The sequence below is a fragment of the Streptomyces sp. AK08-02 genome, from assembly GCF_033795085.1.
GTDB classification, from domain to species: Bacteria; Actinomycetota; Actinomycetes; order Streptomycetales; family Streptomycetaceae; genus Streptomyces; species Streptomyces echiniscabiei.
Genome location: NZ_JARAZV010000007.1, coordinates 115,344 through 171,710, shown reverse-complemented (window position 1 = coordinate 171,710; position 56,367 = coordinate 115,344). Strand labels below are relative to the sequence as shown.

The 56,367-nt window shown below is 70.9% G+C and carries 56 protein-coding genes and 1 pseudogene (2 of these 57 running past the window's edge); 38 read left to right on the top strand and 19 right to left on the bottom strand.

What is annotated here, in order from left to right; all coding sequences use genetic code 11:
• Positions 1-104 carry the final stretch of a VOC family protein gene (locus tag PV734_RS16365; protein WP_319097645.1) on the top strand. 811 nt of this gene lie to the left of the window's left edge, so only the last 104 of its 915 coding nucleotides appear in the window; its start codon lies beyond the left edge, outside the window; its stop codon occupies positions 102-104.
• Between the two features lie 267 nt (positions 105-371).
• Here the strand turns inward: PV734_RS16365 and PV734_RS16360 are convergent, their stop codons facing one another.
• The 3 genes from PV734_RS16360 to PV734_RS16350 form a co-directional block, all read right to left on the bottom strand.
• Complete coding sequence (locus PV734_RS16360) at positions 372-1,553, bottom strand: adenosylhomocysteinase (RefSeq protein ID WP_319290029.1); 1,182 nt, start codon at positions 1,551-1,553, stop codon at positions 372-374.
• Positions 1,554-1,836: 283 nt separating this feature from the next.
• Positions 1,837-3,417, bottom strand: coding sequence for a phenylacetic acid degradation bifunctional protein PaaZ (paaZ, locus tag PV734_RS16355; protein ID WP_319290026.1), 1,581 nt, complete (start codon positions 3,415-3,417; stop codon positions 1,837-1,839).
• A 49-nt stretch (positions 3,418-3,466) separates the two neighbouring features.
• Complete coding sequence (locus PV734_RS16350) at positions 3,467-4,351, bottom strand: VOC family protein (RefSeq protein ID WP_319097642.1); 885 nt, start codon at positions 4,349-4,351, stop codon at positions 3,467-3,469.
• Between the two features lie 81 nt (positions 4,352-4,432).
• Here PV734_RS16350 and PV734_RS16345 point away from each other — a divergent pair, with 81 nt between their 5' ends.
• The 11 genes and pseudogenes from PV734_RS16345 to PV734_RS16295 all read left to right on the top strand — a co-directional run.
• The gene (locus tag PV734_RS16345; RefSeq protein WP_319097641.1) at positions 4,433-5,011 is read left to right on the top strand and encodes a carboxymuconolactone decarboxylase family protein; all 579 of its coding nucleotides are present in this window, start codon (positions 4,433-4,435) and stop codon (positions 5,009-5,011) included.
• Positions 5,008-5,856 (top strand): fumarylacetoacetate hydrolase family protein, encoded by an 849-nt coding sequence (locus PV734_RS16340; RefSeq protein WP_319097640.1) that lies wholly within the window; start codon positions 5,008-5,010, stop codon positions 5,854-5,856. Before PV734_RS16345 ends, PV734_RS16340 begins: the two co-directional genes overlap by 4 nt.
• A 21-nt stretch (positions 5,857-5,877) precedes the next feature.
• Complete coding sequence (locus PV734_RS16335) at positions 5,878-6,420, top strand: MarR family transcriptional regulator (RefSeq protein ID WP_319097639.1); 543 nt, start codon at positions 5,878-5,880, stop codon at positions 6,418-6,420.
• 126 nt (positions 6,421-6,546) lie between these two features.
• Complete coding sequence (locus PV734_RS16330; protein ID WP_319097638.1) at positions 6,547-7,077, top strand: cupin domain-containing protein; 531 nt, start codon at positions 6,547-6,549, stop codon at positions 7,075-7,077.
• On the top strand, positions 7,074-8,297 hold the full coding sequence (locus tag PV734_RS16325) for a cytochrome P450 (protein ID WP_319290024.1): 1,224 nt from the start codon (positions 7,074-7,076) through the stop codon (positions 8,295-8,297). Before PV734_RS16330 ends, PV734_RS16325 begins: the two co-directional genes overlap by 4 nt.
• 23 nt (positions 8,298-8,320) lie before the next feature.
• Positions 8,321-8,644: a 2Fe-2S iron-sulfur cluster-binding protein gene (locus PV734_RS16320; RefSeq protein WP_319097636.1), complete on the top strand. Its 324-nt coding sequence runs from the start codon at positions 8,321-8,323 to the stop codon at positions 8,642-8,644.
• On the top strand, positions 8,641-9,882 hold the full coding sequence (locus PV734_RS16315) for an NAD(P)/FAD-dependent oxidoreductase (protein WP_319097635.1): 1,242 nt from the start codon (positions 8,641-8,643) through the stop codon (positions 9,880-9,882). Before PV734_RS16320 ends, PV734_RS16315 begins: the two co-directional genes overlap by 4 nt.
• The gene (locus PV734_RS16310; RefSeq protein WP_319097634.1) at positions 9,879-11,330 is read left to right on the top strand and encodes a class I adenylate-forming enzyme family protein; all 1,452 of its coding nucleotides are present in this window, start codon (positions 9,879-9,881) and stop codon (positions 11,328-11,330) included. The genes PV734_RS16315 and PV734_RS16310 overlap by 4 nt, the downstream gene beginning before the upstream one ends.
• An 80-nt stretch (positions 11,331-11,410) precedes the next feature.
• The gene (locus PV734_RS16305; protein ID WP_319097633.1) at positions 11,411-12,532 is read left to right on the top strand and encodes an alcohol dehydrogenase catalytic domain-containing protein; all 1,122 of its coding nucleotides are present in this window, start codon (positions 11,411-11,413) and stop codon (positions 12,530-12,532) included.
• A gap of 96 nt (positions 12,533-12,628) precedes the next feature.
• A complete protein-coding gene (locus tag PV734_RS16300; RefSeq protein WP_319097632.1) occupies positions 12,629-13,822 on the top strand; it encodes an acyl-CoA dehydrogenase family protein in 1,194 nt (397 codons plus the stop codon).
• A pseudogene (locus PV734_RS16295) lies at positions 13,780-14,185 on the top strand (S-(hydroxymethyl)mycothiol dehydrogenase); the annotation flags it as partial. The gene PV734_RS16300 and the pseudogene PV734_RS16295, both read left to right, overlap by 43 nt.
• 195 nt (positions 14,186-14,380) lie before the next feature.
• Here PV734_RS16295 and PV734_RS16290 read toward each other — a convergent pair.
• Complete coding sequence (locus tag PV734_RS16290; RefSeq protein WP_319290022.1) at positions 14,381-15,223, bottom strand: SDR family oxidoreductase; 843 nt, start codon at positions 15,221-15,223, stop codon at positions 14,381-14,383.
• Positions 15,224-15,287: 64 nt separating this feature from the next.
• On the opposite strand from PV734_RS16290, the gene PV734_RS16285 reads away from it, so the two are divergent.
• Positions 15,288-15,623: a helix-turn-helix domain-containing protein gene (locus PV734_RS16285; RefSeq protein ID WP_319097630.1), complete on the top strand. Its 336-nt coding sequence runs from the start codon at positions 15,288-15,290 to the stop codon at positions 15,621-15,623.
• A 295-nt stretch (positions 15,624-15,918) separates the two neighbouring features.
• On the opposite strand, the gene PV734_RS16280 is transcribed toward PV734_RS16285, so the two are convergent.
• The gene (locus PV734_RS16280; protein WP_319097629.1) at positions 15,919-16,452 is read right to left on the bottom strand and encodes a cupin domain-containing protein; all 534 of its coding nucleotides are present in this window, start codon (positions 16,450-16,452) and stop codon (positions 15,919-15,921) included.
• Positions 16,453-16,509: 57 nt separating this feature from the next.
• A complete protein-coding gene (locus PV734_RS16275; protein WP_319290020.1) occupies positions 16,510-17,691 on the bottom strand; it encodes a cytochrome P450 in 1,182 nt (393 codons plus the stop codon).
• A 148-nt stretch (positions 17,692-17,839) separates the two neighbouring features.
• On the opposite strand from PV734_RS16275, the gene PV734_RS16270 reads away from it, so the two are divergent.
• The 18 genes from PV734_RS16270 (at position 17,840) to PV734_RS16185 (ending at position 34,808) form a co-directional block, all read left to right on the top strand.
• Entirely contained in the window at positions 17,840-18,757 is a 918-nt protein-coding gene (locus PV734_RS16270) for a LysR family transcriptional regulator (protein ID WP_319097627.1), read from the top strand.
• Positions 18,758-19,013: 256 nt separating this feature from the next.
• On the top strand, positions 19,014-20,105 hold the full coding sequence (locus PV734_RS16265; RefSeq protein WP_319290018.1) for a sugar ABC transporter substrate-binding protein: 1,092 nt from the start codon (positions 19,014-19,016) through the stop codon (positions 20,103-20,105).
• Positions 20,102-21,658, top strand: coding sequence for a sugar ABC transporter ATP-binding protein (locus tag PV734_RS16260; protein ID WP_319097625.1), 1,557 nt, complete (start codon positions 20,102-20,104; stop codon positions 21,656-21,658). Before PV734_RS16265 ends, PV734_RS16260 begins: the two co-directional genes overlap by 4 nt.
• Positions 21,655-22,710 carry an ABC transporter permease gene (locus PV734_RS16255; RefSeq protein ID WP_319290016.1) on the top strand — a complete coding sequence of 352 codons (1,056 nt, stop codon included), beginning with the start codon at positions 21,655-21,657 and terminating at the stop codon, positions 22,708-22,710. Before PV734_RS16260 ends, PV734_RS16255 begins: the two co-directional genes overlap by 4 nt.
• Positions 22,707-22,838, top strand: coding sequence for a hypothetical protein (locus PV734_RS16250; protein WP_319290014.1), 132 nt, complete (start codon positions 22,707-22,709; stop codon positions 22,836-22,838). The genes PV734_RS16255 and PV734_RS16250 overlap by 4 nt, the downstream gene beginning before the upstream one ends.
• Positions 22,835-23,863, top strand: coding sequence for a LacI family DNA-binding transcriptional regulator (locus PV734_RS16245; RefSeq protein WP_319097622.1), 1,029 nt, complete (start codon positions 22,835-22,837; stop codon positions 23,861-23,863). Before PV734_RS16250 ends, PV734_RS16245 begins: the two co-directional genes overlap by 4 nt.
• Positions 23,860-24,414: a VOC family protein gene (locus tag PV734_RS16240; RefSeq protein ID WP_319097621.1), complete on the top strand. Its 555-nt coding sequence runs from the start codon at positions 23,860-23,862 to the stop codon at positions 24,412-24,414. The genes PV734_RS16245 and PV734_RS16240 overlap by 4 nt, the downstream gene beginning before the upstream one ends.
• Positions 24,411-24,992 (top strand): amino acid synthesis family protein, encoded by a 582-nt coding sequence (locus PV734_RS16235; protein ID WP_319097620.1) that lies wholly within the window; start codon positions 24,411-24,413, stop codon positions 24,990-24,992. Before PV734_RS16240 ends, PV734_RS16235 begins: the two co-directional genes overlap by 4 nt.
• Positions 24,993-25,011: 19 nt before the next feature.
• Entirely contained in the window at positions 25,012-25,989 is a 978-nt protein-coding gene (locus PV734_RS16230) for a C-terminal binding protein (RefSeq protein WP_319290012.1), read from the top strand.
• On the top strand, positions 25,986-27,290 hold the full coding sequence (gene eno, locus PV734_RS16225) for a phosphopyruvate hydratase (RefSeq protein WP_319097618.1): 1,305 nt from the start codon (positions 25,986-25,988) through the stop codon (positions 27,288-27,290). The genes PV734_RS16230 and eno overlap by 4 nt, the downstream gene beginning before the upstream one ends.
• Positions 27,287-28,297, top strand: coding sequence for an aminoglycoside phosphotransferase family protein (locus PV734_RS16220; RefSeq protein ID WP_319290010.1), 1,011 nt, complete (start codon positions 27,287-27,289; stop codon positions 28,295-28,297). The genes eno and PV734_RS16220 overlap by 4 nt, the downstream gene beginning before the upstream one ends.
• Positions 28,298-28,362: 65 nt before the next feature.
• Positions 28,363-29,289, top strand: coding sequence for a fumarylacetoacetate hydrolase family protein (locus tag PV734_RS16215; protein ID WP_319290008.1), 927 nt, complete (start codon positions 28,363-28,365; stop codon positions 29,287-29,289).
• 32 nt (positions 29,290-29,321) lie between these two features.
• Complete coding sequence (locus tag PV734_RS16210; RefSeq protein ID WP_319290006.1) at positions 29,322-29,699, top strand: nuclear transport factor 2 family protein; 378 nt, start codon at positions 29,322-29,324, stop codon at positions 29,697-29,699.
• Between the two features lie 2 nt (positions 29,700-29,701).
• Positions 29,702-30,865, top strand: coding sequence for a CoA transferase (locus PV734_RS16205; RefSeq protein ID WP_319290004.1), 1,164 nt, complete (start codon positions 29,702-29,704; stop codon positions 30,863-30,865).
• Positions 30,862-32,052 carry an acyl-CoA dehydrogenase family protein gene (locus PV734_RS16200; protein ID WP_415924217.1) on the top strand — a complete coding sequence of 397 codons (1,191 nt, stop codon included), beginning with the start codon at positions 30,862-30,864 and terminating at the stop codon, positions 32,050-32,052. The genes PV734_RS16205 and PV734_RS16200 overlap by 4 nt, the downstream gene beginning before the upstream one ends.
• Positions 32,053-32,115: 63 nt before the next feature.
• Positions 32,116-33,231, top strand: a complete 1,116-nt coding sequence (locus PV734_RS16195; RefSeq protein WP_319097611.1) for an alcohol dehydrogenase catalytic domain-containing protein — start codon at positions 32,116-32,118, stop codon at positions 33,229-33,231.
• A 21-nt stretch (positions 33,232-33,252) separates the two neighbouring features.
• Positions 33,253-33,576, top strand: a complete 324-nt coding sequence (locus PV734_RS16190; RefSeq protein WP_319097610.1) for a 2Fe-2S iron-sulfur cluster-binding protein — start codon at positions 33,253-33,255, stop codon at positions 33,574-33,576.
• Complete coding sequence (locus tag PV734_RS16185; RefSeq protein ID WP_319290002.1) at positions 33,573-34,808, top strand: NAD(P)/FAD-dependent oxidoreductase; 1,236 nt, start codon at positions 33,573-33,575, stop codon at positions 34,806-34,808. The genes PV734_RS16190 and PV734_RS16185 overlap by 4 nt, the downstream gene beginning before the upstream one ends.
• Before the next feature lie 580 nt (positions 34,809-35,388).
• Here PV734_RS16185 and PV734_RS16180 read toward each other — a convergent pair.
• The 8 genes from PV734_RS16180 to PV734_RS16145 all read right to left on the bottom strand — a co-directional run bounded on the left by PV734_RS16180 (position 35,389) and on the right by PV734_RS16145 (position 45,399).
• Entirely contained in the window at positions 35,389-35,913 is a 525-nt protein-coding gene (locus PV734_RS16180) for a hypothetical protein (protein WP_319290000.1), read from the bottom strand.
• Between the two features lie 138 nt (positions 35,914-36,051).
• Positions 36,052-37,257: an NAD(P)/FAD-dependent oxidoreductase gene (locus tag PV734_RS16175; RefSeq protein WP_319289998.1), complete on the bottom strand. Its 1,206-nt coding sequence runs from the start codon at positions 37,255-37,257 to the stop codon at positions 36,052-36,054.
• Positions 37,254-39,275, bottom strand: coding sequence for a LodA/GoxA family CTQ-dependent oxidase (locus tag PV734_RS16170; protein ID WP_319289996.1), 2,022 nt, complete (start codon positions 39,273-39,275; stop codon positions 37,254-37,256). The genes PV734_RS16175 and PV734_RS16170 overlap by 4 nt, the downstream gene beginning before the upstream one ends.
• Before the next feature lie 497 nt (positions 39,276-39,772).
• Complete coding sequence (locus PV734_RS16165; protein WP_319097605.1) at positions 39,773-40,612, bottom strand: SGNH/GDSL hydrolase family protein; 840 nt, start codon at positions 40,610-40,612, stop codon at positions 39,773-39,775.
• 73 nt (positions 40,613-40,685) lie between these two features.
• Positions 40,686-41,732, bottom strand: coding sequence for a hemolysin family protein (locus tag PV734_RS16160; protein WP_319097604.1), 1,047 nt, complete (start codon positions 41,730-41,732; stop codon positions 40,686-40,688).
• Positions 41,729-43,066 carry a hemolysin family protein gene (locus PV734_RS16155; RefSeq protein WP_319097603.1) on the bottom strand — a complete coding sequence of 446 codons (1,338 nt, stop codon included), beginning with the start codon at positions 43,064-43,066 and terminating at the stop codon, positions 41,729-41,731. Before PV734_RS16155 ends, PV734_RS16160 begins: the two co-directional genes overlap by 4 nt.
• Positions 43,067-43,221: 155 nt before the next feature.
• Positions 43,222-43,647 carry a GNAT family N-acetyltransferase gene (locus tag PV734_RS16150; RefSeq protein WP_319097602.1) on the bottom strand — a complete coding sequence of 142 codons (426 nt, stop codon included), beginning with the start codon at positions 43,645-43,647 and terminating at the stop codon, positions 43,222-43,224.
• A gap of 90 nt (positions 43,648-43,737) precedes the next feature.
• Positions 43,738-45,399 (bottom strand): FAD-dependent monooxygenase, encoded by a 1,662-nt coding sequence (locus tag PV734_RS16145; protein ID WP_319097601.1) that lies wholly within the window; start codon positions 45,397-45,399, stop codon positions 43,738-43,740.
• Positions 45,400-45,646: 247 nt separating this feature from the next.
• Between PV734_RS16145 and PV734_RS16140 the strand changes: the two genes are divergently transcribed.
• From PV734_RS16140 to PV734_RS16110, 7 genes are all read left to right on the top strand, one after another.
• Complete coding sequence (locus PV734_RS16140; protein WP_319289994.1) at positions 45,647-46,771, top strand: SchA/CurD-like domain-containing protein; 1,125 nt, start codon at positions 45,647-45,649, stop codon at positions 46,769-46,771.
• Positions 46,772-46,847: 76 nt separating this feature from the next.
• Complete coding sequence (locus PV734_RS16135) at positions 46,848-47,330, top strand: cupin domain-containing protein (protein ID WP_319097599.1); 483 nt, start codon at positions 46,848-46,850, stop codon at positions 47,328-47,330.
• Positions 47,327-48,595 (top strand): beta-ketoacyl-[acyl-carrier-protein] synthase family protein, encoded by a 1,269-nt coding sequence (locus PV734_RS16130; protein WP_319097598.1) that lies wholly within the window; start codon positions 47,327-47,329, stop codon positions 48,593-48,595. The genes PV734_RS16135 and PV734_RS16130 overlap by 4 nt, the downstream gene beginning before the upstream one ends.
• On the top strand, positions 48,592-49,866 hold the full coding sequence (locus PV734_RS16125) for a ketosynthase chain-length factor (RefSeq protein ID WP_319097597.1): 1,275 nt from the start codon (positions 48,592-48,594) through the stop codon (positions 49,864-49,866). The genes PV734_RS16130 and PV734_RS16125 overlap by 4 nt, the downstream gene beginning before the upstream one ends.
• 25 nt (positions 49,867-49,891) lie before the next feature.
• The gene (locus PV734_RS16120; protein WP_319289992.1) at positions 49,892-50,152 is read left to right on the top strand and encodes a phosphopantetheine-binding protein; all 261 of its coding nucleotides are present in this window, start codon (positions 49,892-49,894) and stop codon (positions 50,150-50,152) included.
• Positions 50,153-50,154: 2 nt separating this feature from the next.
• Positions 50,155-50,631 (top strand): SRPBCC family protein, encoded by a 477-nt coding sequence (locus tag PV734_RS16115; protein WP_319097595.1) that lies wholly within the window; start codon positions 50,155-50,157, stop codon positions 50,629-50,631.
• A gap of 26 nt (positions 50,632-50,657) precedes the next feature.
• Positions 50,658-50,990 carry a TcmI family type II polyketide cyclase gene (locus PV734_RS16110; protein ID WP_319097594.1) on the top strand — a complete coding sequence of 111 codons (333 nt, stop codon included), beginning with the start codon at positions 50,658-50,660 and terminating at the stop codon, positions 50,988-50,990.
• An 84-nt stretch (positions 50,991-51,074) separates the two neighbouring features.
• Here PV734_RS16110 and PV734_RS16105 read toward each other — a convergent pair whose 3' ends face one another.
• The 5 genes from PV734_RS16105 to PV734_RS16085 form a co-directional block, all read right to left on the bottom strand.
• The gene (locus PV734_RS16105; protein ID WP_319097593.1) at positions 51,075-52,130 is read right to left on the bottom strand and encodes a methyltransferase; all 1,056 of its coding nucleotides are present in this window, start codon (positions 52,128-52,130) and stop codon (positions 51,075-51,077) included.
• Between the two features lie 69 nt (positions 52,131-52,199).
• Positions 52,200-53,279 (bottom strand): nitrous oxide reductase family maturation protein NosD, encoded by a 1,080-nt coding sequence (locus PV734_RS16100; protein ID WP_319289990.1) that lies wholly within the window; start codon positions 53,277-53,279, stop codon positions 52,200-52,202.
• Between the two features lie 76 nt (positions 53,280-53,355).
• Positions 53,356-54,039: a class F sortase gene (locus PV734_RS16095; RefSeq protein WP_319289988.1), complete on the bottom strand. Its 684-nt coding sequence runs from the start codon at positions 54,037-54,039 to the stop codon at positions 53,356-53,358.
• Positions 54,040-54,257: 218 nt separating this feature from the next.
• A complete protein-coding gene (locus PV734_RS16090) occupies positions 54,258-54,752 on the bottom strand; it encodes a hypothetical protein (RefSeq protein WP_319097590.1) in 495 nt (164 codons plus the stop codon).
• Positions 54,753-55,150: 398 nt separating this feature from the next.
• Positions 55,151-56,367: the 3' end of an ABC transporter permease gene (locus PV734_RS16085; RefSeq protein ID WP_319289986.1), read on the bottom strand. 1,351 nt of this gene lie beyond the right edge of the window; 1,217 of the gene's 2,568 nt are visible here — the last part of the coding sequence; its start codon lies beyond the right edge, outside the window; the stop codon is at positions 55,151-55,153.

Here is a 56,367-nt window from a genome sequence, read left to right as displayed (position 1 = left end):
TCACGGAGAACTGGAAGGCGAACGACTGGGACTGTCCGCCGGCCGTCTGGAGTCCGGAGATGCCCGCGGACTTCATCGTGAACCAGGAGGAGAAGCTGTTCTGAGCCGCTTCGCGGACGGTTTGTGAAGCGGGGTACGGCTCGGGCCTGCCCCGCTTCGTCGTGACCGGAGTCCGCTCACGGCCCTGCCTCCGCCTCGGGTCCGGTTCGGCAGAGGGGCGGCACGAGGATCCTGACCGTCCCACGATCGGCGCTCCGGCCGATGGCGGCCATTGGGGGCCCTCGACAAGGGCGGACCCACCTGCCCGGGGACGGCCGGGCAGGTGAGGTTCTGGTCGCCGTATGCCGACGTATGCCGCCGTATGCGGGAACTCAGATACGGGACAGGGTGGCGACCAGGTCGGCGGCGACCTGCCGGTCCACGGGCGCCGGCACGGCCTGGACACCGGACGCGAGCGACACGTCGTCACCGGTGGCGATCGCGGCGAGGCTGCGCGCCTGCAGGGTGAGGCCGAGGTCCATGGCCTCGATGGGATTGCCCTTGGCGGCGGTCAGGTTGATCATCTTGGTGTCCGCGAGGATCACGATCTCGCGGCCGTCGTGCAGACGGTGCACGGCGCGTTCCTGTCCGCTGGGTCCGGAGCGCCGTACGGAGGCCGTGTGCTCGGCGAGCGCGTTCGCGTCCAGTTCCCAGGGCATGTGTCCGACACCTGCGACGACGGCCCCGTCCCGCAGGGCCCCGAGCTCCGCCGCACCGATGACACCGGGATGGCCGGTGGCCAGGAACAGGAACCTGGTACGCGGGAGCAGGTCGACGAGTTCGCCGACCTGGTGGCCCGCCATCACGGCCTCCAGCGCACGATAGGGGTCCGTGTCGGCGACCGAGACGCGTGCGCCGAGGTGGGCGAGGGTGTCGGCGACGCCCCGTCCGCAGGGGCCGTAGCCGACCACGGTGGCGTGGGCCCCCGGGATCATGAGGTTGGTGGCGTTCATGAAGCCCTGGACGACGCTCTGGCCGACACCGAACTCGTTCTCCACGAGCAGCTTGAGCCGACTGTCGTTGATGACGATCACCGGGAAGTCCGGCTGCGCCTCCCAGGAGCGGATGCGCAGGCCGCCGGTCGTGGTCTCCTCGGTGGCGCCGGTGAGACCGGGCAGGCCGCCACGGGCGAGAACGCCCTCGATCAGGTCGGCGCCGTTGTCGAGGATGAGGTCGGGCTGTGCGTCCAGGACCCGCGCGATGTTCTCGCCGTGCTGGGCGAGGTCGTCGGAACGGTGGCCGACGACGGTGACGCCGTGGTCGCGCAGCGCGTCCGCCGTGTCCTCCTGAGTGGTGCCGGGGGACCCGGTGAGGACGATCTCGGCGCCGGCCTGGGCGAGGTATCCGACCAGCACGGCGGTCTTGGGTTCGATGTGCAGGCAGATGCCGATCCGGCGGCCCGCGAACGCCGCCGCGTGCGTCCGCATGGTGGCTGCCAGCATCGGCATGTGGCGGGCGGCCCACCGGGTGCCGTCGTGCGGGATCGGGAAGTGGGCAGGGGAGAACTGGGACATGGCGAAGTTCCTTGGCTGTGGAGGACGAGGACAGGGCACCTTGGGTGCCGTGGAGCCGGAGTCGAGGGCATACGTGTGCCCTCGACGTCGGGTGCCTCGTCAGCCGTAGAACTCGCTGCGGAAGGAGTGGTCGCCGAAGATCCACAGGTGGCGGCTCCCGTGACTCGTGTTCATGGGGACCTCCTCTCCGTGATCTGGCGGACGCAGAACTCTGCTCCTCCGAGTCAAGTTATACGCATAACTTGGGTGAGACAAGACGTGTGCCCGTCCGGCCCACAAGACGTCAGGCGTCGTCCGAAGGTGAGGACGACGGGGTGCTCCGCAGCCAGTCGAGAACCCGTGGCGATGCCTGCAGCGCCGTGCGCTGCATCAGTTCCACGACACCACGGGTGCCCGCCATCTCCGATCCGCCGCCGGCCCGGCCGGGACCCCCGTGCTTCAGGGCCGGAAGCGGCGATCCGTGGCCGGTGGTCTGCGCCATGTTCGTCGAGTCCAGCAGGTGCAGTCGCCCGTGCCAGGGGGCCGCATCCCGGACGAAGGCGGTCGTCCAGGCCAGGTCGTCGCCGACGACAGAGGCCACGAGGCTGCCCCGGCCGCGCGCCACCAGGTCCGTCGCGTGGGCCGTGTCGCGGTACGCCAGCACGGTCGCGGCCGGTCCGAACGGCTCCACCTCGTGCGGTGCGGCGGCGTCCGGGTCGGCGGAGACGAGGAGGGTGTCGAGGAACGCCCCCCGATCGGGGTCGGCGTCGATCAGGCGCACCTTCTCGGGGTCGCCGTGCACGAAACGTCCGGACCGGGCGATCTTCCGCACGGCCTGTCGTACGTCGTCGCGCTGGGCGAGGCTGACGACAGGCCCCATCCGCACACCCTCCGCGGCGGGGTTCCCGATGGTGACCACGGCGAGCTCGGAGGCGATCGCGTCGAGCGCCGCGGCCTCGTGCTCGCGGGGGACGAGGACGCGGCGGATCGCGGTGCACTTCTGGCCCGCCTTGACGGTCATCTCGGTCACCACCTCGCGCACGAACGCCTCGAACAGCGGGGAACCCGGGGTGACGTCCGGGGCCAGCACGATGGCGTTGACGGAGTCGGCCTCGGCGTTGAAGCGGACGGAACGGGCCACCAGGTCGGGGTGTGTGCGCAGCGTCGCGGCCGTGGCGGCGGAGCCGGTGAAGGAGAGGACGTCCTGCTCGCCGAGCAGGCCGAGTGCCGGGCGCACCGAACCGACGACCATCTGCAGGGCCCCCGGCGGCAGGGCGCCGGCGTCGGTGACGATCCGGACGAGGTGCTCGGTGAGGTACGCGGTCGGAGTGGCCGGCTTCACCACGCTGGGCATACCCGCCAGCAGCGCCTGGGCGAGCTTCTCCAGTGGCGCCCACACCGGGAAGTTGAAGGCGTTCACCTGAAGCATCAGGCCGGGGGATGGGCTGACGAGGTGGACACCCAGGAAGTCCTCGCCCCGGGCGAGGCGTTCGGCGGGGCCTTCCACGAGGTGGGGCGCGTCCGGCAGCTCGGTTCGGGCACGGGCCGCGTAGTCGCGCAGGACGCGGATGCCGCCGTCGACGTCGTGGCGGGCGTCGTTCAGGGTGGCTCCGGCGCGGATCGAGAGGGCGTACAGCTCGTCACGGCGGGCACGGACGGCCGTGGCGAGCGCGTCCAGGAGATCGGCCCGCTGGTGGAAGCTCAGTGCGCGCAACGTGGGGCCGCCGACGCGGCGCGCGTGGTCGAACGCGCCCGCGAGGTCCAGGCCCTGGGAGGAGACGCGGCAGACCGTCCCGCCGGTGACGGCGTCGTGCACGTCGACCGCCTTTGAACCGCCGGCGGACGGCGCGACCCAGATGTCCTGCAGATAGCTCTCGAGAAGCATGGGATACGGCCCGCTTTCTTTCGGAGGGGTCGAGAAACGCGAAGTCGGACTACGGGACCGGGTGATGACCCCAGACGTCGGCCGTGTACGTACGGCTGACCCAGGTGCTCTCGTCGACCTGTACGCCGCCCGCGCCGATCTCGATGCCGAAGCCGGCGGGCGAGGTCATGTAGAACGAGAACATCCCGTCGTTGGCGTGCTTGCCGAGCGTGGCCATGAGCTCGACGTCGTGCGCGCGCGTGCGGTCGAGGGCGCGGCCGACCTCCTCCGGGGTGGTCACCTCGCACAGGATGTGGTGGGTGCCCTCGTTCTTGTACGAACGGATGAAGGCGACGCTGTGGTGCCTCGGGTTGCAGCCGAGGAAGTAGAACGTGCCCCAGGGGTAGTCGGCGGTGTCGCTGAGCCGGAAGCCCAGGACGTCGCAGTAGAAGTCGACCGCCTCCTGGACGTGCGGCGTCTTCATCACGACGTGCCCGAGCCCCTGCTCGCCGGTCACGAAGTCGACGCCGAGCGGTGACACGAACTGGCTGGGGGCCAGACGTCGGCCGCAGAACAGCTCGGTGCGGATGCCGAGCGGGCCGCCGAAGTGCACCATGCGGGTCACCTGGCGGTCCAGGCACTCCTCCTCCGTGCCCGCAGTGACGTCGACGCCGGCCTCCTTGAGCCGTGCCGTCATCGCGTCGATCGCCGCCCCGTCCCGGACCTCCCAGCCGATGACTGTCACACCCCCGGTCTCCGCCTCGGTCAGCCACATGCGGAACGGATGCTGGTCCATCCGCAGGCGATAGCGCGCGGGCCCGGCGCCCGGGGTGGAGCCGCTGTCGGATGCGGCTCCGGGTTCGACCGCGAGGCCGATCACCGTGCGGGCGTACTCCGCCCACGCTGTCGGATCGGGCGCGCCGATCCCTACGTAACCAAGGCTCTGGATCGTCATACCGAGGACGATATTTGTTAGACCCTTGACGGTCAAGGCTCTGACTAATACGTTGACGTCATCGAGCCGAGGAGGACTCCGATGCCGGAGAAGCCCCGCCTGCAGCCCGTCGACGAGGCCGACCTGCAGGAGAAGACACTGGCGTCGCTGGCGCCCTACCGTGATCAGGACGGCCGGATCTACGCGATCTGGGCGACCCTGGCCCACCATGAGGACGCGCTGCGCCGCTATCTCGTCTTCAGTAACCACGTGCTGGGCAAGAACACCCTCCCCCTGAAGTCCCGGGAGCTGATGATCCTGCGGATCGCCGCCCGGGCGCAGGCCGCGTACGAGTGGGACCAGCACGTCCGTATCGCCCGCCGCGCGGGCCTCGCCGACGAGGTGATCCTGGCCGCCGCGACCGGCGCCTGGGACGGACTCGACGACCTCGACCGGGTACTGCTCACCACCACCGACTCGCTCGTCGACCGGCAGGGCGTCGACGACGAACTGTGGAACCGGCTGGCCGCGCGCCTGAGCACCGAGCAGGTCATCGACGTCCTCTACACCGTCGGCCAGTACCTGACCATCGCCACCGTCATCAACACGCTCGGCGTCCTGACGGAGGGCGACCTCGCGCTCCCCCTCCCGCGGCCCGACCAGAAGGAAGTGCCCGCATGAAGCTCGCCAACCTCGCCGGCCGTCCCGTCCTCGTGCGGGGCGACCGCGCCCTGGACATCGCGGACGCCAGCAAGGGTGCGATCGAGCCGCGCCTCGACGTCCTGTCCGACCTCTCCCTCCACGAGGAACTGCGCGCGCTCGCCGAGCGGGTCGACGAGGCGGACTGGAAGCCGTTCGAGCCGAGTGACCTGGGCCGCGTCGCCAAGCCGTACAAGGCGATCGGGGTGGCCCTCAACTACCGTGCGCACGCCGAGGAGTCCGGCCTCCCCGTGCCGGACGAGCCGTCGGTGTTCGCCAAGTTCGCCTCTTCCGTCGTCGGTCCCTACGACCGGATCGTCGTCGAGCCGCAGTTCGACAAGGTCGACTTCGAGGCCGAACTCGTCGTCGTCATGGGGAGGACGGGCAAGAACATCCCCGAGGCGGACGCATGGTCGTACGTCGCGGGCGTGACCGCCGGGCAGGACGTCAGCGACCGGCGGGAGCAGTGGCGCAAGCCGATCAACCAGTTCACGCTGCCGAAGTCCTACGACACCTTCAGCCCGATCGGTCCCTACCTGGTGACCGTCGACGAGTTCGAGGACCCGGACGACATCGAGGTGGCCGGCTGGGTCGACGACCTCGAAGTCCAGCGGGGCCGCACCTCGGACCTGATCTTCCCCGTGCCCGCGCTGATCGCCTGGCTGTCGAAGCGGGTGACGTTCGAGCCCGGTGACCTGATCTTCACGGGCACCCCGGCCGGCTGCGGTGTCCGTCGTACCCCGCGGCTGTACCTGACCGAGGGCAAGGTTCTGCGCACCGAGGTCACGGGCGTGGGCACTATGGTCAATCCGGTCGTCGCCGGCTAGGCAGAGGAAGGGCGGGAGACCGTGACGGACATCGTGCGCGAGACGGGGAGTGCCGGCGTGAGCCGGACCCGGGAGTTCTCGGAGTTGCTGCGCCACCACCATCGTGAGCTGGGCACGACCGATCCCCGCGACCTCGACGCGATCGAGATGGTCACCGACCTCACCCGCCTCGAAGCCCGGCTCACCAAGGACTTCGAGAAGCACGTCCACCGGCCGCTGGGCCTGACCTGGGCGGGCTTCCGGATCCTGAACGCCCTGTGGATCTACGGCGCGCTCGGCCAGCAGGACATCGGCCGGGTCTCCGGATCCACCCGCGCCAGCATCTCGAGCGCGCTGGCGACCCTGGAGAGCAGGGGTCTGGTCACCCGCGAGCGCGTCGAGTCCGACCGGCGCCAGCTGTTCGTCGAACTCACCCCGGAGGGCCGCGAGACGCTGCGACAGGCCATCGAGGCCCAGACGAAGCGGGAGCGGGCCTGGACCGGCGTACTCCGTGACGATCAGCTCAGTGAGCTGGTACATCTGCTGCGTACGCTGGTGAACCAGGAGACCCCGCCCGCGGAATGACCGGGCCCCGGGAAACCGGCCGCCCACCGACTCGTGCTCAAATCCGCCGGAGCGCGACCGCGAGAATAGTTAGAACCTTTACCGTCAAGCATCTAACAGTAGGTTGGTTTCTCAAGGGAGAGAATCATGACCCGTCGAGTCGTCACCGGTGTCAGCCCGAGCGGCAAGCCCGTGATCGTCAGCGACGGCGAGCCGCCGCGCACCAGTCGGTCCGTCCACACCCCCGGCTTCGCCCGCTCGCTCGTGTGGAACACGGCGGCTCCCGCTGTCCCGTCGGCCGATCCGACGGCATCCCTGCACTCCTTCGTACCCGCACCGGGCGAGACGGTCGCGCTCACCGTCACCTTCGCGCCCGCCAGTGTCTACGCCGACCCCGGCTGGGACCCGGCCGCCGCGGCGGCCGAGCAGCTGGAGTTCAGCCCCGGTCTCGCCGAGCTCTTCGAACCGGACAACCCGGGCATGCACACGACGCCCACCGTCGACTACGGCGTCGTGCTCTCCGGCGAGCTGGTCCTCGACCTCGACGGCGGCGAGACCGCCGTCCTGAAGCCCGGCGACATCGTCGTGCAGAACGCCACGCGCCACGCCTGGCGCAACAACGGCACCGAGCCCGCCACGGCGTTCTTCGTCCTGATGGGCGCGGGCGCCACCTCATGAGCACCGTGAAGACGGCGGCACCCGGCGCGCCCGTCGTCGAGCTGGACCTGGCCGAGCTGGGTAGGGACCCGTATCCCGCCTACGCCGAACTGCGCCGCACCGCACCGCTCGCCTGGGTCCCGTCCATCGGGCGCCACCTGCTGACCCGGTACGAGGACATCGTCCGCGCCGAGAAGCTGCCCGAGGTGTTCAGCTCCCGCGAGGACGGCTCGCTGCTGCTGCGCACGGTCGGCCCGAACATGCTCCGCGAGGACGACCCGGAGCATCGTCGGCTGCGGGCCGCCGCCGAGCCGCCGACCCGTCCCCGCCAGGTCCGCGACCTGTGGGCCGCGAGCTTCGAGCGCACCGCGCACGAACTGCTCGACCGCATCGCGGGCCACGGCGAGGCCGACCTCGTCGCCGACTTCGCCGAGCCGCTCGTCGCCACCAACCTGGCCCTGGTGCTGGGGCTGCGCAACGCGAGCGCCGACGACATCGCCGACTGGTCACGGGCGATGATGGCAGGCAACAGCAACTACGCCGACGACCCCGACATCTGGCTGCGCGCCGAACAGGCCACCCGTGCCATCGAGGACGCGGTGGCCCGGGCCGCCGAGGCCGCCCGGCACGAGCCCGACGGCTCGGTGATCTCCTCCATGGTCCACGCGGCCGAGCCGGTGGCACTCACCGAGATCCAGAACAACGTCAAGGTCATCATCGGCGGAGGCGTCAACGAGCCGCGTGACGTCTTCGGTGTCGGCGCCTGGGCGCTGCTGAACCGCCCCGAGGTGCTGAACCGGGTGCTCGCCGAGCCCTCCTCCTGGAAGCGGGTCTTCGAGGAGACGGCCCGCTGGGTCTCGCCGATCGGCATGTACCCGCGCCAGCTCACCCAGGACTACGAGATCGCCGGGGTGACCCTCCCCGCCGGCAGCCGCGTCGCCCTCGTCATCGCCTCCGGCAACCGGGACGAGTCGGTCTTCGAGCGGGCCGACGAGTTCGACCTGGACCGGCCGCACCGCCCTCACCTCGCGTTCGGCGGCGGACCGCACTTCTGCATGGGCGCATGGGTCGCGCGCCACGAGGTCAGCGCGATCGCCTGGCCCCTCGTCTTCAGCCGTCTGAAGGGACTGCGCCTCGCCGCAGGCGCAACAGCATCCGACAGCGGCTCCGCCGCGGGCCGCATGGACGGCTGGGTGTTCCGCGGACTCACCTCACTGAACGTCACCTGGCAAGCCCTCTGAGCCGTCCCCATCGGGAGAACCTCATGCCCACCGTCATCTTCCGGTCGCCCGACGGGACCGAACGCAAGGTCACCGCCGAGTCCGGGACCGTCCTCATGCAGGCCGCCGTCTCGAACGGCGTCGAGGGCATCGTCGCCGAGTGCGGAGGCAACGCCTCCTGCGCCACCTGCCACGTCTACGTCGCCGAGGACCGGTCCGAGCTGGTGGGGCCGCCCGGAGACATCGAGGACGAGATGCTGGACTTCACCGCCGCCGAACGCCGGCCCACCAGCCGACTCAGCTGCCAGATCCAGCTCTCCGACGCGCTCGAAGGCCTGGTCGTCCATGTGCCCGAGGAGCAGGTATGACGAACACAGCGGGCGTGGTCGTCGTCGGCGGCGGGCAGGCCGGGTTCAGTGTCGTCTCGACGCTGCGCGCATCCGGCTACGACGGTCCCGTCACCGTGTGCGCCGGGGAACCCCATCTGCCGTACCAGCGGCCGCCGTTGTCGAAGAAGGCACACACCGAGCCGAACGGCGTTCGCGTCGAACTGGTGCCGGAGTCCTTCTACGGCGAGCGGGACATCGACCTCCGACTCGGGGACGATGTGGTCGCCCTCGACACCGGGGCCCGCACGGTCCTCACCCGGGCCGGCACCCGTCTCTCCTACGACCACCTGGTGCTGGCCACGGGCGCCACCAACCGTCGGTTGCCCGTACCCGGCGCCGAGCTGGCCGGCGTCCACGCCCTGCGCTCCCTCGATGACGCCCTGACGATCGGACAGGCGCTGGAGACGGCCCGTGACGTGGTGGTCGTCGGCGGCGGGTTCATCGGTCTTGAGCTGGCCCGGGTCGCCCTGGCCCGCGGCACCCGCGTGACCGTCGTGGAACTGGCCGACCGGCTGCTGAGCCGGGCCGTGTCACCGGAGCTGGAACCGCGACTGCGGGAACGGCACGAGCGCGCCGGTGTCCGGGTGCTCACCGGGACCGCCGTACGGGCCCTCGAAGGCGCGGGACGGGTCGAGCGGGTCGTCACCTCTCACGGCGTTCTGCCCGCCGACCTGGTGGTCTACGGCATCGGAGCGGTTCCCAGGGACGGTCTCGCCCGGGAGGCCGGGCTGGCCGTGGACGACGGCGTGGTCGTGGACGAGCAGCTGCGCTCGGTCACCGATCCCCGGATCTCGGCTGTCGGGGACTGCGCCCGGCATCCGCATCCGCGCGCGGAGGGGCTGGTGCGGCTGGAGTCCGTGCAGAACGCCATCGACCAGGGGACGCTGGTGGGCCGTCGTATCGCGGGGTCACCTGCCTCGTACGAGAGCCTGCCGTGGTTCTGGAGCGACCAGGGCGACATCAGGCTGCAGATCGCCGGGCTGCGTTCCCCTTCCGACGAAGTGGTGCTGGTGCCGGGTGAATCGCCCGAGCGGCTGGCCGCCTACATGTTCCGGGCGGGCCGGCTCGTGGCTGTCGAGACGCTGAACTGGCCTGCCGAGCACCTGGCCGCCCGCCGACTGCTGGAGCGGCACACACCGGTGTCGGCCGCCGACCTGACCGGGACGACCCTCGGCGCGCTCGCCCGCGCCGGACGCACCGCGGAGGCAAGGACATGACCAGCACCTTCGGCGCGCACCTCGCCGTCAGCGCGGCCGAGGCCGGCCACCGGACCGCCCTCGTCTTCGATGACCGGACCTGGACCTACGCCGAACTCGACCTCGCGGTACGGCGCGCCATCGCCCGGCTCGACAAGTTCGGGGTGGGCAAGGGCGATCGGGTGGTGATGCAGGGGGCGGCCCGGCCCGAGGCGTTGATCACGCTGTTCGCGGTGACGCGTATGGGGGCGGTACTCGTGCCGCTGCACCCACAGACGACCGAGGGCGAACTCGCCGTCGTGTGCGAGGAGACCGGCCCGACGGCCCTGGTCGCCGACGAGGCGTTTCCTCCGGCCCCTGTTCTCCGCCTGGCCTGGGAGGAACTGCATCCCGAGGACGACGGACCCGAGGCGGTCGCGCACGCCACCCCGGACGGCTCCGACACCGCGATCATCGCGTTCACGTCCGGTACCTCCGGCCGTCCCAAGGGTGTGGCACTGACCCACGACAACCTGTACTGGAGCATGGTGGGCGGGCTGGCGCGGCTGCCCTTCGGCGCGGACGACACCGCGCTCGTCTCCACCCCGCTGGCGCATGTCGCCGTGCTGGGCGGCCTTCCGCAGTACACATGGGCGAGGCGCGGCACGGTGATCCTGGCCCCGCGCTTCGATCCGGACCTGTTCGTCGACCTGGTCCGAGACCACAAGGTCACCTGCGCCTTCGCCGTACCGGCCATGTCCGCCCTGCTGGCCCGCCACCCCCGGTTCGGCAGCGAGGACCTGGACACCCTGCGCTGGATCCTGTCCGGCGGCTCACCCGCCCAGACCGCCACCCGCGAGCAGTTCCGGGCACGCGGGGTCGGCGTGGTCAACTCCTACGGCCTGACCGAGACCGCGGCCGGGGTGACCTACTCCGCGCCCGACGAACCGGCCGCCTCCACCGGATCGCCCGTCCCGCAGATCGAGCTGCGGGTCGTGGACACCGCCGGATCAGCCGTTCCGGCGGACGTGGCCGGTGAGATCCGGGCGCGCGGGCCTTCGGTGGCGACCGAGTACTGGAGCGCCTCCGGGCCGGTGCCCGTGACCGACGAGGAGGGCTGGTTCCACACCGGTGACCGAGGGCTGTTCGACGCGGAGGGCAGGCTCTCGGTGGTCGGCCGACTCAAGGACACCATCATCACCGGCGGGGAGAACATCGATCCCGCCGAGGTCGAGAACGCGCTCGCCGACTTCCCGGGCGTCGTCGAAGTCGCGGTCTCCGGGACGCCGGACCCGGTCTGGGGCGAGCTGGTGACCGCCTTCCTGGTCACCGACTCCGGCGCCCCCACCCTGGACGACATCCGCGCCCACCTAGACGGCAGACTCGCCCGGCACAAGTGGCCGCGGCGGCTGTCCGTCGTACCCGCCCTGCCCCGTGGGGCCACCGGAAAGCTGCAGCGCGCGCGGCTGACGACGCTGCTGGACAACTGACGCACCCTTCCACAACTCCCAAAGACCGCGCCCCTGTTGGCGCTGTCTTCCCCAGTCGTACCCGAACCCGAGGAGACGCCATGAGTGCGACCATGCGAGCCGCGCGGATGCACGCCGTCGGCGAACCGATGAGAATCGACGAGGTTCCCCTTCCCGAGCCCGGCCCCGGTGACGTCCGCGTGGCCGTCCACGCCGTCAACATCGTTCCGAACCTCGCCAACATCCTGAACATGTGGACGACCTGGTTCCCGCACAGCCCCCTGCCGACCCTGCCGGCGATCTTCGGGCTCGACCCTGCGGGTGTGGTGGAGTCCGTCGGCGCGGGCGTCCAGGCGTTCAGACCGGGCGACCGGGTGTACGTCAACCCGGGCCGCTCCTGCGGGTCCTGTCGCTCCTGCCGCAGCGGCGACTCGATCAACTGCGCCAGCTACGCCTTCGCCGGATACTTCGGTTTCTCGTCGACCGCCCTGGACCTGCTCGACCGCTACCAGGGCGGCCTCGCCGAGTACATGGTGGCCCCCGCGTACAGCCTGGTGAAGCTGCCCGACTCGCTCTCCTTCGAGGCCGCCGCCCGCTTCGGCTACATCGGCACCATGTACTCGGCACTGCGCAAGGCCGAGGCAGGGCCCGGCAAGACGATCCTGATCAACGGCATCAGCGGCACCCTCGGCATCGCCGCCGCACTCCTCGCACCCGCCATGGGCCTCACCCGTGTGTACGGCACCGGCCGGGACAAGGCCCTGCTCGACCAGGTCGGCAAGCTCGCGGGCGGCCGGCTGCGCCTGCACTCCCTGGACGACGGCCCGCTCGACGACTGGATCCGCGAGGAGACCGACGGCTACGGCGTCGACATCTACATCGACGCCCTCGGTCCGGGTGCCCCGCACGAGACGTTCCGGGCGGGCATGCGGGCGATGGCACGCGGTGGCATCGCCGTCAACATCGGTGCCGTCGCCGGTGATCTGCCGATCGACATCCACCGGATGATGGACCAGCAGCTGCGCCTGATGGGCTCGGCCTGGTTCACCTCCGCCGAGGGCCAGACCATGGCCGACATGGCGGAGGCGGGCCTGCTGGACCTGAGCCCGTTGGAGCACCACGTGTACCCCCTGGACCAGGTCAACGAGGCCATCGGCGGGATCGCCGTGCGCAACGGGGGCTTCAGCAACTTCGTCATCAGCCCGGTCGCCGTCGCCTCCTGAGCGACCAGCGGTTTCCCACCAGTCGGAGGTCGCCGGTACTCCCCTGACCGGCGGCCTCCCCTCACCTCGTAACCTGCCGAACTCTGGAGACACCTGATGCACGCCCAGCACGGCCCACGCCCGGCCGACCCTCTCGACCTCGTCGAACTCGACAGCCTGCTGACCCCGGACGAGCGCGCCGTCCGCGATGCCGTCCGCACGTTCTGCGACCGGCGGGTGGATCCCCACATCGCCGAGTGGTTCGAGCAGGGCGTAATCGAGGACATCCGCGGCCTCACCAAGGAACTCGGCGAACTCGGCCTGCTGGGCATGCACTTGGAGGGTTACGGCTGCGCGGGCATGAGCGCCGTCGACTACGGTCTCGCCTGCCTCGAACTGGAGGCTTCCGACTCCGGACTGCGCTCCCTGGTATCGGTTCAGGGCTCGCTGGCCATGTACGCGATCCACGCCTTCGGCTCGGAGGAGCAGAAGGAGGAGTGGCTGCCCCGCCTCGCCGCCGGCACCGCCATCGGCTGCTTCGGACTCACCGAGCCCGATTCCGGATCCGACCCGGGCAGCATGCGCACCGCCGCCCGCCGCGACGGTGGGGGAGACTGGGTCCTCGACGGGCGCAAAATGTGGATCACCAACGGGTCGGTGGCCGACGTGGCCGTCGTCTGGGCCCGTACGGACGACGGCGTGCGCGGCTTCGTCGTGCCGACCGACACCCCGGGCTTCTCGACGACCGCGATCAAGCACAAGATGTCCCTGAGGGCCTCGGTGACCAGTGAACTCGTGCTGGACTCGGTACGGCTGCCCGAATCCGCCGTGCTGCCCGGGGTACGAGGGCTGCGCGGCCCACTGTCCTGCCTGAACGAGGCGCGATACGGCATCGCGTGGGGCGCGATGGGCGCCGCCCGGTCGGCTTTCCGGAGCGCGCTGGCCTACGCCGGCGACCGCGTCCAGTTCGACCGCCCGATCAGCTCCTTCCAGCTGACCCAGGCCAAACTCACCGACATGTCGGTGGAGTTGACCAAGGGCACGCTGCTCGCCTTCCACCTCGGCCGCATCAAGGACGACCGCGGACTCCGCCCCGAGCAGGTCAGCTACGGCAAGCTCAACAACACCCGTGCCGCGTTGGAGATCTGCCGCACCGCCCGGACGATCCTCGGCGCCAACGGCATCTCGTTGGAGTACCCGGTGATCCGGCACGCGAACAACCTGGAGTCGATCCTCACCTACGAGGGCACCGTGGAGATGCACACCCTGATGATCGGCCAGGCACTGACGGGCCAGGCGGCGTTCCGGTGAGCGATGCGCCGTCGCCGGGCATCCGCCGCGTCGCGGTCCTCAACTGGCGGACGGTGTACGGGAGTTGCCGGTCATGTCTGCGCGGACGACCTTGGTACTGCTTCAACACCCACAACGCCGGGCAGCGGATGACGCTCGCCGCGACCGGCCAGGAGCCGTCCCCGGTGCCGGGGGATCGGGGCGTTCGTGGAGAAGACGCTGGTCGCGGCGGGGCAGTGCACGAAGGTCGGTCCGTGGGTCTCGCCGCAGGTGGCCGGGCTGCTGGGCTGTGGCGTGATGGCCGGGATCGGTGCGTCGGTCAACACGGGGAGTGTCGGCCGCGGACACGGCGTGGCCGACCTGTTGCCCTCCGGATCGGTCGGCACATTCCACGGAACACCCCCTGGCCTATGCCGACCCGCCACGCACCGATCCCTGTCGAGTTCCGCGTGGTGAGAACGCCACGGGTCCTGGTTTGGGCGATGGGACTTTCTTGAGAACGTGGCAGGCCCGTTCATGGAGCACGGCGGCCTGCCACGACCCGCATGTCAACCGGACCGATACCGGGAGTGACGACGGTCAGACGCCGATGTCGGCCAGCCACTGGCTTGTGGTCCGAGGAGTGAGGCCCAACAGCTTCTGGGCGGAGTTCTCCGGCGCGATCGAGCGGCCCGGCATAGTGCTCATCGCCTGGTAGGCCCCCGCGATGTCGGCGGCCGCGCCCTCCCCGACCAGGGGTGCGATCGAGGTGCGCATCTCCTCGGGGGTGATCGGTTCGAAGACGACCTCCCGGCCGAGCCGGGTGCCGAACGCGTCGGCCAGGTCCGGCCCGGTGATCGCCGGGTACTGGCCGACAGAGACCGTACCGGTGACGTCCGGTCGCTCGAACAGGGCGACGGCGACATCGGCGATGTCCAGGTGGGAGGCCCAGGAGACGGCGAAGTCGGCTCGGATCGCGTACGGCAGCACGCCGCGCTCACGGACCGAGTCGATGACGTAGGGCATGAGCAGGTTCTCCAGGTACAGCTCGGGCGCGATCACCGCATGGGACACGCCACTGTCGGCCAGGCCGGCAGCCAGTGTCGCGGCGGCTCCGCCGATGGCGGGATCCATGGGGATGCCACTGGTGGAGAACACCACGCGGGCCGGCCGGGCCTCGCGGACGGCGGCGAGGATGTTGCCCGCGAAGATCTGGCGGTCCTCCTCCGAGGCCACTGGCAGATGGACGAACACCCCCGCGGCACCGCGGTAGGCGTCGGTCAGGTCGGCGGGGGAGGAGTAGGCGGCGGCCACCACGCGCGCGCCGTCCACGACAGCATTCTCGTTGCGGGTGACAGCCGTCACGGGCTTCCTCGCGGAGGCGAGGGCGGAGACGACGGGGGCACCCTGGGCGCCGGTGGCGCCGTGAATCACATAGGTCATGGACGCCATTAGTGCATGCAATGCACCAGTTACATCAACTGCACTAATGGGCTACTCTCGAAAAATGTCCGATCCCTGCCTCCCGGAGTGCGGTGTCGCCCGGTTCCTCACCCTGCTCAACGGCCCCTGGGCCACCTTGATCGTGCGTGAGCTCCTGCGAGGCCCACACCGCTTCACAGAGCTGCGCGAGTCCCTGCCCGGCATCAGCCCGCACACCCTGACCAGCAGGCTGCGCCAGTTCGAGACCCATGGCATCGTCATCCGCACCGCCTACGCGGAGATCCCCCCGCGCGTCGAATACCGGCTCACCCCCCTCGGTGAGGGGTTGCGCGACGTCCTCAACGCCATGGGTGCCTGGGCTGAGGGGGTTCCCGACCCGGAGCCCGCCGCCGGCACCTGACGCTGTCGTCGGAGCGAGGGACGGCGTCCTGGGTGGTGGTGCAGGCGATCGCTGCGTGGGTGCGCGCGGGCGGGCGCCCGGAGCGTGCATCCGGGGAGGGCCTCTGTTCCCTGTGCACAGGGCAGGCCACTGTGCGAATCACCCTGGTGAACGGCCGGCTCAACCTTGGCGGTACCCCTGGCATCGGCTGCACGGTGACGCCCCCACGCAGCACCGCCAGGTCCACGTCGTGCCGTGACTCATGATGCTGCGCCGGCCGGACCAAGGCTCTGCCTCGGCGCGGCCGGGCGATTGCCTACGCGTCCGGGACGCCGATGAGGATGAACGCCAGCGTGACCGGTGCGTCCGTGTCGTTGCGCCAGCCATGGCGGGTGCCGTTCTGGATGACGACGTCCCCGGTCGACAGACGGGTCAGGGCGCCTTCGTCCAGTTCGAGGGTCACCTCGCCGCCCAGGACGATGGCGTAGTCGACGGTGGGTGTGGTGTGCATGCCCGGGTTGTCGATCTCCATGAGCTCGGCGATGCCGGGAGCCACGGCGAGTTGTTCCTGGCCGAAGGCGACCGGGTCGAAGGCGGGGTCGGCCATCGCGGTGGCCGGTGGGAGGGTCAGGACGATGAAGCGGGTGCCGCCCGGCGCGGGCACGAAGTCGGTGACCTTCGGCGTCGGGTCCTCACCGGTGCGGCTCACGGGCCGGCCGGGCTCCGTGGCCCAGGGCAGGGCCGAGACCCAGCCCGGGAGGCTGGCGAAGTCGTGATTGCGGGGGACGGGGCCGTCGCTGACGACGACCGACTTCCCGTGTGCGTCGTGGCCGGTGACGACTCTGCGCATGGCGGGTTCCTGTCTCTGGGGCGGCGGTCTGTGGGAAGGGCGGATGATGGGTCGACGTCACGCGTTCCAGGCGGCCTTGAGCCGCAGCGGACCGCGGAACACCCAGCCGCCGAACGGGACCTCGGTCTCGGCGAGGCGGAGTCCGGGGAGGGTACGGAACAGCAGCGGAAGGCCGATCTGCCCGACCGCCGCACGCGAGACCCAGGTGCCGAGGCAGAAGTGCGGGCCGCCGCCGAAAGCGACATGGCTCGTCTCGGCACGGTGGATGTCGAAGGCGTCGGGACGGTCGAAGACGCGCTCGTCACGGTTGCCGGAGGCGATGACCACACCCAGCTTGTCGCCCGGCTCCAGCACCCGCCCCCCGAGTTCGGTGCGCTCGGCCACCCGGCGCGGGTACATGCCGATCGGGGAGACCCAGCGGACGGCCTCCTCGAACACCCGCCTCCACAGGGCCGGTTCCGCCTCGACGTCCTCCCGCTGGTCGTCATGGGTGAGCAGCGCGTAGGCGGCGGCCGCCATGGAGTCGCGGGGTTCGTTCAGTCCGCCGCCCAGGAAGACGCGGACGTTGGTCCGTATCTCGTCCTCCGTCAGCGGGTCGCCGGCGTGCAGCATGGCGGAGATCACCGAGTGGTCGGGGTCGCGGCGCAACACGGGAAGAACCTCGTCCATCGCCACGTCGAGGTCCGCCACCGCGCGGGCACAGCGCGCCCAGATATCCGGATCCTCCCCGTAGTTGCCGCCCGCGTCGATGATCGCCTGCGACCACTCCTGCATGTCGGCGTCACCGACCCCGCGCAGGCCCAGCAGATCGGCGAGGTTGCGGGCCGCGAGCGGGCCTGCGACCTCGCGGAACAGATCGCACTCACCGCGTCCTACGACGGCGCCGAGGACGTCCTCGGCGTTGCGCCGAAAGGCCGGCAGCCAGTGTTCCTTGACGATCCGGGGCCGCAGCGGCGCCTCCGCGGCCCGGCGCAGCCGCTGGTGGGCCGCCCCGTCCTGGCGCAGCAGGGTCTCGCCGATCGAGCGGGTCATCAGGGACGGATTCTCCGCCGACAGGTATGTCTCCGGATGCCGTTCCACATGCATGATGTCCTCGAAACGCGTGACCAGGTAGCGACCGGCCTCCGGCACCCAGGCCACGGGGTCGTGTTCACGGAGGTACCGGTATGCGGGATACGGGTCGCTCCACAGTTCGGCCAGACGGATGTTCTCGGCGGGTTGACTGACGGTCGTCGCCACGACGGTGTCCCTTCTGGACGGCCTTGGTTCACGGAGCCGACTGTGGCGGAAGGCGACGGCCGTGTTAAGCCACGGGAAACGCGGATTTTCCGATGTGGTTCCTCAGGACTGCGAGCACTGCGCCGAACTCGGTGGCGGGGGAGAGAGCATGACCGCTGATTTTTCGCTCCGACAGCTGGAGTACTTCGTGGCTGTGGCCGGCACGGGTTCCATCAGCGCGGCAGCCGTGCACTGCCACGCCTCCCAGGCGGGTATCTCCACCGCGATCACCGATCTGGAACGCCGGCTGGGCGTCCAACTGCTCGTCCGCCGCCGGGCCAAGGGGGTCTTCCTCACCGAGGCAGGCACCCGTGTCCTGGACCACGCGCACGCGATGCTGGCCCGCGCCGAAGACCTCGCGGCCAGCGCCAGGGCGGAGAAGGGGCGGCTCGCGGGCAGGCTGACGATCGGCTGCTACGCCACCCTCTCGCCGTTCCTGATCCCCCCGCTGGTGGACGGATTCACCCGCGGCCATCCCGATGTCGATCTCCAGTTCATGGACGGCTCGCAGGACGAGATCCGTCAGGCGCTCCTCGAAGGCGCCTGTGACCTGGGACTGCTTTACGAGACCGGGGCCGAGGCCGGACTGACGTGCTCGACGGTCCGGGTCTGCCGGCCCTATGTGATCCTCTCCGCCGACCATCCACTGGCCGCGCTGGAGTCCGTGCGGCTTGCCGACCTCGCCGACGAACCCCTGATCCTGTACGCGTCCCCGCCCGCGCCGGGCAACGCCGAACGCTGGCTGCACAGCGCCGGCGTCACACCGGACATCCGCTACCTGACGTCCAGCATCGAGGCGGTACGCAGCCTGGTCGCACGCGGCCTCGGCTACTCGATGCTGCTCCAGCGCTGGCCCAGCGACACCAGTTTCGAGGGGCTGCCCCTCGCGGCCGTACCCATCAGCGACCCGCTGGACGAGCCCAGGGTCGTCATCGCGCACGCCTCGAACGTGATGCCCACCCGCCGGGCGAGCGTCTTCGCGCAGTACGCGCGCGAGACCCTGGCCGTCCCGGTGCAGGCGCCGTAGGCCCCGGCGGAAGCAGGTAATTCCGAGGTAGTTCCTCAGGTTTCCCGGTCGTACCGTCCATTGCGCTATCGATAGCAGGTTGCCGATAGTCGAAGCCGTTCGTACACGGTGCGTTCCTCGCCCCACCGGGGGCCGCATGTGGGCGCTCGCGGGTGCATGTCACCCCGCTCTCTTCCCTCATCCGGCCGTAGGCCCTGGCCCGTGCGTCCATCCGTACGGCGAGGGCCCCTGGCAGGCGCATCCACCGGGAGATCACGTGTTCAACAAGCACGCGCAACGGCTTGCGGCAGTCGGCTCCGTCTGTTTCGTCCTGGCCCTGTCGGCCTGCTCCAAAGGTGAAACGGCCGACGGCGGCGGCACCGCCCCGGCAGCGGCGGGCGCCGCCAAGGCCGACGCGCTCTCCACCACCGTCGACGCCGCGTACACGGGACCCGACAGCAGGAACTTCACGACGCTCAAGGAGCCGTCCAGGAAGGACGGGACCAGATTCAAGGTGGGCTTCCTGACCCTCAACGGCGGACAGCCGGTTCTGACAGCCATGCAGAAGGCGGCCCGGGCCGAAGTGGAGAAACTCGGCGGGCAGTTCATCGCCAAGGACGCCTCTGTCGACCCGCAGAAGCAGGTTAGCCAGCTGAACGAGCTGATCACGGCGAAGGTCGACGTCATCATCGGGCACCCGGTGGTCTCCGGCGCCCTCGCCCCGTCCGTGGCCGAGGCGAAGAAGGCGGGCATCCCGTTCATCGCCATCGGTACCCCCTTCGACCAGACGAAGGCCGGGGTGCCCGGTGCGGTCACCGCGGTCGTCCAGGGCTTCGACTACATCGTCTACCGGACCATGAAGGCTCTGTCCGAACGGCACCCCGGCGCCGCTTTCGCGACGATGGGCCTGGCCCTGCCCGTCGACCAACTCACCTACATGAACGCCCGGATGCAGTACTGGGGCGAGAAGTTCGGGCTGAAGTTCCAGGGGAAGGTGGACGCGCAGAACGACACGCCGTCCGGCTTCTCCCCGGCGGCCTCGACGATCCTCACCAAATACCCCAAGACCGAGATCATCGTCACCTACAACGACCAGTCCGCCGTCGCGGCGGCCGCGGTCGTGGCCGCCGCCGGCAAGAAGATCTTCGTGGCGACGCCCAACAGCGGCCAGTCGATCGGCCGTGACGCGCTGAAGGCCAACCGGCTGGACCTCGTGTACCGCACCCCCTGGGAAGGCATGGGGACACAGTCCGCGATCGCCGCCTACGACGTGGTGAGCAAGCAGAACCTGCCGCTGCCCGAGATCGTGAACGTGCCGTCCTACCTGGTCACCGCCGAGACCGCCGACAAGGCCGGGTGGATCGGATGACCACCCCACAGACAGAGCAGCGGCGTGACGCCGACGCGCCGCTGCTCGCCATGACCGGCATCCACAAGTCGTACGGCGGTGTGACGGCCGTGCGCGGGGCGGGCCTGCGGATCACGGGTCCCGGGCTGGTGCACACGCTGATGGGCCAGAACGGCTGCGGCAAGTCCACGATGCTGGGCGTGCTGTCGGGACAGATCCGCCCGGACGCCGGGACGTTGCGGCTGAACGGCACGGACGTACGGCTGCGGAGTCCGCTGGAGGCGGTGCGCCGGGGCATCGCGATGGTCACCCAGGAGACCGCTCTCGCCCTCGACCTGACGGTCGCCGAGAACATCCTCCTCGGCCGGATGGCGCGTACGGCCCGCGGTGTGGACTGGGCCGCCAGTCGGCGGCGGGCCGCGTCGGTCCTGGCACAACTGGGTCTCGACTACGACCCGCGAACGGTGGTGCGCCGACTGCGTCCCGACCAGCGGCAGTTGGTCGAGATCGCCCGGGCGCTGTCCCTCGAACCGCATCTGCTGATCCTGGACGAGCCCACCAGTACCCTGACCGACGACGAGGTGGAGCGGCTGTTCGCGGCGGTCGACGGGCTCCGGCGCCGTCAGGTGTCCGTGCTCTTCGTCTCCCACCGGCTGGACGAGGTCTTCCGTCTCAGTGACGAACTGACCGTCATGCGGGACGGCCGGACCGTGTCCGCCGGCCCGGCCGGCCGGTACACGGCGGCGACGCTGATGGCGGACATGGTGGGCGGGAGGGACCTCGGGGCAGGCACGCTCCATCCGGCCGACGGGTCCCGGGAGCAGGCCGCCGCCGAACCCGGTCCGGCTGCCGAGCCGCTGCTGTCGGTACGGGGCCTGAGCTCCCCGGGGGCGTTCGACGGCATTGACCTGGATCTGCGCCGCGGCAAGGTCGTCGGGGTGGCCGGACTGGTCGGATCGGGCCGCGGTGAACTGCTGGAGACCATCTTCGGGGCCCGGCCGCCGGGGAGCGGCACCATGACCCTGGCGGGCCGTCCGCACCGGCCCGCCGGGCCGCGGTCCGCCATCGCGGCGGGCATCGGCTACGTCCCGCCCGACCGCAGGACCCAGGGCGTGGCTCTCGGGATGGCCGTGGGCGACAACGTCACGATGGTGGCCACCCATCGCCACAGCCGACTGCGCACCGTCGACCGGCGATCCGCCGCCTCGCTGGCGAAACGGCTCTCCGGACTGATGCGCCTGTCCGTCACGTTGTCACGGCGGGTCGCCACCCTCAGCGGCGGCAACCAGCAGAAGGTCGTGCTGGCCAAGTGGCTGGGCGCGCAGCCGCGCGTCCTGCTCCTCGACGACCCCACCCGCGGCGTGGACGTGGCCGCCAAGGCCGAGATCCACGCCCATCTGCGGCGGCTGGCCGCACAGGGACTGGCCCTGCTGGTCACATCGTCGGAGATTCCGGAACTGATCACGTTGTGCGACGAGATCGTGGTGCTCAACCGGGGCCGGTTGGCCGGGCGCTTCGCGGGCGAGGCCACCGAGTCCCTGGTCGCCGCTGTCGCCGCGGGAGCCAGCTCATGAACGCACAGGCCATCACCACGGAACCGGCAGTGTCCGGGACGACGGATGACGGGACGGGCGGCCCGACGTCCCTGTGGGACGCGACCAGGTCCTTCAGGCCGGCGCTCGCCGTGCTGTGCGTGCTGTTCGTCGTCCTGAGCCTCGCCAACGCGGACTTCCGCACCGTCGGCAACCTGGAGAACGTCGCCGTCTCCGTGTCCATCCTCTGGATGATCGCCCTGGGAGCGACATTCGTGCAGCTCACGGGCGGCATCGATCTGTCGTCCGGCGCCGTCGCCGCGCTCGCCGGGATCTGCCTCGCGAAACTGCTCGCCACCACGGTCCCCGGGCCACTGGTCATCGCCCTGGTGATCCTCTTCGGCGCCGCCGTCGGCGCCCTCGCCAACGGCATCCTCGTCGGTGTCCTCGGCCTGAACGTCTTCGTGGTCACCCTGGCCTCGATGACCGCCCTCACCGGAATCGTCAGCCTCTGGTCCGACACCCAGTCCGTCTACGTCACCTCGCAGACCGTCACACGACTGAGCTCCGGCCGACTGCTCGGCGCGCCGGTCCCCGTCTGGCTGATGCTGCTGACGCTCGCCGTCTTCCTGTTCCTGCAGACCCGCACCTACTTCGGCCGGGACCTCTACGCCGTCGGGGGCAGCCCCGTCGCCGCCCGGCTGTCCGGTATCCGCGCACCCCGCACGCTGGTCGTCGTCTACGCGCTGGCCGGTGCCATGGCCGCGCTGGGCGGGATCATCGCGGTCGGACGGGTGGGCGCGGCGGCGCCGCAACCCGACAACTCCCTGCCGCTCAGCGCCATCGCCGCCGTCCTCCTGGGCGGCACCGCTCTCGCCGGCGGAGCGGGAGGGGTCGGTGGGACCGCCCTGGGTGTCCTGCTGATCGGGGTCCTGCAGAACGGGCTCAGCCTCTCCGACGTACCGACGTTCTGGCAGCAGGTGGTGACCGGGGCGGTGCTGGTCCTCGCGGTGCTCGGGGACCGTGGCTACGCGCCGCGCGGTCTGGTGGCGCGGCTGTGCAGGCACCGGCCTCGCGTGGGGAGCCCCGCATGACCCACCTCACTCCCATCGACGGCCGGGGCGGTTCCTCGTTCGGACCGCGTGAACAGGGCGCTGCCGCCCGCGAGTTGCTCACGACCCCGAAGGCGGTCCACGTCACGGCGGGAGACCCTCGCGCATGATCACCACCAGGAACATCGCCGAGCGTCTCGAACTGTCCGTCTCCACGGTCGGTCGCGCGCTCGCCGACGACCCGCGAATCTCGGAGCAGACCAAGCTCCGGGTCCGCGAGGCCGCCGCGGAGATGGGGTACGTGGCCGATCGGGCCGCGCGCATGATGCGTGGCGCCCCGAGCAACGTTGTCGGCCTGGTGATCCCCGACATCCGCAACGGCTTCTACTCCGCCATCGCCCACGAACTCTCCCGGACCATGGAGTCCCGGGGCCACCAACTCATCCTCTCCGAGACCGACGACGACCGGATGCGGGAGCTGCGCCATCTGACGGAGCTGTCCGCGAGCCGGGCGGCGGGCGTCATCATCGTGCCCACCGCCCGCCCGCACCGCGAGTCGGTCCGCCTCCTCGCGCGGCTCCCGCACGTGCAGTTGCTGCGCAGCCATCCCGCGCTCGGAGCCCAGTGGTTCGGCATCGACGACCACCAGGTGCTCAAGGAGTCGACCGGCCACCTGGTGGCCCAGGGGCACACCCGGATCGGCTACGTCGGCGGCGCAGCGGAACTGCCGACCGGCGCCGAGCGCCTGCGCGGCTTCCGCAGCGCCCTGGAGGAGGCGGGACTGCCCGAGGAAGCCGGCCCGACCATCCTCGGCAAGCCCTCCTCCGTCACGTACGGCCGTCAGGCGGTGCGCCGACTGCTGGACGCCACCGTGCCACCGACCGCCCTGGTCACCGGTTCCGTCCAGCTGACCCTCGCGGTGCTGGAGGAACTGAACTCCCTCGGCGTCGACGTCCCCCGGGAGCTGTCGGTCGTCGGCTTCGGCGACGAACCCGGCTTCTCGTGGTGGGGCCCGGGACTGACCACCGTACGACTGCCGGTGACGGACATGGCCGCCGACTGCGCGCTGTGGCTGCTGCACCGGCTGACCACGAAGCCACTCGAAGACACCGCGTACATCTCGGTCTCGCCCGGCTCACTGATCGTCCGGGGCAGCACGGCGCCCCCGAGAGCCACTTCCAGGAGGTCCCGATGACCACACAGGTACGGCCCCAGCTGACCCACATGGGCATCAACGTCTACGACATCAAGAAGATGGAGGACTTCTACACCCAGGTCCTCGGCCTGGTCGTCACCGACCGGGGCAGGGGCAAGAACTTCAAGGCCGACCTGGTCTTCATGAGCGTCGACCCCAACACCCACCACCAGGTGGCACTCGCCAGCGGACGCGACCCGAAGTCGCCCCGCAGCACCATCAACCAGATCTCCTTCCACCTCGACACCCTCGACGACCTGCGCGTGATGTACCACAAGGTCAAGGAGTACGGCGTAGAGGCGCTCAAGCCGCTCAACCACGGGGTGTCGTGGTCGGTCTACTTCTTCGACCCCGAGGGCAACACGGTCGAGCTGTACGTCGACAGCCCCTGGTACATAGCCCAGCCGCACGGCGACGTCTTCGACCCCGGACTGCCCACCGAGCGGATCGTGGCCGACACCCTGGCGATGTGCCAGGACGATCCCGAGTTCCAGCCCATCGAGCGGTTCCGGGACTCGGTGCGTGCCCAACTCGCCGCGGAGCCCTCATGATCGCCGGGATCGACGTCCGCAGGACCGCCGTCACCGTCGAGACGATCCACCACGAGGGCGGCCCCCGCGTCGACGAACCCCTGCGCCTGGCCTCGGCTGCCGCCGTGGTCCGCAATCCCTTCGCCGGCCGTTACGAACCCGACCTGTTGGCCTTCCAGACCGAACTGCGCTCGCTCGGCGCGGTGTTGGCTACGGAACTCGTCGAACTGCTCGACGCCAAGAACGTCGAGGCGTACGGCAAGGGCGCCGTCGTCGGCGTCGCCGGTGAACTCGAACACGGCGCCCTGTGGCACGAGGCGGGCGGCTGGGCCATGCGGGAGGTGCTCGGCGAGCCCAAGGCCATCGTTCCGTCCACCAAGGTCGTCGCGGCCACCGGCTACCGGCTGCTCATACCGCTGCACCACATCGAAGCCGCCTACGTACGAAGCCACTTCAACACCATCGAGGTCGGCATCCAGGACGCGCCCCGCCCCGACGAGATCCTCTACGCCCTCGCCATGGCGACCGGCGGACGCGTGCACGCCCGCGTCGGCGGACTGACCGCCGCCGAGATCACCGTCCACGACGGCAACCGCTGACCCGGCCCGGGAGAAATCCATGAGCGCTTCCCGTACGGTCCTGCTGACCGACCACGCCTGGCCCGACGACCGCGTCGAACGAGCCGTCGTGGAGGCCGCCGGACTCACCCTGGTGACCGGCCCCGCCGACCCGGCCCCGGCCGCCGTCATCGAGGCACTCGTCCGCGAACACCGGCCCGCTGCCGTCCTCACCTGCTGGGCCCCGGTGACCGCCGAGGTCATCGCGGCCGCCCCGGACCTGAGGATCGTCGCCCGCCTCGGCGTGGGCCTCGACAACATCGCCGTCGACGCCGCCACCGAGCGCGGGGCGTGGGTCACCAACGTCCCCGACTACTGCGTCGAGGAGGTCTCCGACCACGCCGTCGCCATGGTGCTGGCCTGGGCCCGGGGCCTGGCCGTCTTCGACCGTGACGTCCGCGCCGGCAACTGGCGGCCCGCCGCCGCGAAGCTGCGCCGTGTCTCCACGCTGACCTGCGGGATCGTCGGCTTCGGCAGGATCGGCCGCGCCACCGCCCGCAAGCTGGCCGCCTTCGGCTGCCGCCTGCTCGCCCACGATCCGTACACCCAAGTCAGCGCCCCGGACGTGGAGTTGACCACCCTGGACGATCTCCTCGGCCAGAGCGACGTGGTGATCCTGCACGCCCCGCTCACCGGGACGACCCAGCATCTCATCGGCGCCAAGGAACTCGCCCGGACGAGACCCGGCGCGCTCCTGGTCAACGTCAGCCGTGGTGGGCTCGTCGACACCGACGCCCTGGACGAGGCCCTGGCCACCGGTCGACTCGGCGGCGCGGGACTCGACGTACTGGAGAGCGAACCCCGGGTGCCCGCCGCGCTGTTGGAGCGTCCCGGCGTCGTCCTGACCCCGCACATCGCCTTCTCCTCCACGGCCTCCGTCGAGGAACTGCGCCGCCGCGCGGCCGAAGAGGTCGTACGGGTCCTGTCCGGTGCGCCCCCGGCGTATCCCTGCAACGAACCCCGAGGACCACGTCCATGACACGCGTGCAGAACCTGCGAGCCCGCCAGATCCTCGACTCCCGAGGCCGGCCCACCGTCGAGGTCGACATCACGCTCGACGACGGCTCCTTCGGCCGGGCGGCCGTCCCCTCCGGCGCCTCGACCGGCAGCAACGAGGCCCACGAACTGCGCGACGGTGACCCCCACGCCTTCGGCGGCCTCGGCGTCGGCAGGGCCGTGGCGCACGCCAACGGTGAGATCGCCGACGCCGTACGCGGCCGGGACGCCATCGACCAGCGTGGCATCGACGCCCTGCTGCGCGAGCTGGACGGCACCCCGCGGCTCGCCCGGCTCGGGGCCAACGCCGTGCTGGGCACCTCGCTGGCCGTCTGCCGGGCCGCCGCGACCGCCACCGGACGTCCGCTGTACCGGTGGATCGCCGAACTCGCAGGCGTCGACGCACCGAGCCTGCCGATGCCCATGGTGAACATCCTCAGCGGCGGACTGCACGCCGGACGCGGTATGGACGTGCAGGACTTCCTGGCCGTGCCGGTCGGAGCGGCCACGACCGGGGAGGCGATCCATCTCGTCTCCCGGGTCCGCGACGCGGCGACCCGGGTGATGACCGCCCGGGGCCTGACGACCCTCCTCGCCGACGAGGGCGGCCTGAGTCCGGGCCTGCGCACCGGCGACGAGGCCCTGGCGCTGCTCGTCGAGGCGTTCGAACACGCCGGACTGCGGCCCGGAACCGACATCGCGATCGCCATCGACGTGGCCGCGCACTCCCTGTTCGACCCGGTCGGCGGGGACTACGTTCTCGCCCGCGAGGGGCGCCGGGCCACGGCCGCGGAGATGACCGACATGGTCGCCGTCTGGGTGCGCGACTACCCGGTGGTGTCCGTCGAGGACGCCCTCGACGAGGACGACTGGAGCGGCTGGCGCGAGCTCACGGAGCGGCTCGGCGACCGGGTGCGCCTCATCGGCGACGACTTCTTCACCACCGACACCGGCCGGCTGGCCCGGGGCATCACCGAGGGCTGCGCCAACGGCGTCCTGGTCAAGGTGAACCAGAACGGCACCCTCTCCGGCACGCTCGACGTCGTGGCCGCCGCCCGGGCCGCGGGCTACGCGCCGGTGATCTCCGCCCGGTCCGGCGAGACCGAGGACTCCTTCATCGCGGACCTCGCGGTCGGCACGGCCGCCGGGCAGATCAAGATCGGCTCCGTCCGGTGTTCGGACCGGCTGGCCAAGTACAACCAGCTGCTGCGCATCGCCGAGGACGACAGCCTGCCGTTCGCCGGCCCCTCGGAGCTGCTGCTCCCCGAGGCGGTGGGCGCGTGAACGGCACGACGGCCGAACCCGAGGTCGCCGACTTCCTGCGCCGCCAAGGGCTGACGGTCGGCGGCGAGGAGCCCCGTCTGACTCCGCTGCGCGGCGGTGTCTCCTCCGACCTGTGGCGCGTCGACCTGCTGGGAGGGTCGATCTGTGTCAAGCGCGCCCTGGAACGGCTCAGGGTCGCCGCCGACTGGCACGCCCCCGTCTCGCGCAACGCCTACGAATGGGCCTGGCTGGAGTTCGCAGCCCGGCACCGCCCCGCCAACGTGCCCGTACCGCTCGCCCATGACTCCGCCGCCGGGCTGTTCGCGATGAGCTACCTGCCGCCCGAGCAACACCCCGTCTGGAAGGAGCAGCTGCTGCGCGGGCAGGTGCGCCAGGACATCGCCGAAGGCGTGGGGGACGTGCTCGGCCGACTGCACCGGGCGAGCGCCGACGACCTGCTGCTGGCACGGGAGTTCGCGACCGACGACAACTTCCACGCGCTGCGCCTGGAGCCGTACCTGCTGGCCACGGCCGCCGTCCATCCCCAACTCGCAGGAACCTTGCGCGAGTTGGCCGGCCGCACGGCCCGGACCCGGCTCGCGCTGGTGCACGGAGACGTCAGCCCGAAGAACATCCTCGAAGGCAGGGCCGGGCCCGTGCTGCTGGACGCCGAGTGCGCCTGGTACGGCGACCCCGCCTTCGACCTCGCCTTCTGCCTGAACCATCTGCTGCTGAAGTGCCTGGTGCGCCCCGATGCCGCCCGGGTTCTCCTGGCCTCGGCCGAGGCCCTGGCGCGGAGCTACTTCGCCTACGTCGACTGGGAGCCCCGATCCGCGCTGGAGTGGCGGGCCGCCACCCTGCTGCCGGCGCTGCTGCTGGCCAGGGTCGACGGCAAGTCCCCCGTCGAGTACCTGGACAGCCCGGCGCAACGGGCCCTGGTCCGACGGGTCGCCACCGACCTCCTGCTCCTGCTCCCCGACACGCTCGCCCCCGTCCTCGGCGCCTGGCGGTCGGCCGTACACGCCTGACCTCCCGCTATCCCCCTGAGCCGCCCCCCCCGAAGAGCCGTTTCCGATCCCACGGAGGCACCACCATGACCTTCTCGCTCGCCACCTGGCGCGTCGACGACCGTCCGACCCCCGTCCTGACCGTCGAGGACCGCTCCTGGGCCCTCGCGGACGTGGCGCCCGATGCTCTGCAACCTGACCCGGCACGTGGGCTGATGAACGTCTTCGACCACTGGGAGCGCACCGAGCCGCTCCTGCTGGCGGCGGCCGAGCGGCTGGCCGACGGCACGGACACCACCGCGGCGCTGCCCGTCCCGGCCGCCCTCGAAGACGTCCTCACCCCGCTCCAGTACCCGCGGAAGATCGTCCTGACGGGCGCCAACTACTACGACCACATGAAGAACGACGGCGGCCACACCGACTGGGAGAAGGACACGAAGATCCCCGTCTTCTTCCTCAAGCCGCCCACCACCACCCTGGTCGGCCCCGGCAGGACGGTCCGCTACCCCGACCAGTCGGAGAAGTTCGACTACGAGATCGAACTCGCCGTCGTCATCGGCCGGCGAGGCCGCAAACTCACCCTCGACAACGCCATGGAGCACGTCGCCGGCTACACCATCGCCATCGACCTGTCCGCCCGGGACTGGCAGCGACACCCCAAGCACCTGGTCAAGTTCGACCTGTTCGGCGGCAAGGCGTTCGACGACAGTTGTCCCCTCGGCCCGGCGATCGTCCCGGCCCGGTTCGTCGACGAGGACAACCTGCGGCTGCGGTTCTGGCTCAACGGCGAGCCGAAGCAGGACGCCAACACCCGCGACATGATCTGGTCCATCCCCGAGCAGCTCGTGAAGATCACCGAGCACATGACCCTCGAACCCGGCGACATCGTCTCCACCGGCACCCCCGCGGGCGTCGGCCTCGGCACCGGCCAGTGGATGAAGCCCGGCGACTTCATGGAAGGCGAGATCACCGGCCTCGGCCGGCTCACCGCCGAGATCGTCAAGGACCAGTGACCGACCCCCGATCGAACGAGAGGACCAGACCCATGTCCGACGCCACCACCATCCTCCAGCTGGACCAGGAACGCCGCGAGGCGATGATCCGTGCCGATGTGGACGCCCTCGCGCAACTCCTCGCGGACGACGTGATGTGGATCCACGCCACCGCCCGGATCGACACCAAGGAGGGCCTGCTCGGCTCCATCGCCTCGGGGAAGACCAAGTACCTCGCCATCGAGTCCTCGGACGAGATCCTCCGTTTCCACGGCGGGATCGCCTTCCTCAGCGCCGTGGCGGACATGAAGTGCGAGATCGCGGGCGAGATCCGGGACATCCAGAACCGGTACACGATCGTCTACGCTCCGGCCGGAGACGGCTGGAAGGTCGTCAACTGGCAGTCCACCTCCGTGCGCAAGTCCGCCTGACGATGCCCACCGACCACGCCATCCCGCCGGCCGGCTCCCTCGACGGGATTCGGATCGCGGACTTCTCCCGTGTCCTCGCAGGACCGTACGCGACGATGCTGCTCGCCGACCTCGGCGCCGAAGTCGTCAAGGTGGAGCGGCCAGGCACCGGCGACGAGACCCGCAGCTGGCGGCCACCTGTCGACGCCGCGGGCACCTCGACGTACTTCCTCGCCGCCAACCGCAACAAGCGGTCCGTGGCCCTCGACCTCGCCACCGACGAGGGACGGGCCCGGGCCCGCACACTGATCGCCGGCTCCGACGTGGTGGTGGAGAACTTCCGCCCCGAGACCATGCGCAAGCTGGGCCTCGGGGCGGAGGACCTGCTCGCCGAGCACCCGCGGCTGGTCTACTGCGCCATCACCGGGTTCGGTCCGGACGCGGGGGCAGGCCTGCCCGGCTACGACCTGCTGGTCCAGGCCGTGGGCGGACTGATGAGCGTCACCGGAGAACCCGGCGGGGAGCCCGTGAAGGCGGGCGTGGCCCTCGTCGACGTCATCACCGGACTGCACGCCTCGCTCGGTATCCTGGCCGCCCTCAGGCACCGGGACCGTACCGGCTTGGGCCAGCTCGTCGAGGTCAGCCTGCTCGGCTCGCTGCTGTCCGCGCTGGTCAACCAGGCCTCGGGCTATCTGGCCGGCGGGGTGGTGCCGGGGCGGCTGGGCAACGCCCACCCGAGCATCGCCCCGTACGAGACCTTCACCACCGCCGACCGGCCGCTCGCCCTCGCCGTCGGCAACGACCGCCAGTTCGCCGCCCTGGCCGCACTCCTCGGACGCCCCGAACTCGCCGCCGACGAGCGCTTCCGCACCAATCCCGACCGCGTCGCCCACCGCGCCGAACTGCGCGCCGCCCTGGAGAAGGAGCTGTGCGCCGAGAGCGCGGACCACTGGGCGGCCGTGCTGCCGGCCGCGGGGGTGCCGGCCGGACCGGTCAACGGAATCGACGAAGCCTTCGCCTGCGCCCGGCGGCTGGGCCTGCCGGCCGTGGTCGACGTGGCCGGCGTTCCCCAGGTGGCCAACCCGGTCCACCTCACGGCGACCCCCGCCACCTACCGACGATCGCCGCCCGAACTGGGCGCGCACACCGACGAGTTCTTCCACTCCGGCAAAGGGGACGGCACGTGAGCACCACCTCCGCCGCGGAACTCCGCACCGGGGCACCGGCCCTGGACCTGGACTGCGAGCACCTGTTCACCGGCGAGGAGATCGCCTGGCGCGACAAGGTCCGCGCCTTCGCGCGCGAGCGCATCGTGCCGGTCGTCGACGCGGATTTCGAGGACCGGTACTTCCGCCACGAACTGGTCGAGGAACTCGGCCGGTTGGGTGTTCTCGGTATGCATCTGGAGGGATACGGCTGCGCGGGCGCCGGCGCGGTGTCGTACGGGCTCGCCTGTCTCGAACTGGAGGCGGCGGACAGCGCCTGGCGCACCTTCGTCTCCGTGCAGGGCTCACTGGCCATGTCCGCGATCTCCATGTGGGGATCGGAGGAACAGAAGCAGCGCTGGCTGCCCGGCCTGGCCGCCGGCCGGGCCGTCGGCTGCTTCGCACTCACCGAACCGGGCGGTGGCAGCGACCCGAAGTCGATGCGGACCGTCGCCCGGCGCGCCGGCGGCGACTGGGTGCTCGACGGCGCCAAGCGCTGGATCGGGCTGGGCAGCGTCGCCGACGTCGCCGTGGTCTGGGCGGCCACCGCCGAGGGCGTACGCGGCTTCCTGGTGTCCACGGACACGCCCGGCTTCACCGCCACCGACATCACCAACAAGCTCTCCCTGCGGGCCTCCGTCCAGTGCGACGTGCTCCTCGACGGCTGCCGGCTGCCCCGCGATGCGGTCCTGCCCGGGGCGACCGGCATGCGCGGCCCGTTCAGCTGCCTCAACGAGGCCCGCTACGGCGTCGTCTGGGGTGTGCTGGGCGCTGCCCGCGCATGCCTGCGGGCAGCGGTCGACCGCTCCCGGGAGCGCCGGATGTTCGGCAAGGCCCTCGCCGAACTCCAGCTCACCCAGGGCAAGGTGGCCGACATGGCGGTCGAGTACCAGAAGGGCCTGCTGCTCGCCGCACACATCGGTCGCCTCAAGGAGGCGGGCACACTCGCACCCGCGCAGATCAGTGTCGGCAAGCTGAACAACGTGCGCGAGGCCCTGTCGATCGCCCGGACGGCCCGCACGATCCTCGGCGCCGACGGCGTGACCAGCGACTTTCCGGTCATGCGACACATGGCCAACCTGGAGTCGGTGCGTACATACGAGGGGACGGACGAGATCCACGCCCTCGTGATCGGCCAGGCGGTGACCGGATCCCGGGCCTTCGCCTGACACAACAGCACTCCTCGACCAACTCACTTCCCTGAACAACCCGCTCCCCGAACGGAGACGACAATGACGTCGACAACAATGCGCGCCGCCCGGATGCACGCCGTGGGACAGCCCCTGAGCATCGACGAGGTCGAACGGCCCCTGCCGCGCCCCACGGACGTGCTCGTGGAAGTGCGTGCCTGCGGGATCGTGCCCAATCTCGGCAACGTCCTCCACCACCTCCAGGAGTGGTTCCCGCACCTGTACCTGCCGAAGCTGCCGGCGATCTTCGGGCTCGACGCGACCGGCGTGGTCGTGGAGAAGGGCGAGCAGGTCCACGGCATCGGGATCGGCGACCGGGTGTACATCAACCCGGCCCGCTACTGCGGGGGTTGCCGCAGATGCAGACTGGGCGAGACCACCGCGTGCCGCGCCTACGCCTTCAACGGCTACTTCGGATTCAGCCCCTACTCCCAGCAGCTCTTCGAGGACTACCCGTACGGCGGCCTCGCGGAGTACATGACCGCCCCGCAGTACAGCCTGGTGGTCCTCCCCGACAACGTCTCCCACGAGACCGCCGCCCGCTGGGGCTACCTCGGCACGGGCTACCGCGCACTGCGACGCGGCGGTGTGAATCCGAGCAGCACCGTGCTGATCAACGGCATCAGCGGCACCCTCGGCCTCGGCGTCGCCCTGTTCGCCCTCGCCCTCGGCGCGCGCAAGGTGCTGGGGACGGCACGTGACCGCGAACTGCTGGCCAGGGTGAAGGCGATCGCCCCGGAGCGCATCGAGGTGCACAGCCTCGACGACGAGCAGCCGGTGGGGGAGTGGGCCAGGTCCCTGACGGACGGCGCGGGCGTGGACGTCGCGATCGACGCGCTCGGCCCCGGAGCACCGCACTCCAGCTTCCTGGCGGGCGTCGAGGCGCTCGGGCGTGGCGGCCACCACGTGAACATCGGTGCCGTCGCCGGAGACGTGCCCACACACCTCCACAAGATCATGGACATGGACTGCCGGCTCAGCGGCTCCGCGTGGTTCAACACCGCCGAGGGCCAGGAGATGGCGGACCTGGCGGAGAGCGGCACCGTCGACCTGTCGGTGTTCGAACACGAGGTGTTCAAGCTGAGCGACGTCAACACGGCCCTCGCGGTGCTGAAGAACCGCAACGGCGGTTTCAGCAACTACGTCATCTGCCCCTGAAGCCACAGGAGGAGCAAGTACATGCCCAAGGTGACCTTCGTCCAGCCCGACGGCGCCGAGACCGTGCTCGACCTGCCGGCCGGCACCACCGTCATGCGGGGTGCCGTCGCGGCCGGAGTGCCCGGCATCGTCGCCGAGTGCGGCGGAAACCTGATGTGCGCCACCTGCCATGTGTACACGGCGGACGTCGACGCGAGCGTCTTCGACGCCGTGACCGACGAGGAGGACGAACTCCTCGACTGCACGGCGGAGCCCCGACGTGACACCAGCCGCCTCAGCTGCCAACTCGGCCTCACCGATGGGCTGGACAAGCTGGTCGTGCACGTTCCCGGAGCGCAGACATGAGCCCCGGACCGGGCGTCGTGGTGGTGGGCGCCGGCCAGGCCGCCGTACAGCTGGCGGAGTCCCTGCGCGACGCCGGTTTCGACGGCCCGGTCACCCTGGTCGGAGACGAGCCGCAACTTCCCTACCAGCGCCCTCCGTTGTCGAAGGAGTACCTCGCCGGAAAGCTGTCGTCGGCCGAACTCGCCCTGCGCGGCGAGCGGTTCTACGTGGACCGGGACATCGAACTGCTCGCCGGCCGTCGTGCCGTACACCTTGACCGTGGCCGGCGGCGGTTGAACCTGGACGACGGCACCGAGCTGTCGTACGGCCATCTGGTGCTGGCCACCGGAGCCCGTCCCCGCCCGCTGCCGATACCGGGCGGGAGACTCGACGGAGTCGTCAACCTCCGCACCCTCGCCGACGCCCAGGAACTGCGGCAGCGCCTGGCAGCCGCCCGGGACGTGGTGGTGATCGGGGCCGGGTTCATCGGTCTGGAGTTCGCCGCTGCGTGCCGGGCCGCCGGACCGACCCCGGTGGTCGTCGACATCGCCGGACAGGTGATGGGGCGGGCCGTCTCCGCGCCCACCGCCGCCCACTTCGCCGAGCGGCACCAACAACTCGACACGCGGCTGCTGTTGGGCCGTGCCCCGGCCGAACTCGTGGGCAGGCAGGGCCGGGTGACCGGCGTACGCCTGGCGGACGGCGAGACCCTCCCGGCCGACACCGTCGCCGTCGGCATCGGGGTGCTCCCCAACGTCGAACTGGCGGAGGCGGCCGGGTTGCGGACAGCGGGCGGCATCGTGGTGGACGACTACCTCGTCACCTCGGACCCGGCGGTCTCGGCCATCGGTGACTGCGCGGCGTTCCCGGACCCGCGTGGCGCCGGACGGATCCGGTTGGAGTCCGTGCAGAACGCCGCCGACCAGGCCCGCTGCCTGGCCGCCGCGCTCACCGGCACGCCTCGTCCCTACACCGCGCTGCCCTGGTTCTGGAGTTACCAGGGCGCCCTCAGGCTCCAGATCGCCGGCCTGTCCACCGGACACGACCGCACCGTCGTTCGGGGAGAGCCGGGCAAGGGCTTCTCGGTGTTCTGCTTCCGCGACGGGTTTCTGACCGCGGTGGAGTCCGTCAACCGGGCCCCGGACCACATGGCTGCCCGACGGCTCCTCGCGGCGGGGGCCCGGGTCACTTTCGAGGACGTCACCGATCCCGGCTTCAACCTGCGAGCCCATCTACGAGGGGCACGCGCGTGAGCGCCGCTTCTCTGGGGGCGCCGGACCCGCGTATCAGCGGATGCGGCGGCGCTCGCCTCATATGAAGCTCGTCATCTTTTTGGATTACGATCTATTCCTGACTGTGCAGCGGAAAAGCCGCAATGCGGCAGGGGAACGTCCAGACACGGCCGGGAAGCATCCGTAGCGCCCTGCGGCACCAGAGGGCGACCGGGTGCGGCGGATGTCCGGTGAATGCCCGAGACGGCGGAAGACAAGAACGTGAGCACTGGTACAGAGCGGATGGGAAACCTGCCCGTGGCGTTCACCGGTTTCGTGGGACGTCGAGCATCTGGTCGAGGCCTGTGCGGAGCTGGTGATGACGCTGCTGTCAGCCGCTCCGGAGCTGCGGATCCTGGCGACGAGCCGCCAGACCCTGGACCTGACGGGCGTACGGGTCTTCACTGTGCCGCCCCTCGGGCCGGACGACGCGGTCGAACTGCTGCGGGACCGCACGGCCGCCGTCGACGCGGCCTTCCGGATCAGTGGGGCGAACCAGGCCCAGGTCTCCCGGCTCTGCACGGATCTGGACGGGTTGCCGCTGGTGATCGAGTTGGCTGCCTCACGGCTGCGGACACTCGGTGTGGGGCAGGTGGCGGACCGGCTGGAGGACCGGTTCGCGCTGCTTTCGGGTGGCAGCCGGGCCGCGCTTCCGCGGCAGCGCACTCTGCGCGCGGCGATCGACTGGAGCTACGAACTGTGCGCGCCGGCCGAGCGGCTGCTGTGGAACCGGTTGTCGGTCTTCGACGGCGACTTCGCCCTGGACGCGGCCGAAGGGGTCTGCGCGGGCGACGGCCTCTCCCGCCACGAGGTGTTGGATCTTCTTGAGCGGCTGGTGGCACAGTCCATCGTCCTGACCGTCGAACGGGAGGGGTTGCCGCGTTGCCGGCTGCTGGAGACGATCCGCCACTACGGGCGCGAGCGCCTCGCCGAACTCGGCGAGGAGGACCGACTCGTCCGGCGGCATCGCGACTTCTTCCTCGCCCTGGCCGAAGCCACCGCCTCCGACTGGTTCGGCCCCGGCCAGGAACAGGCGCTGACCCGGCTGCGCGCCGAGCACGACAGTCTGCTCGCCGCCCTGGACCACGCGTGGCGAGCACAGGCAACCGCTCCCCCGCCAGGTACGGCAGGGGCCGAAAAAATATCGCAGCCGGGCCAGGCACGCCTGGAAGACGCGGAGCGCGGCGATGGGCAGGCGTGGCTCGCGCTGGCCGCGGCGCGGCTGTCACCCACCGGAACGGTGATGATCCCCCCAGGACGAGTCGGGGAGGTCGGCCAGGCGCCGCGCCCAGAAGGAGCGGTCGGTCCAGCGGGCCTCCTGGGCGTGGATGACACGGTGGCCGCGCAGATACGCGCTCCGTGCGGCCTCGACCTGGTCCGCGTAGGCGGCGAGGGCCGAATCCGTGCCGTAGGGAAGGTGACTCAGACGGGCGTCGACGGCCAGGCCCGCGCTCAGCCCGGTGTAGAGGGCGGTCAGCACTCCTTGGGAGGAGAGCGGGTCGAAGGCGACCGCCGCGTCCCCGGCGGCGGTCCAGCCGTCTCCGTACACCCGGTCCAGGTGCGCTGTGTGCGCGGCGGCCCGGCGGGGTGCCGCGGGTGACGTCGGCGGGGGCCCGTCGCGGTGAACCCATCGGGACACGTGGCGGGTGGCCGACATCCGGCGGCGGAAGTGGCGTGCGGTGTGGGTGGCCGCGGGCAGGTCGGTGTCGGTGAAGTAGGCGACCAGGCGCCCGCCGGAGGGCTGCGGGGCGGTGTACCACCAGCCGTCCTCGTCGGACTCGACGAGTGAACGGCGGTCGGTGTCCAGCGGGTCCGCCTCAAGGGGCACGTACAGGGCTGTGAGCCGGTCCCGGACCCGCCGCCGGGCCCCGTGCCGGACCGCGATCGCGGCGGCACGGCCGGTGGCGTCGATCACCCAGCGGCAGCGCACCCTGCGCTCGCCACCGGACCCGGACCCCGACCCGGTGTCGGCAGGGCCCGTGCCGCCGCGCAGGACCAGAGTCCAGCCGCCGTCCGGCGCCCGCGCCGTTTCGCGTACGGCCGAGCCCTCGGCGACCTCGGCCCCCGCCGCGCGGGAGGCGTCGCGCAGCCGCCGGTCGAACAACCGCCGGTCGAGGTGCCAGCCATGGCCGTGCGGGTCGTTGATGAAGTCCACGGCGTGCAGGTCGGCCGAACCCCACGCCGAGAGGCTGCCGTAGCAGGGCAGATGCCCGGAGTCGAGAACGCGGTCGGCGACACCGAGGTCACCGAGCAGGAGCCGCCCGGCGGGCACGAGCGTCTCGCCGACCTTGGGAGGCCCGGTGCCGGCGTCCGCCAGCAGAATCGTACGGCCGGCCCGGGCGAGCGTGAGCGCGGCGGCGCAGCCGGCCGGGCCGCCGCCCGCCACCACGACGTCGTAGGTGTCCGCGCCGGGAGCGAGTGCGGCGCTCACCGCGCGTCGCGGAAGGGATCGAGCTTTTCGAGGTATCCGGCGGTGATCTCCTCCTCGCGGTAGCCGGTCGCCCTGGCGACCTCGCCGACCGCCCGTGCCGCGGACTCGGCCTCGACGGTTTCGGCGGCGAGCCTTCTCTCGGGCGAGAGACCCGCCACCGCGGACAACACATGCGGGCCCGCCTCCGGCACCTGCACGTTGACGAGGTTCGCCGTGTCCGGGGCCTGATCGAGCGGTTGTCCCGGGCGCGACTCCACCAGGATCCGTTCGGGGAACTTTCCGTCGCCCACGGTGTAGTCGCGCACCTCGACGACGCCGAGCTTGGACCAGTCCCTGATCATCTGTGTGCGCTGCTGGTTCATGGTGCCGCTGAGTCCGCGCAGCCAGGTCGCCCGTCGCTCGAACGCCTCCTCCCGGGAGCTGTCGTCGCTCCCGGCCGACGGGGTGTTGACCTTCCCGAAGTCCTCCAGCTTGAGCACATGGTTGGGTACCTGGGCAGGCCAGAAGGTCGGCAGGTACGGGCTGTACCGGGGCCCCAGGTTGGCCAGCACCTCGTAGCCGGAGCGGCAGCTCGCGGTGTCCGCCTGCCAGGGGGCCGCCATCCAGCGGGTGAGGCCTCCGGGCCCCTGCGCCTGCAGGGGGCCAGTGGCGGCGACCGCCTCCTCCGGAGTGAGGGTGGGCCCGAAGTCGGGTTCAGCGGCGGAGGGGGCGCGGTGCCGGATGCGGAAGGGTGCGCTGAACATGCTCGCGTGCCTGATCGGCCAGGTGACCTCGATCCCCGGGTGGAACGCGTCGGCGGCGCAGCCCTCCAGGGCCGCCCGGTCCAGCAGCCCCGGCTGCTCGGCGACCGGGGCGGCGTCGACCGTGGGGCGTGGCTGGCGCAGGGGTCCGGCCACGAACGCCCCGTCCGCCCAACGCTGCAGCATCCAGTCCTGGGTCGGCGACAGCGCCAGGTGCTGAAGCACGGACTTGGGCTTGCTGGCCATGGCGTCGCCGTACAGCCACGGCCACGGCAGTGGGGACTTCCCGTCGCGGTTGTAGTCGCGCAAGGAGTCGTACGTCTGGCGGCGCAGTTCCCGGCTCCGGTTGGAAGGATCGGCGAGCCTCTTGCGCATCGCCGGCGAGAGGAAGAAGTTGGGGCCGTTCCAGCCGAACTGGGTCGCGAAACCGTGGTTGACCCACTGCAGATCGCAGAACCTGCGGAATATCGGCTCGATGTGATCGGCGAACGAGATCTGCTGCGGGCGGGTCAGCGAACCGGCCTGGACGAAGACGTCGAAGAGCAGGTCGTAGAGGGTACGGACGGACTTCACGCCGGGGGCGTAGTGCGGAGGTCCCACCACGACCCAGGCCGGAACGGCGGTCAGGTCCCGGCCGTCGATACTGACCTTCGCCGTCACCGGGCCGTCGGACACGTCGTCGTACCATGTGTTGTTGTTGGTGACCCCGGTGATCGGCTGGTTCGTGTAGGAGGCGGAGTCTCCCCGGCCACCGAGCACCACCAGGCGGCCGTCGGAACGGGTGGAGACCTCGCCGAGGTACACCGCCTTGCCCATGATCTTGCCGGTGTCGAACTTCTGAGTCTCGGTCTTCGAGCCGCGAACAGTGCGGCTTCCGGGATCGTTGACCAGCTTCGTCCTCGCGGCGCCCACCACGTCGGCGTTGCGCCGAGCGTATTGCTCCGCCGTGAGCGTCTTGCCCTCGGGGATGTCCAGCGCCAGATGGAACTGGTACCAGGCTGCCTTCTTGTTGGCCAGATGCACCGTCCACTGGATCTCGGAGACACCCTCGGCGCCCGGCTTCAGCTCCCGTACGACCTCTCCCGCGGCGTTGTAGCCGTAGACACGGAATCGTGCGGCCTGCCTCCGGAGCGCCCCGGAACCGTCCTTGTAGGAGCCGGGGTCCGCCGGTTTCTGGTCCGGTGATTCCGGGCCGATGAAGGGCGCTTCGGCACTGTTGCCGACCCGGGCGACACCGATGGCGGGGTGGATCTTCACCTGCACGATGCGACTGTCCATCAAGAGCCTTCCGTCGTGGGGGCCGCTGGGAGGCGGTCTCCAACGTGAAACCTGCGATTCAGGCCGGGGAGCCGCGCTGCGCGGGAGCTGATCGACGCGCGTTTGTGGCTGACCGTCTGGCCGTCTGACCAACTGCCGTCCTGCGCTCCGGAGTTCAACCCGGCCGAAGACGTGTGGTCGACTCTGAAGAGGCTGTTGGCCAGGTTCGCGTTCCGACCGGGGAGGACATCCCCGAGCGGATGTCCTCCCCGACACGCCACGGCTCGGCCGGGATCCTCGCTCAGAGTGCGCGCATGCGTTCCCCGCCGCCCCTCCACAGGCCCGTCCGGGTGTGGGGGCCGCAGCATCCGGTGCCGAGGCGTTGCCGGTTGCGGGACGGGTGGGACCTCGCACCTACGACAACGGCAGCGGCAGTACCTCGACAACCGCGGGTGATGGCACGGAGGGAGGTGGCGCCCCGCGTTCACCGGTGCGTGGCAGCCGACCGGGACTCCGGGTCAGTGCCCCACCCGTCGCCAGTCCGTCACAGAGCCGGGGTTCGTGTGGTCCGCGGGGGTGACCCAGAAGGCCTTGCCCAGCTCGGCGCTGAAGTGGGCGCCTGTCCGGCCGTCCCCGGACGAGCGTCCCGTCAGCCGGCGCGCTATCCACGGCAGCAGGTACTGCCGGGCGAAGCGGGCGTCCGCGACCCGGCGCGCGCCCCAGGCGAGCGGTGCCGTGGCTGCCATCGGTGTACGCCACTCCGGGTCCTCGGCCTCGTGGCCGAGGGTCTGCCAGACCGCCTCGGCAACCCGCCGGTGGCCCTCGGCTGTGAGGTGCAGCCGGTCCACGTCCCACATTCGGGGGTCGCCGAGCGACGGGGCCCCGTACAGGTCGACCACGAGGGCGCCGTGCCGGGACGCGAGGTCGTCGATGCAGACGAACAGTTCTTCCATACGGGGCCGGAAGCGCTCCATGACCGGGCCCTGGCGACCGGGGCTGCGCATCAGCACCAGCTGCTTGCACGCGGGCGCCAGCCGCTCCACGGACTCTTCCAGGAGTCCCCGTACCCGCCCCATGTCGCACTTGGGGCGGAGCGTGTCGTTGAGCCCGCCCACCAGCGTGATCACATCGGGCTCCATGGCCACGGCCACGGGCACCTGCTCGGTGGCGATCTGCCCGATCAGCTTCCCGCGCACGGCGAGGTTCGCGTACCGGAAACCGGGGGTGCGGGCGGCCATCCGGGCCGCCAGGAGGTCGGCCCAGCCGCGGTAGGTACCGTCCGGCAGCCGGTCCGACATGCCTTCGGTGAAGGAGTCGCCGACCGCGACAAGGCTGGTGTATGAGGTGTTCGTCTGCATGGCGACAGAGATGATAGCCCGTTCACATACCCGGCGGTCGGTCAACCTCTTCGAGGGGGTGGGGACGGCCGGTCTACGCCCGCTGGCCGAACAACTCGCGCAGCACGTCCTCCATCGTCACCATGCCCGCCAGCAGCCCGTCCTCGCCCTGTACCGCCGCCAGGTGCGTACGGCTGCGCCGCATCGCGGTGAGGACGTCGTCCAGGGGGGTGTCCGCTCGTACGCTCGCGATGGTCCGCATGTCCCGCACCTGGAAGGCGAGGTCCCGGGGCGTGGCGTCCAGCGCGTCCTTGACGTGCAGGTAGCCGGCGATCCGGCGCTCGTCGTCCACCACCGGGAAGCGGGAGAAGCCCGACTCGGCCGACAACTGCTCCAGCTCCTCCGGAGTGACGCCCACGCGCGCGTAGACGACGCTTTCGAGCGGGAGCACCACGTCACGCACCGGTCGGCGCCCCAGTTCCAGGGCGTCGTGAAGACGTTCCCGCGCGCGGTCGTCGATGAGCCCGGCCTCGCCGGAGTCCCGGACCAGGCGAGCCAGTTCGGCGTCCGAGAAGGTCGCCGTGACCTCGTCCTTGACCTCGACGCGCAGCAGCTTCAGAAGCGTGTTCGCGAAGGCGTTGATCGTGAAGATCACGGGCTTCAGTGCCCGCGCCAGGGTCACCAGGGGCGGCCCGAGCAGCAGCGCGCTGCGCACCGGCTCCGCGAGCGCGATGTTCTTCGGCACCATCTCGCCGAGCAGCATGTGCAGATACGTGGCGAGGGCGAGGGCGATCACGAAGGACACCGCGTGGCCCGCGCTCTCGGGGACGCCCACCGCGTGGAACACCGGCTCCAGCAGATGCGCGATCGCCGGTTCCGCGACCACACCGAGGATCAGGGTGCACAGCGTGATGCCCAGCTGGGCCGCGGCCATCAGCGCGGACACGTGCTCCAGGCCCCACAGCACGCTCTTCGCCCGCCGGTCGCCGTCGGCGCGGTCTCCGGCGGCGCCTTCCGCCCCTTCTTCCACGTGCTGCTCGATCTGGCTGCGGCGGACGGAGATCAGCGCGAACTCGGCGCCCACGAAGAAGGCGTTGACGACCAGTGTCGCCAGACCGATGAGCAGCTGGATGGTGGTCACTTCGCCTCTCCTCCCTCTTCGTCTTCCCTCACGAGTGGCGCGTGCAGCAGCACGCGCGCGGCCCTGCGGCCCGACGCGTCCACCACGTCCAGGTGCCAGCCGGCGACCTCGACCGTGTCACCGACCTGCGGAATCCGGCCCAGTTCGGTCGCCACGAGGCCCGCGAGTGTTTCGTACGGGCCCTCCGGCAGCCGGAGACCGACGCGGGCGAGCTGGTCGGTGCGGGCCGCGCCGTCCGCGGAGTAGAGGGCGCGGCCCTCGTCGTCCGTGCCGGCCGGGTCGAGATCGGACGTCTCGTGCGGGTCGTGCTCGTCACGTACCTCGCCGACGACCTCCTCGACGATGTCCTCCAGCGTGGCCACGCCCGCCGTGCCGCCGTACTCGTCGATGACGACGGCCATGGTGCGCTTCCCGGAGAGCCGGTCGAGGAGCCGGTCCACGGTCAGCGACTCGGGGACGAGCAGCGGCTCGCGCATCAGCTCGGAGACGGCCACCCGGGTGCGACGCTCCGCCGGCACCGCGAGGCAGTCCTTGATGTGCGCGACACCCACGACCGAGTCGAGGTTGCCGCGATAGACGGGGAACCGGGACAGCCCGGTTGCCCGCGTCGCGTTCGCCACGTCCTCGCAGGTCGCCTGGGCGTCGAGGGCGACGACCTGGACGCGCGGTGTCATCACGTTCTCCGCGGTGAGGTCGGCGAGGTTCAGGGTCCGTACGAACAGTTCCGCGGTGTCGGGCTCCAGGGCGCCCAGCTTGGCGGAGTGTCTGGCCAGTGCCGCCAGTTCCTGGGGTCCGCGCGCGGAGGCCAGCTCCTCGGCGGGCTCGATGCCGAAGAGACGCACCATACGGTTCGCCGTGTTGTTGAGGTGGGTGATGAACGGCCGGAACGCGGCACTGAACAGGCGCTGCGGCGTCGCCACCCGCTTGGCCACGGCCAGCGGTGCGGAGATCGCCCAGTTCTTGGGCACCAGCTCGCCGACGACCATCAGGAAGACGGTCGACAGCGCCGTACCGATCACCAGGGCCAGCGAGGAGGCCGCCGAGGCCGAGACACCGAGCGATTCGAGCGGGCCCGCGATCAGCGCGGCGATCGACGGTTCGGAGAGCATGCCGACCACGAGGTTGGTGACCGTGATGCCGAGCTGCGCGCCGGAGAGCTGGAACGTGAGGTTCCGTACGGCCTTCAGGGCGCCGGCGGCACCCCGCTCGCCGCGCTCCACCGCGCGCTCCAGCTCGCCGCGCTCCACCGTGGTCAGGGAGAACTCCGCCGCGACGAAGGCGCCGCAGGCCAGGGAGAGCAGGATCGCGACCAGGAGGAGAAGCACTTCTGTCATCGGTTCACCTCCGTCCCATGGTCGGGCAGGGCCGGCGGGATCGCTCGACGTCGAGTGGTGCTGTCGCTACTGGGAGGCTCGCCCATGGGCGGACGCTCACACCTTTCCTCGGAGAAGTAATTGGTCCGCCAATAGTAAAGGATGCGCAAAGTGGCTCAGTCGCCGAGCGGCTTCACCCAGCGACGCCACTGCTCCTGGGACCCGTACCCGGCCGCCCGCCACGCATGCTGCCCGCTCTCGTTGCGCTCCAGCACCATGGCGTCCGCGCGCCGCCCGCCCAGTCGTACGAACCGTTCCTCGGCGGCGGCCAGCAGCGCCGAGCCGATGCCCTGCCGGCGCCGCTCCGGATGCACCGCGAGCCGGTAGAGATGGCAGCGCCAGCCGTCGAACCCGGCTATCACCGTGCCCGAGAGAACTCCGTCGCGCTCTGCCAGGAGCAGGGACTCGGGGTCCCGGTCGACGAGTCGGGACACGCCGTCGCGGTCGTCGCTGATGCTGGTTCCCTCGGCGGCCTCGCGCCAGAACCGCAGCACGGAGTCGATGTCCGCGTGGGTGGCGGGGCGGATGCGCAGATCACTCATGGGGTGAGCCAAGCAGAGCGGCGGACACTCTGGCGAACCCGTTTCCGTGCACGGACGCCCAGTCTCCGTGCACGGAAACGGGTCAGGCGCTCAGCGCCGGTCCAACAGCGCCGAGAGGGCCTCCCGCAACACCGCCTCGGGAGCAGCCGACGGCCCCTCCGAGCGCCAGGCGACGAAGCCGTCGGGGCGGACCAGCACCGCTCCGTCCGTGCTGACGCCATGGGCATCCGCCCAGTCCAGGTCGCTCGCGGGTGACAGCTCGGCGTCGGGCCCGCTGCCGATCCGGTACGAGTCGAGCGGCATCGACAGCCGGCGCGCCACCTCCGTCGCCGCGTCGTGCCATCCGCCGGCGCCGCCCGCGGAGCTGAGGAGCACCACGGAGTTCTCGTACAGGTCGAGTGTGGAGATCCGGGTACCGGCACGGTTCAGCCACAGGTGGGGAGCCCTGCTCCCGGGCTCACCGGTCAGCCGTACGCCCTCGGGCACGACCGGAACAGCCGGATCGGCGCCCAGCACAGCGCCCCGCGGATAGCGGTAACCGAGCGCCACATTGAGGATGCCGCCCTTCCTGCCGCCCGGGCCGCCGGCACCGGGAGCGGGGGTGTAACCGGGGTGGCTGTGCTCGACCGAGCGGGCGGAGGCACGGGCGCTCGTCGCCTCCGCGACCGGCCGGCGCTCCAGGTCGTACGACGCCAGCAGCCCGGGACCGGCCCAGCCGCCCAGCACGGCCGCCAGCTTCCAGGCGAGGTTGTGGGCGTCCTGGATACCGGTGTTGGAGCCGAACGCCCCGGTGGGGGACATCTCGTGGGCCGAGTCACCGGCGAGGAACACCCTGCGGTCCGCGTACCGTTCGGCGACTCGCTCGGCCGCGTGCCAAGGGGCCCGTCCGGTGATCTCCACGTCCAGGTCCGGTACGCCGACGGCCCGTCGGATGTGCTCCCGGCACCGCTCGTCGGTGAACTCCTCCAGTGTCTCGCCCTGTTCGGGGTGCCAGGGCGCGTGGAACACCCAGCGCTCCCGGTTGTCGACCGGCAGCAGCGCCCCGTCGGCGTCCGGGCTGGTCAGGTAGCAGACGATGAAGCGCCGGTCGCCGACCACGTCGGCCAGGCCGCGCGAGGTGAAGGTGATGCTCACGTTGTGGAACAGGTCGCCCGGGCCGCTCTGCCCGATGCCGAGCTGCTCGCGGATCGGGCTGCGCGGACCGTCCGCCGCGACGAGATAGTCCGCCCGGATGGTGGTGTGCTCACCCGTGTCGCGGCTCTTGACCTGAGCGGTCACCCCGTCGGGGCCCTGCTCGAACGACATCAGCTCGGTCGAGAACCGCAGATCCCCGCCCAGCGCCCGCGCGCTCTCCAGCAGAACCGGCTCCAGGTCGTTCTGGCTGCACAGGCACCACCCGCTGGGGCTGAACCGGGCGAGCCCGCCGCCGGGGTCGATCTCCTTGAACAGCCACTCGCCGACATCGCCCACCAGACTCGGCGTCTGCAGGATGCCGTGGTTGTCCGCCAGGACCGACGCCGCCTCCTCGATGCGACGCTCCACTCCGGCCACCCGGAACAACTCCATGGTGCGCACGTTGTTCCCGCGCCCCCGTGGATGGATCGAGGTGCCCGAGTGGCGCTCCACGAGCGTGTGGGGCACCCCCAGGCGACCGAGGAACAGGGAGGTGGACAGGCCCACCAGGGATCCGCCGACGATCAGGACGGGGGTGTGGTGGCCGCCATTGCCGTCGGCCTCTTCCGCACGGTTCATCGAATGCCTCCAGTGTCTGCCGGTCGTGGCCGGGACGCGGGTCAGCGAGCAGATGCCCCTGCACAGTGCATCCCCGGGGACGGTTTCGCCCGCCGGAGGCACCCGGATGGCGCACGGTTCACTCGCCCGACCCCGCGGGAGTCGCGCACACGGCGAGTCGCGTCAACGATCGGCTCATGGCGGCCCCGGCAATCGGATCCGGATGTCGCTCCCCGCCTTCCACGACGAAAGAGGAGAGGTGCGCCGGATGACCATCTCGGGACGCATATCGCAGTCGGCGTTCGACGGCTCCAGGCTGCGGGTGATCCTGCTGCTCGACCTGTACGAAGGAGCCCAGCAGCAGTTCCTGGACGCGTACGAACACATGCGGACCAATGTCGCGTCCGTGCCCGGTCACCTCAGTGACCAGCTCTGCCAGTCGATCGAGAACCCCTCGCAGTGGCTGATCACCAGCGAGTGGGAGAGCGCCCCGCCCTTCCTCGCCTGGGTGAACAGCGAGGAGCACGTCGAGACCGTACGGCCGATGCACAGCTGCGTCCGGGACACCCGGTCGATGCGCTACAGCATCCTCCGGGAGACGACCCCCAACGCCCCGCTCACCCCGGAACAGGCGTCCGCGGCCATGCAGGTGACGGCTCGCGTCGGCGACGGTGTCGCACGCCACGCCCTCACCTTCACCGTCAAGCCGGGCTCCGAGTCGAAGGTCGCCGAGCTCCTGGCCGGCTACACCTCGCCCGAGGCCCAGGTCGACGACACCACCCGGCTGCGCCGCACCTCCCTCTTCATGCACGGCAACCGGGTCGTACGGGCCGTGGAGGTCGAGGGCGACCTTCTCGCGGCACTGCGCCACGTCGCCCGCCAGCCCGAGGTGCGGGCGGTCGAGGAGGCCATCAACCCGTACCTGGAGCAGGACCGGAACCTCAGCGACCCCGACTCGGCGCGGGTCTTCTTCACCCGGGCCGCGCTCCCGGCCGTCCACCACGTGGTCTCCGGCGAGAAGGCACCCGCGGGACTGCGGCGCCACGCGCTGTACTACCCGGCCAAGGAGGGCCGGGGCATGGACCTGGCCCGGCTGCTCGCCCACCAGGACGAGGCCGCGGCGGACGACCCGGCCTGCCCGGTGTACGGAAGCACCGTCTTCCAGCGCGATGACATCGTTGTCCGACTCGTTGACCTGACCGGTGAGCTCGACGCCGACCCCATGTCCTCCCTCGGCCTCAGGGGCCCCGGGAAGGCAGCGGAGCTGGAGCGTCTCCTCGACGGTGCCGCGATCGGTGTCGAGGGCTCCCTGGAGACGGACCGCAACCTCAACCGCCTCCTGTCGCACGCCGACATGATGCCCGTCACCGACCGCAGCTCGGCGCGTTCCTGACGGACCGCCACGGCGCGGTCCGCGCCGCTCCCGCCCCGCCCGGACGACGTCCCTGCCCCACCCGGAGGTGTCAACCATGAACAAGCATCACCCATGCATCGTGGCCCTGAGCGAGACCGAACCCAACCGCAGACGCGGCGGCGACCTGCGGGCCGTGCTGACGCCCGCCACCGTGGGTTCCACTAGCGGCTTCATGGGCCTGGCGATCGTCCAGCCCGGCGAGCGCATCGGCGAGCACTACCACCCGTACTCCGAGGAGTTCGTGTACGTCGTCTCGGGCGCCCTCGAAGTGGACCTGAACGGCGAGACGCACGCCCTCAGGCCCGACCAGGGCCTCCTGATCCCCATCGACGTACGCCACCGCTTCCGCAACGTCGGTGACGTGGAGGCCCGCATGGTCTTCCACCTGGGCCCGCTCGCCCCCCGCCCCAGCCTCGGTCACGTCGACACGGAGGTGACCGAGACCGCCGTACCCGGCACGGAGTTCGCCGTCGGCGGCCCGGACCGGCCGGCCCCGGACCACGGACAGCGGTCCGCACGAAGCGAGGCCATACGGTGACCCGGCGGGTGGCTGTCACCGGTATCGGTGTGGTCGCTCCCGGAGGCACCGGCGCCACCGCGTTCTGGGACCTCCTCTCGGGCGGCCGTACCGCGACCCGGGGTATCACGCTGTTCGATCCGGCGGGCCTGCGCTCGCGTATCGCCGCCGAATGCGACTTCGACCCGTTCGCGCACGGCCTCGACCCGGATGTGAGCCAACACGCCGACCGCTACATCCAGTTCGCCATGGTCGCCGCCGCCGAAGCCGTGGGCGACTCCGGCCTCGACACCGGCACGCAGGACCCCTGGCGCGTCGCGGTCTCGCTGGGCAGCGCCGTCGGCGGCACCACCCGTCTGGAACACGACTACGTGCGGGTCAGCGAGGGCGGACAGCGGTGGGACGTGGACCCCCGCGGCGCCGACCCGCAACTGCACCGGGCGTTCTCGCCGAGCACCCTCGCCTCGGTCGTCGCCGAGCAGTTCGGCGCACAGGGCCCGGTGCAGACCGTCTCCACCGGCTGCACCTCCGGGATCGACGCGGTCGGCTACGCCTTCCACACCATCGAGGAGGGCCGCGCCGACATCTGCATCGCCGGCGCGGCGGACTCGCCGATATCGCCGATCACCATGGCGTGCTTCGACGCCATCAAGGCGACGTCGGACAACAACGACGACCCCGAACACGCCTCCAAGCCCTTCGACGCCCGCCGCAACGGCTTCGTGATGGGCGAGGGCGCGGCGGTGCTCGTCCTGGAGGAGTACGAGCACGCCCGGGCCCGCGGCGCGCACGTGTACTGCGAGATCGGCGGCTACGCCACCTTCGGCAACGCCTACCACATGACCGGTCTGACCAGCGAGGGACTGGAGATGGCCCGGGCGATCGACTCCACGCTCGACCAGGCCCGCCTCGACCCCACGATGATCGACTACGTCAACGCCCACGGCTCCGGAACCAAGCAGAACGACCGGCACGAGACCGCCGCGGTGAAGCGGTCCCTGGGCGCGCACGCCTACGACACACCCATGAGTTCCATCAAATCCATGGTGGGCCACTCACTCGGCGCGATCGGCGCGATCGAGGTCGTCGCCTGCGTCCTGGCGCTCAAGCACCAGGTGGTGCCGCCGACGGCGAACTACGAGACACCCGACCCCGAGTGCGACCTGGACTACGTACCGCGTACCGCGCGCCAGCGAAGGCTCAGGAACGTGATCTCCGTCGGCAGCGGATTCGGCGGCTTCCAGTCGGCCGTGCTGCTGACCGGGCCGGGAGGGAGAGCCCGATGAAAGCTCAGTCAGCTCGGAACAGTCGGCGCACTCGGCGCGCCTCACGCGCGGCCATCACCGGAATCGGTGTGATCGCGCCCAACGGCCTGCGGGCCGACTCCTACTGGAAGGCCGTCGGCGAAGGCCTCGTCGTCCTGGACGGGATCAGCCGTGAGGGGTGCGGGCATCTGCCGCTCCGCGTCGCGGGTGAGGTCCGGGGCTTCGACGCCGCGGGCCTCATCGAGGAACGGTTCCTCGTCCAGACCGACCGGTTCAGCCACTTCGCCATGGCCGCCGCCGCACTCGCCCTCGACGACGCCGGAATCGCCCGGGGCGAACCCCCGGACCCGTACGACATCGGGGTGATCACCGCCGCCGGATCCGGCGGCGGCGAGTTCGGGCAGCGCGAGCTCCAGAAACTGTGGGGCCAGGGATCCCGGTACGTCGGTCCGTACCAGTCCATCGCCTGGTTCTACGCCGCCAGCACCGGCCAGATCTCCATCCGGGGTGGCTTCAAGGGACCGTGTGGAGTGGTCGCCAGCGACGAGGCCGGCGGTCTGGACGCCGTCGCGCACGCCGCCCGGACCGTAGGACGTGGAACCGGTGCGGTCCTCGTCGGCGGCGCCGAGGCGCCCCTCGCCCCGTACTCGATGGTCTGCCAGCTCGGATACGCGGAGCTCAGCACCGTCGAGGACCCGGCCCGCGCCTACCGCCCCTTCACCAGGAGCGCCTGCGGCTTCGTACCCGCGGAGGGCGGCGCCATGCTCGTCGTCGAGGACGAGAACCGTGCCCGGGAGCGGGGGGCGGCCGTCCGTGCCACCGTCGCCGGCCACGCCGCCACCTTCACCGGGGCCTCCCGCTGGGAGCGGTCCAGAGAGGGGCTCGCCCACGCCATCAGGGGCGCCCTCGACGAGGCCGGATGCGCCCCGGAGGAGATCGACGTCGTGTTCGCCGACGCCCTGGGTGTGCCGGCGGCGGACCGCGCGGAAGCGCTGGCCATCACCGACGCCCTCGGCGCGCACGGCACCAGGGTCCCCGTCACGGCGCCCAAGACCGGCATCGGGCGCGCCTACTGCGGGGCGCCCGTGCTGGACATCGCGGCCGCGGTGCTCGCCATGGAGCACCGCCTGATCCCGCCCACCCCCAACGTGTTCGACATCTGCCACGACCTCGACCTGGTGATGTCCCGCGCTCGCCCCGCCGAGCCGCGCACGGCCCTGGTCCTCAGCCGGGGACTGATGGGTTCCAACGCGGCGCTGGTAGTGCGCCGTTCGGACGACTCCGCCCGATAGCACCGGGCGGGAAGGAGAACACCGCATGCTCACCACCCAACTGACCTACGACGAACTGGCCACCCTCATCAAGAAGGGCGCCGGAGTCACCGTCGACTCCCGGGAACTCGAGCGGGCCTCCGACACTCCCTTCGGGATCCTCGGCCTCGACTCGCTCGGCCTGCTCGGCATCGTCGGCGAACTGGAGAACCAGTACGGCCGCTCGCTGCCCCCGGACTCGGAGCGCTGCAGGACGCCCCAGGAGTTCCTCGACCTCGTCAACAGCACCCTCAAGGCTGGAGCCTGAAAGTGTCAGGACACACCGAGAACAGCATCACCGTCGACGCCCCGCTCGACCTCGTCTGGGACATCACCAACGACATCGAGAACTGGCCCCGCCTCTTCACCGAGTACTCGTCCCTCGAAGTACTCTCCCGCGAGGGCGACACGACGGCCTTCCGCCTCACCATGTACCCGGACGACAACGGCAAGGTCTGGAGCTGGGTCTCCGAACGCACCGTCGACCGGGCCAACCGGACCGTCCGTGCCCGCCGGGTGGAGACGGGCCCCTTCGCCCACATGAACATCCTGTGGGAGTACACGGAGCTGCCGGGCGGCACCCAGATGCGCTGGACGCAGGACTTCGCGATGAAGCCCGACGCCCCGGTCGACGACGACTGGATGACGGACAACATCAACCGCAACTCCCGTACGCAGATGGCGCTCATCCGGGACCGGATCGAGCAGGTCGCCCGCGACCGTCAGAACGCCCCCCTGCCCCGCTGAACCACCGGACCAGGAAGGACGACCCGATGCACCACGCCCTGATCGTCGCCCGCATGGCACCCGAATCGGCGCCGGCGATCGCCGACCTGTTCGCCGCCTCCGACAGCGGTGAACTCCCGCACCTCGTCGGTGTCACCCGCCGCAGCCTCTTCCAGTACGGCGACGTGTACCTGCACTTCATCGAGGCCGACCAGGACCCGGCACCCGCCATCGCGAAGGTGGCCGGGCACCCCGAGTTCCGCAGCGTCAGCGACAAGCTGTCGGCGTACGTCTCCGCGTACGACCCGCTGACGTGGCGCAGCCCCAAGGACGCCATGGCGCGCTGCTTCTACCAGTGGGAGCGGGGTGCCGGCTCCTGAGCGACGCGAGCGGCGTGCGAAACCCCGAGGCCGGTACCGCGACATCCGCGGTACCGGCCTCGGGGTTTCGGCTGTGACGGTCGCTCAGCCGGGGACGGTGCACTCGAAGGCGTGCAGATACGCGTTGACGGGACGGATCTCACCGATGACCAGGCCCGCGTCGGTCAGCCGGTCGACCATGCTCTGCCGGGTGTGCTTCGCACCGCCGACGTTGAGGAGCAGCAGCAGGTCCATGGCGGTCGTGAACTTCATCGACGGGGTGTCGTCCACGAGGTTCTCGATCACGATGACCCTGGCACCGGGCAGTGCCGCCCTGCGGACGTTCGCCAGCGCCCGGCGGGTGCTCTCGTCGTCCCACTCCAGGATGTTCTTGATGATGTAGACGTCCGCCCGCACGGGGATGTCCTCCCGGCAGTCTCCGGCCACGACGGTCACCCGCGCGGACAGTGAACCCCCGTCACGCAGCCGCGGGTCGGCGTTCCCCACCACGCCGGGCAGGTCGAGCAGCGTGCCGTGCATCCCGGGGTGCTTCTCCAGGAGGCTGGCCACGACCTGACCCTGACCGCCGCCGATGTCGGCGACCGAGGACACCCCGCTCAGGTCCAGCAGGTTCGCGACGTCCCGCGCGGACTGCTCACTGGACGTCGTCATGGCCCGGTTGAAGACGTACGCCGACTCGGGGGCCTCTTCGTTGAGGTACGCGAAGAACTCCCTGTCGTACATGTCCTCGAAGACGTTGCGGCCGGAGCGCACCGCCTCGTCCAGCTGCGGCCAGACGTTCCACGTCCACGGCTCGGTGCACCACAGCGCGATGTAGCGCAGGCTGTGCGGGTCGTCCTCGCGCAGCAGCCGGGACATCTCCGTGTGGACGAACGTGCCGTCGGGGCGCTCCGCGAAGACGCCCTGGCAGGACAGCGCGCGCAGCAGCCGCCTGAGGGTGCGGGGCTGGGTCTTCACCGCCGCCGCCAGGTCCTCGACGGTCGTGGGCGTGTCGTCGAGGGCGTCGGCGACGCCCAGTCGGGCGGCGGCGCGTACGGCGGCGGCGCAGGCCGCCCCGAACACGAGCTCCCGCAGCCGCATGGGTGCCGGGGGAGTGGGGAGGGCCGGGGGAGCGGGGGGAGCCGGATCAACGGTCGTCATGTGGTGCCTCGCCTCTCTGGTGGTGCCGTGTGGGGGTGGGGCGGGTTGGCCGGATGGGGCGTCGGTCGGTCAGCACATTCCGGCGGGTTGGGAGACCCCGCAGGCGTTGCCGCGGAAGGTGTTGTTCCTGCTGGGGTCCCCGTCGACGAGGTCCGCGGTGCTGTTGCGCCGCACCACGTTGTCGCGGATCTCGTTGTTCTCGTTGAGGGCGCCCACGAAGCTCTTGAACAGCACGATGCCGCCCGACAGCGGAGAGGTGCCCACGTTGTCCTCGACTCTGTTCTTGGTCACCAGGGTCTTCTCGGTGCCGGTGAGGACGATGCCCGAGCCCTGCAGGAAGGGCAGTCGGGGGGTCTTCGGACACAGCTTGTTGTTGGCCTGGACGCGGTTGTGGCTGAGGGTCATCGCCCCGGCGCGGGGGGTGCCCTCGTCGCCGACGACGAACACTCCGGTGCAGTTCCCGGTCGCCTCGTTGTGGTCGACGGTCAGGTTCCGCAGGCGTCGCACCGTGATGCCGATGCGGTTGCCGACCAGCCGGTTGTGGTCGATCTCGGTGCCCTTGGTGTCCTGGGCGCCGTCCTCCCGGTCGACGGTGTTGGCGACGAAGAGTCCGGCGTCGCCGTTGCGCTCGGCGACGTTGTGGCTGAACACGCCGCGTACGGACCTCTCCTGGGCGATGCCCCACTGCCCGTTCTTCTCGGAGGTCACGTTCTGGACCTTCAGCTGATCGGTCCACGACGCCCACAGGCCGTTCTTGGCGAAGCCCCGGATCGTCAGCGAGCGCAGGGTGACTCCCTTGACGGGAGCGCTCTTCGTGCCGGTCACGCAGATGCCGTTGCCCGCGGCGGCACAGGTGCTGTCGGCGGAGGCCGTTCCGGGCACGATGACGGCGGGTCCGGCGACGGAGCCCCGCAGCGTCAGGCCCGACACCGTGATGCGGACGCTCTCGTGGTAGGTGCCGGGGGAGAGGACAACGGTGTCCCCCGGCCGGGCGGCGTCCACCGCCTGCTGGATCGATTCGCCGGGCTGTACCCGGTGGACTCGGAGTACTTGACGCGCCGCACGGTGGTCCGTCGGCGCCGCGGCACCCAGCCCCGCCGCCACGACAGCCGCGGTGCACACGAGGTGGGTGATATGTCGTCTGGTCATATGCCGAAGCTAGGAGCGGGTGTTCCGGCTCGCCACCGCTGATCCCCCAGGTGGGCCTCAGCCGGACGCCCACGGGTCAGACGAGGTGGGCGAAGACCACGAGGTTGTCGGTGTAGTCCCGCACGGCGTGGTCGTAGTCGCCGGCGCAGGTGATCAGCCGGACCTGGGCCTGTGGGGTGTCCGCGTACACGCGCTGGTCGGGGAAGTCGTCCTTGGCGAACGTCTCGACACTGTCGACCACGAAGACGGCCGTGCGTCCGTCGGACCGGTTGACGGAGAAGCGGTTCCCCTTCTTCAGCTCGCTGAGCCCGGCGAAGACCGCGGCGGAGGTCGCGGTGTCGACGTGCCCGGCGATGATCGCCGTCCCGGCCTCTCCCGGGGACACGCCGTCCGCCTGCCAGCCGACCAGGTTGGTGTCGTCGGCCGGCGGGGGTTCGAGCTGGCCCGAGTCGCCGATGGCGAGGCCGACGAAGGGGGCACTGACGCCGATGGCCGGAATGAGCAGCCGCGTCGGACGGGCCCGCGGCAGATGCTTTCCGGCCGGCCCGGTGGCCGAGGGCTTCGGCGCGACCGACGAGGAGGGAGCGTGGGCCGCGGCGGCGCGCGGCGCGCGGGAGTCGTCGGACGACTCGTCGTTTCCGGAGAAGAGGAAGAACACCGGGATCAGCAGTACGACGGCCCACGCGACCAGACGCACGAGGGACCGTCGGCCGGACGACACGGCCTCGGCCCCGACAGGGGAAGGCAACCGGGTTGCCATTGGGAACCACCTCACGGGAACACAGCTGAACGGAATCAGCGCAGACGGAAGACAGGGCAGCGGGGGCGGGCACGGGAACGGGAACGGGAGCGGGAACGGAGGAGGGAGCGGACGAGGGAGCGGCTGAAGGCGGACCGGAGGAAAACCGGCCGGGCCGCCGCAGTGCGCACAGGTGGATGTGCGCACGCGACGGCCCCGGCTGCTATGTCAGGCATCGGTCAGGACACCCCGTCGGCCGCGTTCCTGCGGCGCATCGCGAACGCACCGGCGCCGACGACCGCCAGGGCCGCCATCCCGCCGGCCGTGACACCCGGGGACGCGAGCGCTCCGCCACCGGTGTGCATGCCACCGCTGGGCTTCTGGTGCTTGGAGCCCCAGTCGCCCTTGCTGCTCTCGTCCGAGCTGTCGTCCTTGCTCCAGTCGTCCTTCTTGCTGTCGTCGGCGCTGTCGTCCTTGCTCCAGTCCTCCTTCTTGCTGTCCTCCGAGCTGTCGCCCTTGCTCCAGTCGCCCTCGTTCACCGCGGTGAGCGCACCGCCACCCGTGTGCATTCCACCGTTCGGCTTGTCGTGCTTGCTGTCCTTGTCGTGCTCCTTGCTGTAGGAAGAGTCACCGTTGTCCCAGTCGCCACCGGCGGCGGCGAACGCGCCGGGCGCGGCGATCGCGAGAGCGGCCGTGGCCGTCGCGGTAGCGAGGAGCAGGCGGGCAGAGCGCATGGTCGAAATCCTTCCGCCGTGACCAGGGCGCTGACGTGATGTCAGCTGACGAGACCCGGCCCCGACGTGATCCACCGTCAGTCAGATGCGTCCGCCCCACCACTCGAGCCACCCACCCGACTGACCCGCACGGCGGCACCGACCCGTCGTCAGACCGCCGCCCCGGAGCGAACACCATCACACTGACCAGGCATTTGACCGTCTGATCAGCAGTCACTTCCCGCTCTGCACAGCGCCATAGGCGCAACCCGATCGGCGGCACACGACTGCACGCACCACGGGCCTGTTCGCACCCTTTGGTGGGGCCGCAGGCCCCTACCAAAGGGGCGCGGGGAACTGCGCGCCCAGCCCCATGGCACCCGCCCATGAGCCCCCGCCGAGCCCAGGCGCGCCGCCCTTCACTCGTGCGCGATGGCCGCCAGCACGTTCATCCGGGACGCGCGCAGCGCGGGCAGCAGCGCGGCCACGATGCCGACCACCGCCGAGCCCACGACCACCAGGACGATCGTTCCCCAGGGAATCGCCAGCGCCTCCATGCCCTGGAGGGCCAGCACCCGGTGGATGCACACGCCCCACACCAGCCCGAGTCCGAGTCCGAGCACCGCGCCGAACACGGCGATCACCACCGACTCCAGCCGGATCATCCGGCGCAGCTGCCGCCGGGACAGTCCGATGGCCCGCAGCAGCCCGATCTCACGCGTCCGCTCCACCACCGACAGGGCCAGGGTGTTGACCACGCCGAGCACCGCGATGACGATCGCGAGCCCCAGCAGCGCGTACACGAGGTAGAGCAGTACCGCGATCTGGTTGCGGATCAGTTCCTTGTAGTCGGCCTGGTCACGCACCTTGATCTGCGGATACGGGTCCAGGGTTCGCTCCAGCGCGGGCCGCAGCTTGTCGGCGCTCGTGCCGGACGAGGCGTTGACGTACAGCGCGGACTCCTGGCCACCGGGTACGTACCGCTCGGCGACGGCGATCCCGAAGTAGATCCCGCCCTGCGGCCCGAACCCGTCGGCACTGTCCTGTTCGGTGAGGGCGCCGACCGTCAGCTCGGTCCGGCCGCCGTCCGGGAACTCCACCGGCAGCACCGTGCCGACGCGCACGTCGTGGTCCTTCGCGTAGTCGGCGGACATCGCCAGATGGCCGGCCGCGAGTGCGGCGGCCGTGTCGCCCTGTGCGTAGGCGACATGGGCGACGTCGTCGAGCCGGGTGTCGTACCCGGCGGCCGTCGTCTCCAGGCGCTTGCCGTCCGGGAGCCGCACCGCGACCGGGACGAACCGCTGCCGTACGACGAGACCGACACCGTCCGTGGCCCGCACCTTGTCGGTGACCTCCCGGGGGAACGGCACGCGGTTGTCGCTCTGGAGGACGAAGTCGGCGCCCAGCGTCCTGTCGATCTGCTCGTCGAAGGACTTGCTCATGGAGGCGCTGGCCACGGACATTCCGCCGACCAGGGCGAGGCCCACCATCAGCGCGGCGGCCGTGGCCCCCGTACGGCGGGGGTTGCGCAGGGCGTTGCGCTGGCTCATCCGGCCGACCGGCCCGAAGAGCGCCGGGAACGCCCCGCCGAGGACCCGGACGACCGGTCGGACCAGCAGGGGGCCCGCGATCACCG

Excerpts from the sequence above, each read along its gene's own strand:
- PV734_RS16280 (WP_319097629.1), bottom strand. The coding sequence starts at position 16,452 with ATGCGCAGAGTCGTCACCGGCCACGACGCACACGGGAAGTCGGTCGTC.
- PV734_RS16100 (WP_319289990.1), bottom strand. The coding sequence starts at position 53,279 with ATGACCAGACGACATATCACCCACCTCGTGTGCACCGCGGCTGTCGTG.
- PV734_RS16315 (WP_319097635.1), top strand. The coding sequence starts at position 8,641 with ATGACGAACACAGCGGGCGTGGTCGTCGTCGGCGGCGGGCAGGCCGGG.
- PV734_RS16325 (WP_319290024.1), top strand. The coding sequence starts at position 7,074 with ATGAGCACCGTGAAGACGGCGGCACCCGGCGCGCCCGTCGTCGAGCTG.
- PV734_RS16310 (WP_319097634.1), top strand. The coding sequence starts at position 9,879 with ATGACCAGCACCTTCGGCGCGCACCTCGCCGTCAGCGCGGCCGAGGCC.
- PV734_RS16360 (WP_319290029.1), bottom strand. The coding sequence starts at position 1,553 with ATGTCCCAGTTCTCCCCTGCCCACTTCCCGATCCCGCACGACGGCACC.
- PV734_RS16140 (WP_319289994.1), top strand. The coding sequence starts at position 45,647 with ATGACCATCTCGGGACGCATATCGCAGTCGGCGTTCGACGGCTCCAGG.
- PV734_RS16245 (WP_319097622.1), top strand. The coding sequence starts at position 22,835 with ATGATCACCACCAGGAACATCGCCGAGCGTCTCGAACTGTCCGTCTCC.
- PV734_RS16320 (WP_319097636.1), top strand. The coding sequence starts at position 8,321 with ATGCCCACCGTCATCTTCCGGTCGCCCGACGGGACCGAACGCAAGGTC.
- PV734_RS16260 (WP_319097625.1), top strand. The coding sequence starts at position 20,102 with ATGACCACCCCACAGACAGAGCAGCGGCGTGACGCCGACGCGCCGCTG.
- PV734_RS16155 (WP_319097603.1), bottom strand. The coding sequence starts at position 43,066 with ATGACAGAAGTGCTTCTCCTCCTGGTCGCGATCCTGCTCTCCCTGGCC.
- PV734_RS16185 (WP_319290002.1), top strand. The coding sequence starts at position 33,573 with ATGAGCCCCGGACCGGGCGTCGTGGTGGTGGGCGCCGGCCAGGCCGCC.
- PV734_RS16190 (WP_319097610.1), top strand. The coding sequence starts at position 33,253 with ATGCCCAAGGTGACCTTCGTCCAGCCCGACGGCGCCGAGACCGTGCTC.
- PV734_RS16110 (WP_319097594.1), top strand. The coding sequence starts at position 50,658 with ATGCACCACGCCCTGATCGTCGCCCGCATGGCACCCGAATCGGCGCCG.
- PV734_RS16305 (WP_319097633.1), top strand. The coding sequence starts at position 11,411 with ATGAGTGCGACCATGCGAGCCGCGCGGATGCACGCCGTCGGCGAACCG.
- PV734_RS16195 (WP_319097611.1), top strand. The coding sequence starts at position 32,116 with ATGACGTCGACAACAATGCGCGCCGCCCGGATGCACGCCGTGGGACAG.
- PV734_RS16125 (WP_319097597.1), top strand. The coding sequence starts at position 48,592 with ATGAAAGCTCAGTCAGCTCGGAACAGTCGGCGCACTCGGCGCGCCTCA.
- PV734_RS16235 (WP_319097620.1), top strand. The coding sequence starts at position 24,411 with ATGATCGCCGGGATCGACGTCCGCAGGACCGCCGTCACCGTCGAGACG.
- PV734_RS16135 (WP_319097599.1), top strand. The coding sequence starts at position 46,848 with ATGAACAAGCATCACCCATGCATCGTGGCCCTGAGCGAGACCGAACCC.
- PV734_RS16350 (WP_319097642.1), bottom strand. The coding sequence starts at position 4,351 with ATGACGATCCAGAGCCTTGGTTACGTAGGGATCGGCGCGCCCGATCCG.
- PV734_RS16285 (WP_319097630.1), top strand. The coding sequence starts at position 15,288 with ATGTCCGATCCCTGCCTCCCGGAGTGCGGTGTCGCCCGGTTCCTCACC.
- PV734_RS16345 (WP_319097641.1), top strand. The coding sequence starts at position 4,433 with ATGCCGGAGAAGCCCCGCCTGCAGCCCGTCGACGAGGCCGACCTGCAG.
- paaZ (WP_319290026.1), bottom strand. The coding sequence starts at position 3,417 with ATGCTTCTCGAGAGCTATCTGCAGGACATCTGGGTCGCGCCGTCCGCC.
- PV734_RS16165 (WP_319097605.1), bottom strand. The coding sequence starts at position 40,612 with ATGCAGACGAACACCTCATACACCAGCCTTGTCGCGGTCGGCGACTCC.
- PV734_RS16210 (WP_319290006.1), top strand. The coding sequence starts at position 29,322 with ATGTCCGACGCCACCACCATCCTCCAGCTGGACCAGGAACGCCGCGAG.
- PV734_RS16255 (WP_319290016.1), top strand. The coding sequence starts at position 21,655 with ATGAACGCACAGGCCATCACCACGGAACCGGCAGTGTCCGGGACGACG.
- PV734_RS16090 (WP_319097590.1), bottom strand. The coding sequence starts at position 54,752 with ATGCGCTCTGCCCGCCTGCTCCTCGCTACCGCGACGGCCACGGCCGCT.
- PV734_RS16270 (WP_319097627.1), top strand. The coding sequence starts at position 17,840 with ATGACCGCTGATTTTTCGCTCCGACAGCTGGAGTACTTCGTGGCTGTG.
- PV734_RS16240 (WP_319097621.1), top strand. The coding sequence starts at position 23,860 with ATGACCACACAGGTACGGCCCCAGCTGACCCACATGGGCATCAACGTC.
- PV734_RS16105 (WP_319097593.1), bottom strand. The coding sequence starts at position 52,130 with ATGACGACCGTTGATCCGGCTCCCCCCGCTCCCCCGGCCCTCCCCACT.
- PV734_RS16290 (WP_319290022.1), bottom strand. The coding sequence starts at position 15,223 with ATGACCTATGTGATTCACGGCGCCACCGGCGCCCAGGGTGCCCCCGTC.
- PV734_RS16250 (WP_319290014.1), top strand. The coding sequence starts at position 22,707 with ATGACCCACCTCACTCCCATCGACGGCCGGGGCGGTTCCTCGTTCGGA.
- PV734_RS16340 (WP_319097640.1), top strand. The coding sequence starts at position 5,008 with ATGAAGCTCGCCAACCTCGCCGGCCGTCCCGTCCTCGTGCGGGGCGAC.
- PV734_RS16120 (WP_319289992.1), top strand. The coding sequence starts at position 49,892 with ATGCTCACCACCCAACTGACCTACGACGAACTGGCCACCCTCATCAAG.
- PV734_RS16095 (WP_319289988.1), bottom strand. The coding sequence starts at position 54,039 with ATGGCAACCCGGTTGCCTTCCCCTGTCGGGGCCGAGGCCGTGTCGTCC.
- PV734_RS16205 (WP_319290004.1), top strand. The coding sequence starts at position 29,702 with ATGCCCACCGACCACGCCATCCCGCCGGCCGGCTCCCTCGACGGGATT.
- PV734_RS16215 (WP_319290008.1), top strand. The coding sequence starts at position 28,363 with ATGACCTTCTCGCTCGCCACCTGGCGCGTCGACGACCGTCCGACCCCC.
- PV734_RS16150 (WP_319097602.1), bottom strand. The coding sequence starts at position 43,647 with ATGAGTGATCTGCGCATCCGCCCCGCCACCCACGCGGACATCGACTCC.
- PV734_RS16145 (WP_319097601.1), bottom strand. The coding sequence starts at position 45,399 with ATGAACCGTGCGGAAGAGGCCGACGGCAATGGCGGCCACCACACCCCC.
- PV734_RS16330 (WP_319097638.1), top strand. The coding sequence starts at position 6,547 with ATGACCCGTCGAGTCGTCACCGGTGTCAGCCCGAGCGGCAAGCCCGTG.
- PV734_RS16230 (WP_319290012.1), top strand. The coding sequence starts at position 25,012 with ATGAGCGCTTCCCGTACGGTCCTGCTGACCGACCACGCCTGGCCCGAC.
- PV734_RS16170 (WP_319289996.1), bottom strand. The coding sequence starts at position 39,275 with ATGGACAGTCGCATCGTGCAGGTGAAGATCCACCCCGCCATCGGTGTC.
- eno (WP_319097618.1), top strand. The coding sequence starts at position 25,986 with ATGACACGCGTGCAGAACCTGCGAGCCCGCCAGATCCTCGACTCCCGA.
- PV734_RS16300 (WP_319097632.1), top strand. The coding sequence starts at position 12,629 with ATGCACGCCCAGCACGGCCCACGCCCGGCCGACCCTCTCGACCTCGTC.